The sequence below is a fragment of the Solitalea longa genome, from assembly GCF_002920915.1.
Lineage (GTDB): Bacteria > Bacteroidota > Bacteroidia > Sphingobacteriales > Sphingobacteriaceae > Solitalea > Solitalea longa.
This window is the reverse complement of record NZ_PQVF01000001.1, coordinates 403,701-461,371: the sequence shown is the minus strand read 5'-3', so window position 1 is coordinate 461,371 and position 57,671 is coordinate 403,701. Positions and strand designations below refer to the sequence as shown.

Below are 57,671 nucleotides of genomic sequence, written 5' to 3'. Positions count from 1 at the left end.
ACTTTGAAGATAAAACCCAATGCCATCAGTTTTAAACAATGACATATTAGGCATTAACACCACTTCTTCAAAACCCAGATCGCGGTAGAAACTACGTGAAAGTTCGAAATCTTTAGAGCCAATAAATGGCCGGATGGATATTGCTTTATGTTCCATTTTTATGCTGTTACTTGCAACAAGTTAGCAATTTTATTGAGTATCGTCTTTTTTAAACACTGCTTTCATAGGATAGAACTCATATTCATTTAATCCATTCGCTGGATCAGCAGCAATAATTTGTTTTAATTGTTCTTCACTATCCACAGATACCACTCCAACACCATAACCACCTTCCGGGTCAAACACCGGCCCATAAACAATTGCTGTTGCACGTTTAAGTAAGTCAGACCAATAAGCAACGTGCGATTGCATAATTTTCCGTTCATCATCCGACATGTCAGTCATGAAAGTGGGCCGTGGTGGGTTAAGTTAAAAAAAAAAAGTTTGTTTACTCATGATATTGGTTTTGTTAAACATTAATCCGACGGAGTGTAAACAGAAATTTCAATATCCATCCCCAGTTCGGCAGTTAATTTTAACTATTGAATTTACTTTGTTTCCACCGGATTTTATAAGCAATTAGATTGATACCAATAACAATTCCTACCAAAATATATTGAATAAAGGGGCTGAGATTTTCCTGGTATATGATTGGGATCAGGTGTCGGGTAATGAAATCTTCCTGATAGGTGGAAAGACCGGCATGATAGCCAAAGTAGTTTTCAATAGCGGTAAGTGGGCATACTACCCCATAAGAAAGCTCAGCGAAAATAGCCCAGGCAACCGAAACCATATGAATCACTTTTATCCAACGATTCTTATGTGCAAAAAAGCCACCTGCAACAACAAATAAAATAAATGCAAAGTGAATGATCACAGTAACCTGAGTGAGGAGAAGATAAATGCCTTTATCCATAAGCTATAAATTTAGGCAAAACATTAACCTTGGGAAATTCTGTGGATTGCAGGTAAAAGGAGAAGAATACTAAATAGAAAAGCCCCATGTCAGGGGCTTCTATTCTTGCTGTGCTGTAGGGGAAGGAGTCGAACCTTCAAAGAGTAGTTATTTCCCAATTACTTGGGCTTTCCCATTATTCTCTACCACCGAGACAAGGAGGTGTGTCTGCCAGTTTCACCACCCTACATTATTTTGTTTTGTTGACACAAATATAGGAACATTTCTTATTTACATGCAACTTTATTAATCATTTTTAATAATTATTATCAAAATAGCAATAAAACATTAACATCTCAATAAAAATGAAAAGTTTTAAAAAACTATGAGTTTACAAAATAAATAGGATGCTTTGACTCAATTTATAAACAATTGTTTTTCAACGAGTTAGATTTTTGATATTTTCTAAAAGCAGAAACCACGCTATACATAACTAACATAAAACCAATTATTTACCATTTTTTCAATAGCGATTTTTAAAACTATGAACAGGATTCTTTATTTCGATCGGGAAGGAAATACAATTGATTGGCCCGCTTTACATAGGAGCCTGAGTTATTTTGTTAATCTTGCTATCTGTACAATATCCACAAACATTAGTTCGATAAATGAAGTCGCAGTCAATGCGAACAGAATTCACTCTACCGAAAATAAATAATGCTCATGAAACGACGATTCCAAGGCACAGAAAACCCTCGATTTCAATAATCGAGGGTTAGTGGTCTGCTTAAAAAAACGTATAAAATATTCAGGATATCAACCCATTAAAAATTTCAAATAAATAGTGAACAGGATTGAACTAATAATGGCAAATAAACGGAGAGCATTTTTTGTTCTGTTACTTGAAGTGGTATATGTCAACCATGAAGGAACAGAATTAAATAAAAGTTTTTTAATTCGTTCATAGTCCAAAATTAGAAGAAAAGCAATACCAATGGTCGTTATCAATGATTGTATTAAAGCTCCAGCATTCATGTGATAAAAAATATTAATCAACGTAATATTCAACATCAATGCAAATAAGATCAATAAACCAAATAACAAGGATTTTCTGAAAAGGAGTAAATATGCTCCGAGGATTTGCACAATGGCGATCGTCATCCCGAACGCTTCCGAATAACCGAAATAAAACCAGGTAAGCCATTCACCTGATTGATGACTCATTGGTTGGTTGGCTCTTCAGGAACTAGAAACTGAAGCCCGAATACTTTTTTCCAGCCGAAAGCCGCAATATTTATTGCTATTGCGAAGCGAATAATTGAATAAATTACTCCGTACACTACATCACTGGTTATTTTCTGCTGTTTTTCTAAGTACTGCCAGATGAACGGAAAAAAGAGTGAAGCGACCAAAACTATTCCGACCAAAGGAAAGACGACCGAAGCAGGAAACCAGGGAATATTTCCACCATTTCCAATAAGTAAAATAAGAGCCGAAAGGGTTAAGCCACAGATCAGGCAACTTGCTAATTTTTTAAATACAGAGTTTTTGTTTGCAATGGGGAGTGTCATCATTTTAATTTTATTTACGTGAATGATGACAAAGCTGACTGAAATTCGGATTTCAAGAGGTCATTTGTATACAGACGAACAAGTTTCTGACTAGCTTCCCCGATTCTGACTTAACTTGATATATTCTGTAGGAGATTGTCCTGTATACTTTTTAAATGCCGCATTAAAAGCTGCCTTGGAATTAAAACCGCATTCGTAGGCAATCCCAATAATACTCAGTTTTTGATATTGACTGTCCAATAACAAATTCTTAGCTTCTTCAATACGGTAACGGTTAATGAAGTTATAGAAGTTTTCTTTATGAATTTCATTTATCAGATACGAAGTATCATTGGGGGAGGCGCCCAGCTTTTTAGACAGGACTGGCAAGCTTAGTTCATTTTCCAGGTACAATCTATCTACAGTCATCAGATAGTTTAATTTATCATTTAGAGTTGTGATTTGATCAGTAGTTAATCTTTGCTTTACTATCGGGTTTTTAACTTCAATGATTTCCGATAGATTACGGATGTCTGCAGGTGAAAAATCAAATACTTCCCCTTGCTTTAATGAAAAATGAGCCAGAAAAAAAATACAGATAAGATAAATTAGTGGCGTGAATTCCTTTAATGGCTGAATATTTAAAAAAACGAGATTTAGCCATACAATCAGAACGATGAGCAGAATGATTAAAAATGATTGTAGCCAAAGCAAGTCGATTTTCTCATTTGCCGAAGAAAATAGATTAATGTTTTTTTGATGCTGTCTTAAACGCCTAAACGAAAGGACCCAATATAGTATAGCTTGAGAAGGCAAGGCAAGCTGAAGAACAAAAAACACTATTTCACGTATTGGTGATTGAAAATCAATATTCTGACCGGAAACAAAGAATGGAACTCGGAATAACAAAACCAATATAAATGGAACAAAGTGCCAAAGTAATACGAATTTAAAAGATTTGTTAAGCGAAGTGAAATTAAGAATTGCCAGGTATAACGTAGGTGCTATTAAAAACCGGCTGATACCGATGACTTCGAAATATGCTGGATGATATAGATGAAAATTTTGCGACACGAGAAATATTTCCATCATGGCTAATCCTAGGGTAAGGATAAAAAATCCAAGCCATTTGTTGGGAGTAATATTATGTTGAGGATAATTAAATAGCAGAAAACCCAATAGTAATGATGCGCCGGATGCTATGCTCATTACTAGTGGAATATTTATCATATGCACTTTCTTAGATTATTTAAGATAAGGGTACGCTAGTGTTTTACTGCTTGGTGATTTGGCTAATTAATGTTTTATTATTAAGTCAATTAATATTCCCAACAGAATTGCTGACAATGTAAAAGTTAACATTCCCAAAATGTATGCAAAAAATGCTTTAACATAATTGATAATTTTACCCTTTTCATAAAACTGTCCAATTGCCCAAGTGGTGTAAACAAAGCCAACGATTGCTGCAAATTGCATTATGTTAAAGTGTGTCAAACCTTGAACAATGCCGAAAACGGAATAAATTAACATTCCAATTCCCATTACGAAGCAGAGAAGAATCAGGATTTCAAAGATGTTGAATTCGTACTTTCTGAAAAACAACTTTGACCATAATGCGATAAAAACTCCCATAATTATGTTTGCATAACCATAGTGCCCTTGAACCCATTTAAAAATTGCACTTGTTGCAGACTTTTTGTTTTCTGAATAACTTACATAACCATCTTCGAAGTGAAAAAAACTACTGCTCAATGAATAAATAAGAGAAGTAACAATGATGAAAATTATTGGTTTAACAAGTCTGCTCCTGTTTTCGGTCAGATAATTCCTTACGTTTTGTCCTGGATTGGTGAGCAGTTCTTTAATGGTATATAAAATCCCACGCTCAAAATGCAATACATGTTCTATTTCGTGAATCAGGTAATGTCCGTTAATACGTTTTAGATTTACCACTTGTCCACAGTTTGGACAATAGTTTAAATTTACTTCGTTGTTACAGTTTTTGCAGTTCATTTATTTACTCAACTATTTTGTCAGTTCATTAGTTTGCAGTTGGTTCGGTAAAATTGACACAAACGTTTTTCGCTTGACTCAGATGCGAAGAAAAATACGCCTAATTGTTAGCTGTGATACAAGATATTAAATTGGTTCGATTTTCAAAGCTGCACGTCCACCGCGCTTTTCGGCCAGCGGGTACGTTGTTTTTTGCAATTTCGAATGAGTGGGTAAAGGTTTACGCTTGCTTTCTGCCAATAATAAAGTAAAAGATTGATCCTATTAGTGGGACAAATAAAATTACTAGTACCCAAATTAACTTTGTCGTACTGTCTTTAAATGTTTTTCTCAATAGGTTAAAGAGAGCAATAATTGGAATAATAATTAATGGAGTTAATACAGTTAAAACAGTCCAAAAAGCAAGTCCAATGCTGGGTGTTATAAGATCCATAAAATTGATTTATTAAAAAATATAGTTGTCCTAATAAATTAACACAAACGTTTTTCGCTTGATACAGATGCGAAGAAAAACACGCTTAATTGTTAGCGGTGATACAAGATATTAAATTGGTTCGATTTTCAAAGTTGCAAGTCCTCAGTGCTGAGGACAAGAAAGTGTTAAAAGCAGGTCCATTTTACTAAGAGCGTAACACCTTGGTTCTTTATTTATTAGTGATTTTTTTTGATTTCAGGTAATTGTAGACACAATGTGTTATTAATGCGATAAGTCCACCTGAAGTGAGAATTCGAAGCTCGTACTATCGAACGACACCAAACAAATTTTAAAAAAACAAACTACAAACTCACTCAACCCCGCCATTGATCATACATTTTGTTAGCTGCGTTTTTTGACTTGCGTGGTGTCTGTCAATGTTTTCATGCGGTACAAATTTATGTCAATGCTGCAAACCCAAATCAAAAAAGTCGCAAAACTTATTTTCTGAACTATGGGTAAATAAATGATAAGTCCGTTGTTGTAATAAAGGTAGTTGTTCAGTCCAATAAGCAGGATGTTTAAAAGTCCAAATGCAAAAAGTCCGTACCACTTGGTTTTATAAAGTCCAATGAATGTCCCGACTGTAGCAATAAATCCAAAGGTTGATGCAAGGTTAGTTACTATGTCGTGGTTAATGTTCGTAAACAAAAAGAACGCAATTGTCATTGCAATTGCCCCTGAAATTTGAATTACAAGTCTAATAGATTTCCCAATGTTGATGTGTCTTGAAAATAGAAACCAAAAGTTTGTAAGGGTCAAACAAAGTACAAACATTCCTGTCATCGCAATGGGCTTTGCTGGATTGTGTCGCCCGTTAATTGCATTTTCGTTCAACAAGTTGCACCAATAATTATTTATCCAACTAAAACCAATTGAGCTTTTGTCCACCTGTGAACCGCCGGGATAAAAGAGTGTGGCAACAACGTACAGAACAACAAAAAGTATAGTTCCAAAAGTCGGCGCCAGCAGCCAAATGTTTTTCTGGTTTTCCAAAGTTGTCTTGTCAAAATTTTATTCCCGATTTTATCGGCAGAGAGTGGATATAAATTGGCCGCTAACGGAAAAGCATTTGTGCAGCGAGTGCTTGAAAGCACTTACGTCACTCAGGCTCAAAAGCCAATAAATAGCACAAAAGATTGCCACAAATGCAATGTTAGCGGAAGTTCCCCTACAATTACAGTAAAGTTACATCCGCTAACTATCACAATTCTTATCTTTTTTGTCTGCTCAAATGTTGAATTACGGCAATAAACCTGTCCACATCTTCGCAAGTGTTATAAAATGCAAGAGAAGGACGAACGGTTGTTTCTACACCAAGCCTACGCAAAATTGGTTGGGCGCAATGGTGTCCTGTACGAACGGCAATGCCTTCTTGATTCAGAGCCTTGCCTACCTCATCATTAGTATAACCTTTTAGGGTAAATGAAAGCACACTTGCCTTATGTTTGGCTGTTCCGATAAGCCTCACGCCATCAATAGGCCGCAAAAGATTAGTAGCATACTCCAACAAGCCATGTTCGTATTGCCCTATCACTTCCATGCCTATCTTTGTAACATAATCAATAGCGGCCCCCAAACCTACGGCATCCGCAATATTACCTGTACCAGCCTCAAAACGATTGGGTGCATTATGATATTTGATATGTTCAAAAGTAACATCTTGTATCATATTGCCGCCACCTTGCCAAGGCTCGGTTGCATTCAATATTTCTTCTTTGCCATAAAGCACGCCAATACCTGTAGGTCCGAATACTTTATGACCCGAAAAAACAAAGAAGTCTGCACCTATGGCTTGAACATTGACGGTCATGTGTGAAACCGACTGTGCCCCATCAACCAATGCTTTTGCACCGGCAGCATGCGCCATTGCAACAATTTGTTGCACGGGTGTAATCGTACCAAGAGCATTAGAAACTTGCGTTACGGCAACCAATTTGGTTTTCGGTGAAAGTAGTTTGGCATACTCGTCTAAAAGCAATTCACCGTCATTATTCACAGGGATTACCTTCAATACCAAGCCTTTTTGGTCTGCCAATCGTTTCCAGGGAACAATATTGGCGTGGTGTTCAAGTTGGCTCACGATGATCTCATCTCCTGATTGCAGATTTTGAGTGCCCCAACTTTGTGCTACGAGGTTGATGGCTTCGGTTGCTCCGCGAACAAAAATTATTTCGTTCACCGATTTTGCACCCAAAAATGCCCTTACCTTTTCACGGGCAGACTCATAAGCATCAGTTGCACGACCTGCCAATTCGTGTGCAGCACGGTGAATGTTAGAATTTTCGTGTTGATAAAAGTACGAAAGCCTGTCTATGACCAACTGTGGTTTTTGCGTAGTAGCAGCATTGTCAAACCAAACCAAACGTTTCCCGTTTACCTGCTCATTCAGGATAGGAAAGTCCTTTCTGACCAACTCGCCCAAATTGCCAAAAGAAGTGTATTCTATCTTTTGATTATAAGCACTATTTTCCAAAAAATAAAACCCATTTGGACTAGAAGACTCTTGAAATGAAGGCAATTGAGGTGTGTTTTCAACCGTTTTTATATGAGAAAGCACATTGTCTATGTTCAAAAAGTCTGCAAGTTCATCCAACTGAAAATCCAAATAAGGCAAGTGCGTAGGCTGATGACCTGAAATAGGCAGTTGTTGCTTGCTAACTCCAACATTATCATCCTGAAAACTTGTTTCAGGTTTTTCACTATTAAAGTTATTTCTTGGTGAAAGATAAGAAGGCGAAGCCCCACTTCCAGCCAACGAATTAGGTACCCCACTTGTATAAAGCGGATTAGTACTAAGTGGCAAGTTGAGGCTTGTTGCATCAGTCCCCGAACCTGTATTTGGTAAAACTGCGGAACTTGAAGCACCCAATCCGCCCAAAGAAGGTGGTGTATGCGTGCCTAAAGAGGGATTTACTAACGGCATAGTTATTACCGAAGTATCCATATTTTCTAAAACTTGCTCTGCCAAACCTTGTGCTTTGGGGTGCTTGGTTGGATCAAGAGAAAACTCTTTGGGGAAATTTTCGGGCAAAGCCTTGAAAAACTGATTAGCAATGTTTTGCAAATCAGTTACATCAAGGAACTCGGGCAAATTATTAATATTTGTATTCATAATAGTTTGTCAAATCAACGTCTTCAAGCACTGCAACGGCATCATCTACCAATACAGCCAATGAACAATAGAGTGAAACCAAATAAGAAGCAATGGCACGGTCGTTGATCCCCATAAAACGTACTGATAGCCCAGGTGAGTACTCGCCTTGTAAGCTCGGCTGGAAAAGCCCCACCACCCCTTGACGGCTTTCGCCTGTACGAAGTAAAATGATTTTTGATTTCCCATTTTCAATAGGTAATTTATCAGAAGGAATAAGCGGAATACCTCTCCAAGTAATAAATTGTGAATCAAACAGAGAAACGGTAGGAGGCGGCACTCCTCTGCGAGTACACTCACGACCAAACGCAGCAATAGCCTCCGGGTGAAGCAAGAAAAAACCCGGTTCTTTCCAAACCTTGGCAATCAAAGCATCAAAATCATCAGGCGTAGGCGGACCTAATCGAGGTTTGATAATTTGTGATGGGGCAACACTGTGCAGCAAGCCGTAATCTTTATTATTGATTAACTCACTCTCTTGACGTTCCTTAATGGTTTCTACCGCCAATCTGACTTGTTCTGCTATCTGATTATAAGGCTTACTATACAAATCAGAGATACGTGTGTGAACACCAACAATGGTTTGAACGGCTGCCAAGTTGTACTCACGAGGATTATCGATGTAATCCACAAAAGTTTGTGGAAGCACTTTTTCATCTCTTGATGAGCAATCTACTTCAATTCCTGTAGCATCTTTGACTTTGTTAAGACGATACACTCCTGATTCCACAGGCACCCAATTCAAAAATTTCGTAAGCCAGCGGGGTGAAATCGTTCCCATTTGTGGAACGGTACGGGTAGCAATGGCCAGTTGTCTTGCTGCTTCATCGCCTAACGACGTCTGTTGTTTTAATTTGTCTTCCATTTTTTACAGGGTTTAAGTAATTAAAGATTGAATAATTGAAATTGCCGCTAACTAGTTTTTACATGCACCCGAGTGCATGTTATTCCATTGGCAGGGCCTAATATAATTAATAGTTTAGGAATGACAACTTTTAATATATATAATGTGCTTATTAATTATCTTGGTATAGGTTTCTATTGTTTTCGAACTCTAGTGTGAAGAGTTTGAACGTGATTATCCTGCCCGCACACAAATTGAAACTCGCTTAAAACATTTGCAAGGAATTGCCGCCCAATTGGCTGACACTAAGGTTCTGCTCGATGCCGATAATTATGGCAATGTGCTAACCTGTATCGTACCATTCGAAATAATGCCGAAGAAAATGCACCGGGTGCTAGCTGTTTTTCAGGATGTGAAACAACATTATGCAAGTGTTAAAAGTCTGGTTACGCAAAACCAGACGACTGCAAATCCTGTAAATAATTAATACAAAAACCGTTTTTAGTAAGCATAACAAAGGGAGCTTTAGAGCTCCCTTTTGTTTTGTTTTCAATTCGCCGGATACTTCTTAAATAGTTTCAGCAAATGCGCTTGGGTTACAGCATACTTTTCATCGTTATACAGATTAACCCGTTCAGAAGGATCCCAAGAGAGATTAAATAATTCATAAAGATCCTGTTGATCTTTTTTAGTTACCCGAAGTTTCCAATCGCCATCTCTTACTCCTTCCAGCACATACTGATGATAGTAAATGGGCTGATGCTTTTTGCTATAGTTTTTATTGTTTAATAAGTCTGCAAGGGATTCTCCATCAATTATTCTGTTAGGTAATTTAGTTTTTGTCCACGTTGCCAGCGTAGGTAAGATGTCAATATTGGCAATTGGACGGGTCATCATTTCATTTTGCAAGGTATGCCCTTTCCAATAAACAATAAAGGGAACTCTGTGCCCTCCTTCATACGAAATTGCTTTTGAACCTTTGAATATCCCTGCGGTTCCAATATGATAAGGGCGGGTAACACCATCATCGTACATTCGTTGCGGAGCATTGATCCAAGGGCCGTTGTCGCTGGTAAAGATAAAGATGGTATTGCCGGCTTGTCCGGCTGCTTCCACCGATTTCCAGATAGCCGCAAGGCTTTGGTCCAATTCTTCAATCACATCACCCAATTCACCGCCTGCAGAATGTGCAGCTGTGTTTTTTTGGGCAGCAAAGGCGATGGGCAAATGCGGCATATTATGTGCCAGATAAAGAAAGAATGGTTTTTGTTCTTTGCTGGCTTTTTTGATAAAACGAATGGATTCACTTGTATAATTTTTAATCAAAACACTATCATGCGGAGACTGGATTTCAGGCGTTGTGTTCCTGAAAATTTTGATCACCGTATCCGTTTTTACATAAGGCATGCGATAATCATGACTGTATAACATTCCGTAAAATTCATCGAAACCTTGTTTATTTGGCAAAGCACTTCCAAAATCACCCAAGTGCCACTTGCCGATTAATGCAGTACGATAGCCGGAGGTTTTTAGCATTTCAGCTATGGTAATTTCATCATCGGGCAACGCTATTTTGTCACCCGGGCTTAGAGGATGCGTAACGCCGCTGCGGGTGCAATACCTGCCGGTTAACAAGGAGGCCCTTGAGGGTGAGCAAGTGGGCGAAGTTGTGATGAAACTGGTAGCCATCACTCCTTTGCGGGCCATGGCATCGAGGAAAGGGGTTTTTATTAAGGGATTTCCATAACATGAAAGATCGCTGTACCCCATATCGTCAGTTAACACTAAAATAATGTTAGGTTGCTTTTGTGCATAGCTGTTTTTAATTGAGCCTGCTAATATGAACAGGAGTAAAAAACAGCTTGCCTTGGTTATTTGTGTAGGCATTCGTGGTTTTATTTATGTTGTTTGATGGGGATAAAGAATAAATAGGAGTTGTTGCCGTCCCTTGTTGCAACAGCCAGTACCAGTGGCTCTCCATTTTCTTCGTAAATGAATGGCCGTTGCAATTCGAGCGGTTTAAAGTGACTGCCATCAGCCATCGGTAGATCGGGGCGTAAAATTTCAAACTCTGTTGCTTTGTCCCAATTGATACCATCAGCTGAGCTAACCATATAAATAATATTATCATTGTGAAAAACTGAATAATAATAGTTGCGTTTTGCATCATACCACATGGCCATATCTTCAGTGTTCATATAATCGATTACAGCCTTGGGCTGCATTTTAAAAGGCCCGGTTGGTGAATTGCCAATAGCTAAAGCCTGGTTTCGGGGACCGCCTGCCTGATTTCGGTCTCCTTTTACTATTAAATAAAATTTACTATCACCACCTCTGGCAATCGTTGGGTTTACCGTAAGTATATTGATGGGGCCCGAAGGTTCGAGCAAAGGTTTGTTAAAACGTTTCCAGGGACCATTTAATGATTTACTTACGGCTACACCTACACGCTGGTTATTGCGAATAGGCATCCAGTAAGGGCTTTTGTACGCCAGCTTTGCATTTGTCGCCGCAATTGTATCCTCATTATAATCATTGCTGTCTAAATGGGTGGAAATGTAGTACATGTAATACTTTCCGTTAAAGGAATGGATGCGAGGATTATGCATATTAATTGCATCCCAATGTCCCTTTCCCCTTGCTGTTAAAGCCGTCCCAACAAATTTGTAAGGACCTCCCGGATTATCAGCTATCGCATGTGCAATTTCTGACCGTGTTAGCCATCCCGAGAACTTAAATTCTTTTTTCCACCGCGAATAAAACAAATGATATTTCCCATCCTTACCTTTTATTATTGAGGGACACCAGTTATAATAGCCATCGGTTTTATAAATATTGTCCTGAGTAATTGGTTGTAAACGATCTTTGAACGACAATGTATCAGACTGGTTTTGCGCAAATACTTGGAGTCCTGCTGTCAGGAGTAAAAAAAGCAGTAGTGGTTTCAACTGTATATAATTAATTTTTAAAAAGCCAGATGGAATTCGGCTCTTAAATCTTGCTATAATCCGATGGACTTCCTTCTAATCGTAACTTTTTGGCTTGTTGAGAAAATGCGAATTGTGAAATCAAAAAGAAACAAAAAACCTATGCCTTCCCATTCATCTCTTTCTTCAAAAACTCGCCGGTAAAGCTTTTCTTGCATTTGGTGAGTCCCTCGGGTGTGCCTTCAAACACAATGGTTCCACCGCCTTTTCCTCCTTCAGGACCAAGATCGATCACGTGATCTGCCACTTTAACCACATCCAAATTATGCTCAATCACTAATACGGAATTGCCTTTTTCAACCAGTCGATTCAAAACACCTAATAAAATGCGGATGTCTTCGAAATGCAAACCGGTAGTAGGTTCATCTAAAATGTAAAAGGTTTTACCCGTATCTTTTTTAGAAAGTTCAGTGGCTAGTTTCACACGTTGTGCCTCTCCACCCGAAAGTGTAACCGACGATTGCCCTAGTGTGATATAACCCAAGCCTACATCCAACAGGGTTTTTATTTTACGGTAGATAGCCGGAATATTTTCGAAGAACGGCACAGCATCTTCCACACTCATATCCAACACATCACTGATCGATTTTCCTTTGTAACGCACTTCCAGTGTTTCTCGGTTATAACGCCTACCATTGCATTCCTCGCAGTTCACCATCACATCAGGGAGAAAATTCATCTCAATCACCTTCATTCCGGCACCCTGGCAGGTTTCACAACGTCCACCTTTTACATTGAACGAGAAACGGCCGGGTTTATAGCCCCGTATCTTTGATTCCGGCAGCTGTGTAAAAAGATTACGGATATCCGAAAATACACCGGTATAGGTTGATGGATTGGAACGAGGTGTGCGGCCAATAGGTGTTTGATCGATCTCAATCACTTTATCAACATGCTCCAGTCCCTCGATTTTTTTATAATCTAAAGGTTTCTTCTTAGCGTTGAAGAAGTATTGATTAAGAATAGGGTATAAAGTCTCAGTTATTAAGGTGGATTTTCCACTGCCCGAAACACCGGTAACGCAGATGAACTTACCCAAAGGAAACGACACGGAAACATTTTTCAGGTTGTTGCCATGGGCTCCCATCAGCTTTAGTTCATGCCCGTTTCCTTCCCTTCTTTTCTGGGGAACTTCAATGCCTTTAATTCCATTGATATAATCGGTGGTAATGGTATGGAAACTCAGCAACTGATCAGGGGCGCCTTGTGCCACCACTTGTCCTCCATGAACACCTGCTGCTGGCCCCATATCAATCACATAATCCGACTCCAAGATCATATCTTTATCATGCTCCACCACCAAAACTGTATTACCCACATCTCTCAAGCTCTTCAAGGCTTCTATCAAACGGTTATTGTCGCGCTGGTGCAAACCAATACTTGGTTCATCTAAAATGTACAGCACGTTTACCAGTTGTGAACCGATTTGCGTAGCTAAACGGATACGTTGTGCCTCACCGCCTGAAAGGGTACGAGATGTCCGATTTAAAGTGAGGTATGATAAACCTACATCAAGCAGAAAACCGATACGGGCCCGAATTTCCTTCAGTATTTCTTTGGCAATTACATTTTTACGCTCGCTCAATTGCTTTTCAATATCCTCGAACCACGCTTTAAGCGTGTTAATGTCCATGATGCTCAGCTCAAAAATATTCTTGTCGGCAATTTTAAAATGCAATGCTTCTCTTTTCAAGCGGGCCCCATGGCATTCGGGACAAACCTTTAATGTCCGGAAACCTTCAAGGTCGGCTCCGTCTTCATCTTCCTTGCGATTCTCCTGTTGCTCTTCCAATGTTTTAACCAAGCCGTCGAACGTTACCTGGTAGTTTTGCGTATTGTAGCTGCCATATTTTACCGGAACGGTTATAATATCAGGGGCTCCGTTTAAGATGATTTCTTTTATCTCAGGCTTAAGCTTTTCAAGAGGTGCCGACAGCGAGAAATCATATTTCTTCGAAAGTGCTTTCAGAATCTGGAACATCCATGTTTCGCGGTATTCGCCCAAAGGAGCCAACCCACCCTCCATAATACTCAACTTCGGATTAGGGATTACCGAATGTTCATCGATCTCTAAAATGTAACCCAAGCCGCTGCACTTAGGACAAGCGCCATAAGGTGAGTTGAATGAAAATGTATTGGGTTGAGGCTCGTCATAGGAAATTCCTGTTGTTGGGCACATCAAAAATTTAGAGAAGTGCGAAACATTCCCTTCCTTATCGGCAATTTTAATAATGCCTTTGGCTTGTTTCATAGCAGATGCCACCGAATCAACTATGCGTTTGCGGTTATCAGCACGAACCTCCACACGGTCGATAACCACCTCAATATCGTGAATCTTGTATCGGTCGAGCTGCATTTTGGGAGCTACATCTTGTATCTCTCCATCAACCCTCACCTTGGTATAACCTTGTTTACGAATTTGTTCAAACAGTTCGCGGTAATGCCCTTTACGTCCTTTTACAATAGGCGCCAAAATATTGATGGGCTTTCCATCAAACTGCTCCATAATGCTGTTGATTATCTGCTCTTCCGACATTTTCTGCATCAGCTCACCGGTATTGTAGGAGTAAGCGTCCGCTATACGTGCATAAAGCAATCGCAAAAAGTCATAGATCTCGGTTATGGTACCAACGGTTGAGCGGGGATTCTTTGAAGTGGTCTTTTGTTCAATAGCGATCACCGGACTTAAACCCGAAACCTTATCCACATCGGGCCGTTCCATACCTCCCATAAACTGCCGTGAGTAGGCACTGAATGTTTCCATGTAACGTCGCTGTCCTTCAGCATAGATCGTATCAAATGCCAACGACGATTTTCCGCTACCACTTAAACCAGTTATTACTACCAGTTTGTTGCGGGGAAAGGAAACATCTATGTTTTTAAGATTGTGAACACGGGCGCCAAACACTTCAACTTCAGACTGCTCACCCAAATCGGTAAATTTCTCACTCATAAAGACCAAGGTACAAGATCAAGGCAGCAAAGATAAGCAAAGTTAGAAGTTAGAAGTACGATTTTAGATTTACGATTTTAGAAGTGGGATTTCAGATTGGCAGTTCTGTATTCCGAAATCTAAAATCCCAAATCGTACTTTGGATTTTGTACTTTCTAGAATCTAAAATCCACAAAGAAAGTACGAAGTTAGATTTACGTGCCGTCATCTTTAAATTTAAAATCCGAAATCCAACTTTGTACTTAGTATTTCTATTAATCTAATCTAAAATTCCACTTGGTACTTTGTTTTTTTCAATTCGTACTTCTAAAATCGTACTTCGTACTTCTTTTGTCGACCGTAACCGTATTGTTGCAGACCAACGTTAAACCCCTGCGTTTTATTTTCATCTATCTTTGAAACTAATCTAGACGACATAACGTGAATTTTAACCTGACATTTTTGAAAAGGACACTGGGAGTCCTTTTAGCAGTTATTATAAGCACAACTACCTTTTCCTTTGCACAAAGCGGCAATAAAGTGGCCACTTCCGGAAAAATTACCGGAAAAGTGATTGATGCTAAAACGCAACAGCCATTAGATTTTGTTACCGTTGCATTATTGAAAGCTACCGAAACTTCCGGCTCAAAAGGAACTTATTCAAATGAAAACGGTGAGTTTTTATTTCAGAAAACTCCCTTCGGAAGCTATAAGATCACGATCAGTTTTGTGGGTTATGAAACACTTACATTAAGCAATATTGTTCTTTCGGCAGAGAAGCCTGTAGTTAACTATGAAGATCTTAAGTTGAAACAGGTATCGAACAAGCTTAATGAAGTAACGGTAACTGCTCCACGCAGTCCTTTTCAGGTAGGCACCGAAGGCGTAACCTATAATGTTGAAGAAAGCCTCCAAAATTCTGGCGCCACAGCAGTTGAAGCCCTGCAACGTATACCATCTGTACAAGTTGATGCCGACGGAAAAATTACTGTTCGCGGAAGCAGCGACATTAAGGTGTTGATCGATGGTGAACCTACCGAGCTATCTAAGGTTTTAGACATGATCCCGGCGAGTGCCCTTCAAAAAATAGAAGTACTCACCAATCCATCGGCCAAATACAGCGCTGAAGGCTCGGGAGGGATCATTAACATCGTAACTAAAAACCGTTCAGGGTTACGAGGAAGCAGCTTTACAGTAGGCGCCAACGCCAATACCCGTAACCGTTATAGTGGGCGTTTAGGCTACAATTTCTTCAATCGTAAATTTTCCAGCTTTAACAATTACAATTACAGTCCGTACAATAACAGTACGGCCAGTGAATTGTATCGCGAGAATTATGACAGAAACGGCAACGTTAGTTATTTAAATCAGAACAGCAACGGAAACATCAATTCACAGAATCATAACTTTTTCTCAAATAATACCCTGAGGTTTAACAGTGCGAACAGCATGACCTTTAACCTCAACTTAACCAGCAGCAGTAACAACAACACCAATTCGCAGTTCAGTAGCCTGATGAACGCCAATCAGGAAGCTTACCAAAACTTTACCCGCGATAACAATTCATCAAACAACAACTTAACCTACCGGGTAGGAGTTGGCTACCGTCATGTTTTTTTACAACAAAATCAACAGCAAGGATTCGACAGAATGATGAAAGTGGGTGATTCAATTGCGCTTAAAGCTGCAAAGGATCCAAAGTTTGCCGATTCCATGCGTACCGCCATGCAAAACCCTGTCGCGATGATGGCTGCAGCTCAAAAAGCAGGCATCAATCTTCCTGCAATGATGGGTGGTGGATCTGGTGGCCCCGGCGGCGGAAGGAGAGGCTTTGATTTTCAGAATCAGAAAGAATTTAAAACGGAGCTGAATTTTTCGAGAAACAACATGGCCAATAACAGTGCCTATAATCAGTTCAATTCATTTCCGTTTATAGATACCGCTCTTCAACGAGCCTATACTAACAACTATAGCTCAACCATCAATTTTAAAGCCGATTTAAGCTGGCCGTTCAATAAAAACCAAAGCCGCTTTGAAGCCGGTTTAAGCACTGACATTGGTTTGGATCAAAATCGATATCACCTTGATACCTTAGCGGAAGATGGATTTGTTGAAAACATAAGATTAGCCAATGATTTCAATAAAACCGATATGATCAACTCGGTTTACACACAGTTTACCCATACCATAGGAAAATTCACTTTTGTTGGAGGTTTACGCCTTGAGAATTATTACCTGAATGCCGACCTTATTTCGCGTGACCATGAGTTTACAAAACCGTTTTTAACACTGCATCCAAGTTTCAGCACGTTGTTTAAAATGGATGATGTGCAAAGCTTGCGTGTTTCTTACAGCAACCGCGTTAACCGTCCTTCCATGGAACAACTGAATCCGTATATAAATACTGCCGATCAGTTGAATATTAAAACCGGTAACTTAAACCTGGACCCATCTCGTGGAAACTCCTTTGAGCTTGGTTATAATAGGTTCACCGCTTTGGGAAGTATCAGCTCTTCGGTTTATTATCGCCAAACCGACAATATGATCACCAGCTACACCATTGTTGGCGAACGCGATACCTCATTTACCACTTATGCCAATTTGAGCGAAAACCGAGCTTATGGTTTGGAATTGAACGGCAGTATTATGTTGTTTGCCGGAAAACTGAATGTGAACGCAGGAGCCAGCTTTAACAAAAACAATTTCGTAAACAAATTGCAGAGTCAGTTTAACCGCGACCGTTTGACCTTTAACTCCAATATGGATGCCCGCTTAAACCTTCCTCAAAACTGGAATTTGGGCGGAAATATCCGCTATTTTGGGCCTCAAGCTTTTATTCAAGGATACACCGAAGGCTACTTTACCGCCGGAATGGATATCAGAAAGAGTTTCCTAAAACGCAAGCTGAACTTTACTATCAGCGGCGACGATTTGTTTAATACCCGCAATGCCGCACGTATCACCTCGGCAAGTTTTGTTCAAACGAGCAAAAACCAAACTACTACACGGGTAATCCGTTTTGGTATTAATTATAATTTCGGAGGATTTAATTTAGCCAGCGGACCAATGAGAAGATAAGTCAGAAGTACAAAGTCGGAAGTAAAATTTTAAAAGTACAAAGTAGGATTTCGGATTGAAGATTTAAGATTCGGAGGCTCCTTTGTACTTTGTACTTCGTACTTCTCACTTCGTCTTTTCCATTTCATACTTTGTACTTCTAACTTCTTACTTTGCACTTCTTCCTTCCCATTCTTCCAGCTTTTTATTCATCACTTTAAACCAAATTGGCGGTATCATAGCGAGCAGTAACATCCCCGGATAACCGGTAGGCAACTGAGGACTTTCATCATGATGGTCTAAAACCTGGTATCTTCTAGCAGGAAAAATATGGTGATCAGAATGGCGCTGTAATTGAAATAAAAAGAAATTACTCAACAATTGGCTGGAATTCCAGCTATGCAAAGTATTCACCTTTTCATATTTGTTAGGAGCAAGTTCTTTGCGCATCAATCCGTAATGCTCGATATAATTCACTCCTTCCAGTAAGCTGAAGGCAAAAATACTTTGAGCAAAAAAGAAAACCGGCACCTCCCAAACAAAGTCACCTCTTATCAGGCAAAAAACAAGTGTAAATACAGCCGCTAAAGCCAATGGCGCCAGTGTTAAACCAAGCATTTCATTAGAAAAACAGAAGATCGGCTGTCCCTTTTTTGCTAAGCGTTCATTTTCAATTTTCCAGGCATGCGAAAAACCCTCGAAAACCGAACGTTTCCAGAATCTATAAAAACTTTCATTCTTACGGCTGGTAGCCGGATCAGATGGTGTACCAACATGCACATGGTGTCCACGGTTATGCTCGATATAAAACTGTGTATAACAAACTTCTGAAAGCAGTACTTTCGACAAAAATCGTTCAACATTAGATTTTTTATGCCCGAGTTCATGAGCTACGGTAATTCCTATACCTCCGGTTATAATTCCCATCCCTAAGATCATTCCGATCCATTGGAGCAAATTCCAGTTTTCGAAAGTTGCTTCATAGCAGGCCCAAATAAGTAATACTGATTGGATCAGTGTCCAAAAGTAAAGTAGAAACAAATAATAGAATTCAGTGGCTGCCGAAGGCAGTAGTGGCTCTGCAATATTGGAGGTATCGGTTCCTAGCAGGATATCAATTAACGGTACAATAAAGAATACGAATACCGGCAGCATGAAAAGCCATTCATTGCCTAAATAATAGCCGGCAATCAATAATAGTGGCAGAGAGAAAGCACAAAAGTAACCGAGTTTCCTGATCATTTGTATGTTCTAAAGTAGCTAATTAGGCGCAATACGCTAGCACAAAAAAGCCGACGGTTGATTTAACCGTCGGCTTAATAATTTTCAACGCTGTAATTATTTTACAGCTTTCCGTTCCACACTTTTTAAGGATGAATAACCAAATCGTTTTAAAATGTTAGTAACAAATTCAGGCTTGTAAGTGTAAAGGTTACTTAAATTGATTGAATAACCTGCTGTTACAACTTTTGGAGTTTCCTGACCTGTTAAACTAACTGGAGTTCTGTTTATGGCTGTTTTCACAGCGATTAATTTGTAAACATAAACAGAGGTTTCCCGATTTAGCTTTAACTTAAAGTAATCATCCTCGTTTTGTTGCTTCGTATGTCGTTGGAGCTTTGTTGATCCAATGTTATACGCCGCGGCTACCATCGTCCAAGATCCAAACTCTCTGTAAAGATCTTTTAAATAACGACATGCAGCGTTTGTTGATTTGATAGGATCGTGACGTTCATCAACGCCGTTTCCTACCGCCAAGCCATAGCTTCTTGCTGTGGCCGGCATGAACTGCCAAAATCCGGCTGCCCCTTTTACAGAGACGTCAGTACCAAATTCATAGCCTGACTCGATCACCGGGATGTATTTAAAATCCTGAGGAATCCCGTTTTTAGCGAGAATTGGCTCAATGATTTTAAACCATCGTTTCGCCCTTGCTTTAGCATCTGTAACCTGACGCAGCGTCAGTTTAGTTTGCCGAAGTGTGGCGACGAACCGCTTTTTTACCAAGGCATTGTGAAGCGGAATTTCTTCACCGGCAAAGTCTATTTTTGATTTAGCTGCCGTTGCCTTTGCACTTGCTGGTGTTGTGCTCAAGGGCTCCTTGTTAATGGAAAAACCCGAATTAGAATTAAAGAACAACAAATTAATAAGAGCAAACACTATTACACCAGAAGCACACGTAATCACGTGTTTTCTAATCATAGTTTTTAAAATTTAATACGACCCATGTTGCCATTAATCGATATTGAATTTATACTTTTCTAACTGGCAGCTGCTCAATATTCATACCAGTTAATATTTTCTATAGCCAGTTAAATAATTTTCCGGCTGTATCAATCAAACTCTTTTTAGGCTTTAACGACTTAGGCGTAATCGGGTTGGCTGCAAGTTCCGGAACATTTGTTCCAGAAGTTGAACTTCCGCTTTGAGCACCCATACCACTAAGAGCACCCAGGGTAAGAACCCCAATACTACTAATACCTCGAAGATTAGCGTATCGAACTGACGATGCACTAAAATAAGGATCGAAGTCTGCCGCATTTTCCAAAATATGCTTGAATACTAAAACCTTGTAAACATAGTTACTGGTTTCTTTATTCAATTTTAAATCGAAATAACCCTCTTCATTCTGACGATTCATCGCCGACTGCAAAGCCCCATGTCCTACATTGTAAGCAGCTGCAACCAATGTCCATGAACCTAATTCTTCATATAAGTCGTTTAAATAACGACAGGCTGCTATAGTCGACTTTTCAAGATTCTTACGATCGTCTACTTTTTTATTCACCCTTAACCCATAAGCTCTGGCTGTAGCCGGCATAAACTGCCAGTAACCAACAGCACCTGCAATAGACCGAGCATTTTTCTTAAATCCCGACTCAATGGCAGGAATAAATTTAAAATCCTCCGGAATTCCGTATTGTTCTAAAATCGGTTCAATAATTGGAAACCAAGCTGATGATATGGTTTCAATATGATCAATAAAACTTGACGATATACGCTTATTCAAATTGCTGAGAAACTTTTCATAAACCTCATCGTTGTCAAATGGTACAGCCTCACCCGAAAAGGTTAATGCTTCTATCAGATAACTTTGTGAATTCTTATATTCCAAAGATCTCATGAGTGTCGGACTGTTTGGATCATCCACCTTGCCAGGCTTCTCACCGGCAGCAAATAATGTCCCTGAAAACGCAATCAACAGTGCGCACAAACTAAAGTGTTTCTTCATTCCTATTTCCTTAATACCTTTCAGTTGATTAACACTTGGGATAGCTGTTGATACTATCCCCAACACAAAATCAGCTGCAAAAGTACGGTATATTTTGTTGACCAGCAAGCTTTTACCAAAAACAGCCCATTTCAAACCAATGTGATCTGTCAAAAAACAAAGCCAAAATCAATGTTTAAAAACTATATGGACAGTTTTTGAACCGAAGAATTTTTCTCAAAAAAATTAAAACAAACTATTCACAAGTGTTGATAATTAAAAGCGTAACTTTGCAGCCATTTGAAAAATCAACCTTTTGATTATGAGGTCATTGATTTTCAATTTATATTCATTTTATAAAATTTAGACATGAAAAGACCAAGGACAAGTCGTGAAGACATTTCCGCTAAACGTGGACAGGGTGATAGTGCTGGTAGAAGATCAGCTAGACCAGCAGGCACCAGCCGCGATGAAAAGAAACCATACAGTTCGGACAGAATCGAACGTAAACCATATGGAGCCGGTCGCTCGGATGCTCGCAGTTCATTTAACCCAAATCGCTCGGACGATAGAAAGCCATTCGGTTCAGACAGAGGCGAGCGTAAACCTTACGGCGGCGACAGAGATCGTAAACCTTTTGGTTCGGATGATAGAAAATCATTCGGTTCAGACAGAGCCGAACGTAAACCATATAGCGGCGACAGAGAGCGTAAGTCATTTGGTTCGGATGAAAGAAGATCATTCGGTTCAGACCGCGGCGAGCGCAAACCTTACGGAGCCGGTCGTTCTGATGACAGAAAACCTTACGGTTCAGACAGAGGCGAACGTAAACCTTATGGTGCCGGTCGCTCTGATGACAGAAAACCATACGGTTCAGACCGTGGCGAACGTAAACCTTATGGAGAACGGTCAGATGATAGAAAGTCATTTGGTTCAGACAGAGGCGAACGTAAACCTTACGGAGCGGGTCGCTCTGATGACAGAAAACCTTACGGTTCAGACAGAGGCGAGCGTAAACCTTATGGAGAGGGCCGTTCAGACGATAGAAAATCATTCGGTTCAGACCGTGGCGAACGTAAACCTTACGGAGCCGGTCGCTCTGATGAAAGAAAACCCTACGGTTCAGATAGAGGAGAGCGTAAACCTTATGGAGCAGGTCGTTCGGATGAGAGAAAATCATTCGGTGGCGATCGTGAAAGAGGTGGTGAAGAAAGAAAATCATTCGGCCCGAAAAAATTTGAAGGCAGAAAAAGTGATGGCCGCGGACGCGATTTTAGTGAACGTGGTTATAACGAAAAACAACATCCTTCTAAAACATTTAAAGACAGAGGCTATAGAGACAGAAAACCTTCAGGCAAAAAGAATGAAGATCTCAACAGCAATACCAACCCTGACGAAGTTCGCTTAAATCGTTACATCGCTAATGCAGGTGTATGTTCTCGCCGTAAAGCGGATGAACTGATTTCATTAGGTGAAATTTCGGTAAACGGACAGGTAGTCACTGAATTAGGTTATAAAGTACATGTAAGTGATACGGTTCATTTCAACGGACAATTACTGCGCCGCGAAAAGATGATGTATGTTCTGTTAAATAAACCTAAAGACTATATAACAACCACTGACGATCCTCGTGAACGTAAAACTGTAATGGACTTGGTTGAAAAAGCTTCGAGAGAACGTATTTACCCAGTGGGTCGTTTAGACAGAAATACTACCGGCTTATTACTGCTTACCAATGATGGCGATTTAGCTGAGAAACTGGCACATCCTAAAAACCAGATCCCTAAGATCTATCATGCTACCTTAAACAAAAGCTTCAGAAAAGAAGATTTTGAACAACTGGAAGCAGGTATTGAATTAGAGGATGGATTTATTAAGCCGGACGACATAGCTTTTGTTGAAGGAGCCAGTAAAAAAGAAGTAGGTATTCAAATTCATAGCGGAAAGAATAGAATTGTTCGTCGTATTTTTGAGCAAATGGGTTATGAGGTGGAGAAACTTGACCGTGTAGTTTATGCCAATTTAACTAAAAAAGATCTTCCTCGTGGACGTTGGAGACATTTAACCAAAGAAGAGTTGCTGTTCATTAAGCGCTTGGTTAAGTAATATTAATTGAATTTATTTCGACATAAAAAATGGCGTCACTGGTAAACAGGACGCCATTTTTATATTCTTAGCTATTTACTGAATTACAGCTAGTTTGTTCTTCTCGATCACTTCGAGATAAAACTGCTCATATAAAGGCATAATATAATTTATGTCGAATTCTTTTGCCCTTGCTAAAGCCTGTTCCTTGAATTTAGCCAAACGTTCATCATCTTCTAAGATGTAAATGGCATTTTTGGCCATATCGTCAACATCGCCCACATTGCTCATAAAACCTGTAACCCCGTGAACATTTAATTCAGGCATCCCTCCGGCATTTGAACAAATTACCGGAACCTGGCAGGCCATTGCCTCAAGCGCCGCCAGTCCAAAACTTTCATTTTCCGAAGGCATAATAAAAAGGTCTGAGATCGAAAGAATTTCTTCCACCGCCTCTTGCTTGCCTAAAAACCGCACATCGTCACAAATTCCCAGCTGACGGCAAAGCTGCTCGGCATTTACCCGCTCAGGACCATCACCAACCATCAACAATTTTGAAGGAACCTCCTTAAGGACTTTTGCAAACACCTCTACCACATCCGTTACACGTTTAACCTTACGAAAATTTGAAGTATGTGTAATGATCTTTTCCCCTGAAGGCGCAATCGCTTTCTTAAAATGGTCACGTGGTTTTAAACTGAACCTGCGGAAATCAATGAAATTGGGAATTACCCTGATATCATTTTCAATATCAAAATGGAGGTAGGTATCTTCTTTTAAATGTTCTGAAACAGAGGTAACTCCATCTGATTGATTAATAGAAAAGGTTACTGCAGGCTTGTAAGTAATATCTCTTCCTACAAGCGTAATATCAGTACCGTGCAAAGTGGTTATAAACGGAATATAAATACCGTTTGATGCCAGAATTTGCTTTGCCATATAAGCCGCAGAAGCATGAGGAATTGCATAATGAACATGCAGAATATCCAAACGTTCATATTTTACTACGTCTACCAACTTACTCGCCAGTGCTAATTCATATGGCGGATAATCGAACAATGGATAGTTTGAAACTGAAACCTCATGATAAAAAAGGTTTTCAGAAAAAAAATCGAGCCTCGCTGGCTGATTATAGGTTATAAAATGAACTTTGTGCCCTTTTTCAGCCAAAGCTTTCCCTAGTTCTGTTGCTACAACCCCACTTCCCCCAAAGGTAGGGTAACAAACTATACCGATTTTCATAAATATTTTATTCTAAGCTGGTCAACCAACGTATTCATTGGTTGTTCGAAATTAAGGATATTTTACTTATAAGTCATTAACAAATGGGTTACAGAGCCATTTATAAAAGGCTGTTCAACCCAATACTTTATCATAAAGAAAAAAAGTGCCTTATTGTTTGGCACTTTTTTCAGATTTTAAGATCGCATCATAAATTACCTGATGAATTTTAGGCCTGATGCGCATACCTCCCAATTTACTGTTTTCCGCATCCGGACAAACCCTGTTAGATAGAAAAACATAAACCAGGTTATATTTCGGATCCACCCAAACACAGGTGCCAGTAAAGCCGGTATGGCCAAAAGTGTCGTCAGAAACTTCAACTGCCGTTGCTCCGAATGAGCGTTCCCTTAAGCTTACCTCGGGTTTATCAAAGCCTAAGCCTCTTCTGCTTATAGCAGTATTCTGATAAGCGATAAATTTCTGAATGGTTTCAGGCCTGAAATAACGCAAGCCGCCATATTCACCTCCATTTACCAGCATCTGCATCAGTATAGCAAGGTCATTAGCTGAAGAAAACACTCCCGCATGCCCGGCTACTCCACCGGCTAATGCTGCTCCCGGATCATGTACATCGCCCAGTAAAAGCTGATGACGAAACCATTTATCATTTTCAGTAGGCACCAAACGTTCCAAAGGCAAATAAAGCCTAGGGTTGTAAGTCATGGTAGTTAGCCCCAAAGGCTTATAAAAATTTTGCTTCACATAATCCTGCTCCGCCTCACCTGTCACATGTTGCAGCACCTGCTGCATAAAATACATGCTTATATCACTGTATTCATACTTACCTGGCGTTTTCAATTTCGAAGCATACATGGCCGGCAACATTACCCTATCAAAATAACCTTTACGGATAAAATAGTTTTGTGCAACCCTAACAGGAAAGTTCGCTGAAGAATCGTATTGATAATCGGCCGAACTCAGATGGGTGCTGAATGAAACCATAGGAATTAAGCCCGCTTGATGGGTCATTAAATTCTTTAAAGCGATGCGAGATTTGTCGTATCCCCTAACTTGCGGTACATAAACACCCAAAGTGCTGTCCATATCAACACGCCCTTGCTCATAAAGACGCATCACTGAAACGGTGGTAGCTGCAATTTTAGTTATCGATGCCAAATCGAAAACATCAGTGATTTTATCTGGCACCGCTGTATCATAGGTATGCGTTCCAAAGGCCTTTTCATAAATCACTTTCCCATCTTTAGCCACCAGCACCACACAACCCGGATAAGCTTTTTTATGGATGCCATCTAACGCAATAGAATCTATCTTTAAAAAACTGGAAGAATTTAGGCCTGCTGCCTCCGGCATAGCGTACTCTAAGCGCGTGGCATTAGTAGTAATTCCATCCCCTTTCTTAAAAGTAGCGCCCACGGTAACTGGCATTTTTCCGCTAATACCAATTCCGCCAAATATGGCCTGAGCTGCCAGATTACGGCTAGTAGGGTTATCGTCATAACCGATTAATATTGCCGGCAGGTAATCAAAATTGGTAATACAATAAGGACTTCCAAAAACCGTAAGAATTACATTAGCGTTTTGGCTTAACCGAACGATCAACTTACGGGCATTCTCGGTAATGGCAAAATTGCCTTTAGCATTTGTATCGATACTATGCAATCCAATAATTACCGTTTGCATTCCAGCGAGCTCTTTGTATAATTTTTCATATTCTGATGAATCATCATTCATCCAAATATTAAACTTACTCAGTGGAGCATAACGACCTAGCGTATTCAAAAACGAATTATCCAGCTCTACTCCAATACTTACTGCCGCAATTTTCTGTTTTTCGACATCAACAATTGGCAATAAATTCTTTTGATTACGAACAAGTGTTAACGAGTTTTTAATTAATTCGAAATTAAGATAACGCGCTTCATTCGACTTGAGATCTGCCACCACGTTTTTTGCTCCTACAAATCTATTCACACCCAGCCCAACAATGTATTTGGCAGCTAATATCTTTTTTACCTTCGCGTCAATTTCCGTCCACGACAAGCGTCCTTTTGCAATGGCACTTTTAATTCCAACAAGCGTAGCCGGAACGCTTTCTGGGTTTAATAATATATCATTACCGGCTATTAATGATTTAATTGCCGATTCGGTAGATGAGAAGTTACCATTAGCACCTTTCATACTTAAATCATCAGTAATTACCAGGCCTTTAAACCCGAGCTGATTTTTAAGCAGGGAAGTACTCAGAGCATACGACTGGCTTGCGGGAGTTCCGGAAGCATCAACCGACGGCACGCCGATGTGCCCTATCATTATGCCCGTTAAACCGGCAGGTATTAATTGTTTATATGGAAAAAGTTCAACCGAATCGAGTGTGGCCCTGCTTCTGAATAACAACGGTAAAGCAGTATGAGAATCATCATCAGTGTCGCCGTGTCCTGGAAAATGCTTGGCACAAGCCAAAACACCACCATCCTGCAAGCCCATCATGTATTGGATGGAGCGCTTAGCCACCTCGTTTTTATCATTACCAAAAGAACGGGTACTGATCACCGGGTTCCATTGATTACTATTGATATCCAGCACCGGAGAAAAACTAATTTGCGCTCCTACACGACGTAACTGCCTTGCCATTTCACGGCCGAACTCATAGATCAGTTTATCATCTTTGATTGCTCCCAAAGCGATTTGACGTGGAAAGCTGATTGAACTGTCTAATCGCATGGAAAGTCCCCATTCAGCATCCATAGAAACCAGTAACGGAACCTGTGAAATTGCCTGGTAGAAATTTACCTGGTTGACCTGTCGCTGCGGACCACCTTGCGCCATCATTAAACCACCAATATGGTAGTACCTGATTAATTCAGCTATACGGTTAACCCCAGTACGATCAGCGTTTGAATAAGCAGTAACCATCATCAGCTGACCAATTTTCTGATCAGGCGTCAAGGTCTTAAAAACAGAATCCACCCATTTTGAAGGAGCGCTTAATCCGTTTACTGAAATTTTAAGAGGAGTTTGAGCATTACTGCAGGAAGCTGCCAGCACTGCCAAAGAGAGAAGAATTAGACGCCAAAAACGCACTACCATCGATTTCGAGGAATATTTAATTGTTAAACCTGAATTTTATACTTTTACGGAAAACCTAAAAGGTTCCGGCAAACATTATAACCATTTGAGAGTTAACAAAGTAATTTGCCGCTAACCACCATTTAAACAATATGCGCAGCAAAACTAAGTATTTTGCTGTAGAGTATATCTCTATAAATGGAGATATAAAATCGATTAAGCAAGTTCCAGTCCATCTATTTAATTAAGAGAACCGGCTACTAACATTTAAATTCAGTACATGTCAGATATCATAAAACTATTACCAGATTCGGTAGCCAACCAGATTGCGGCAGGAGAAGTGGTGCAACGACCGGCGTCGGCGGTAAAAGAATTGATTGAAAACGCGGTAGACGCAGGAGCCAGCAGTATAAAACTTATTGTGAAAGATGCAGGCAAGGCGCTTATCCAGGTAATTGACGATGGCTGTGGCATGAGCGTTACTGATAGTCGCATGTCTTTTGAGCGACATGCTACCTCCAAAATTCGCAAAGCCGAAGATTTATTTGCCATCAGAACCATGGGATTCAGAGGGGAAGCTTTAGCATCCATTGCAGCAGTTGCTCAGGTAGAGCTTAAAACCCGCCGTCATGAAGATGAAGTAGGCACACAAATAATCATTGAAGGATCTGAAATAAAATCACAAGAAGCCTGTAGTAGTAGTGCGGGAACTTCATTTTCGGCTAAAAATCTCTTTTTCAATATTCCAGCGCGAAGGAATTTTCTAAAAAGTAACCCGGTGGAAATGCGTCATATTATCGACGAGTTTCAGCGCGTGGCTTTGGCTAATCCTTCCTTGTTTTTCAGTTTACATCATGACGGACAGGAAGTTTTTCATCTTCCCAAAGGAACCCTCAAACAACGCATCATCCATATTTTTGGCAATAGCTATAATGAACGATTGGTGCCTATTGAGGAGCATACAGATATTATAAGCATTAAAGGATTTATTGGTAAACCTGAGTATTCGAAAAAAACCCGTGGCGATCAATTCTTCTTTGTGAACAACCGTTTTATTAAAGATGCCTATTTAAACCATGCAGTAACCACGGCATATGATGAACTATTGCCTGCCGATTCTTTTCCGTTTTATGTGTTGTTCATAAATATTGACCCGGTTCATATCGATATCAATGTGCATCCAACTAAAACCGAGATCAAATTTGATAATGAAAAAGTGATTTACGCCATTATCCGATCTGCTGTAAAACGCTCACTGGGACAATACAACATCAGTCCGGCCATTGATTTTGACGCAGCTCCCGCCTCTACCGCTTTAAGAGACTTTGTTCCCTCAGCGGCTTCTGTGAGAATGCCCACAATCAGCTTTAATCCCGATTTCAATCCTTTTGAACAAAATACGGAACGTACCGGAGGCTCTTCTACTTACCGACAAGGCCCACAAAAGGCTAATGTAAACCTGGGTAATTGGGAGCAGTTATATAAAATTGTGCAGGAAGATGAACAGAAAAAAGAAGTTCATACCCATCCTCTATTTAATTTACCGGTTGAAACGGAAGAAACGCCTAAGTTTAAACTTGTTGAAAACCATGCATTTCAAATTCACAATAAATACATTATTTCACCTATAAAGTCGGGTTTTATTGTGATCGACCAACAAGCGGCGCACGAAAGAATCCTTTATGAGCGTTATTTAAACTCATTGGAAACTCACAAGGGCAGCAGTCAGCAAAGTTTGTTTCCTCAAAACCTTGAACTATCTCCGGCTGATTTCGAGCTGCTAAAAGAAATGATGGATGAAGTGAAGGCTTTAGGATTTGACATCAGAGAATTTGGACGTAACTCAGTAGTTGTTGATGGAGTACCCTCAGATGTTGCCGGTGGAAATGAAGCGCAGCTGCTGGAAAATTTATTAGAAAGCTTTAAGCAAAATTCTACGGTTTTAAAACTCGATAAAAGGGACAACCTCGCCCGTTCACTGGCAAGAAATGCCTCCTTAAAAGCAGGATCGGCATTAAACAAAGAGGAAATGAGTTTATTAATAGATGAACTTTTTGCCTGCCAAATGCCTAAGGTGGCAGTCTCAGGAAAGCCAACATTTATTACCATAGGATTAGATGAATTATTGAAAAGATTTACAGTTTAATAGCTGAAATCAAACGATGAGCATCCTAAGTTTTATATTTTTTGATTAAATTATTAAGCGATTAAGCCCTATTCCATAAAGTATATTAACAGACTTAAAAAGAAACATACGCCCGAAAATGAGTGAATACAGACCGCCTTCTTTTGGAATGATACCTCCCGTAGTTAAGAATATCTTAATTATTAATGTGCTTTGCTATTTGGCAACAATAACTCCAATTGGTGTTTTTATTTTGAATTTTGGCGCCGCTCATTATTTTGATGCAAAGGGATTCGGGATCTGGCAGTTTATTACCTATGGATTTCTACATAGTACAAGAGACATATTTCATATTGTATTTAATATGCTGGCTGTTTTTATGTTTGGCAGCCAACTGGAAAACTTTTTAGGCTCTAAAAAGTTCTTTAGTTATTACATGATAACCATAATTGGAGCAATGGTTTTGCAAGAAGTGATAAATGCTTACCAGGTACATCAATTATGTGGATCTTTTATTCCTTATTCGCAAAACATTGTTTTTACGGATGGTTATGCACTTGAAAAAGTTCGCAGTATCTATTCCACCCAAACAGTAGGAGCCTCAGGTGCTGTTTTTGGCTTATTATTGGCCTTTGGTATGTTGTTCCCTGAATCATGGATTTTTGTTTATTTTTTCCCCATTAAAGCAAAATATCTTGTATTTATCTATGGAGCTATCGAACTTTACATGGCAGTTCAAAACAATCCAAACGACAATGTTGCCCATTATGCGCACTTGGGTGGCATGCTATTTGGATTCATATTATTAAAAGTTTGGAAAATTCGTAAACCCGGTTCTTACTATTAATTATGAGCTTAGTTGAAGAGTTAAAGCAGGTTTTATTCCGTCCGAGACGAAAACTACATCAGTTTATCGCGATTAATGTTTTTGTCTTTTTTGTTGTTAAGTTGATCTATGCTTTTGAGCCTTATTTCCCTCATGGGGATAGAACGGTTTATGAATTAATAATTAAAAACTTAACCTTACCGGCATCCCTTAATGCATTGCTGTACCGGCCATGGAGCATTTTTACCTACATGTTCCTGCATGAAAGTTTTCTTCACCTACTTTTTAACATACTGGGCCTTTATTGGTTCGGGCAAATAACAGAAGAGTATTTAGGAGGGAAAAAATTTGCTACTATCTATTTATTGGGAGGCATAACCGGAGGCATTCTATACATCGGAGTATTTAATCTGGTACCAATGTTCGCTCCTTCTATTGCCAATGGCTATGCGCTGGGAGCCTCAGCAGGTGTTATTGCTGTTATCATAGCTGCTGCTACCCTTTTGCCGGATTATCAATTGATGCTGCTGTTTTTAGGATTGGTTAAGCTAAAATACATTGCGGTTTTCTATGTACTGCTCGACCTCATTAATATCTCCAGTCCTAACGCCGGTGGTCATATCGCTCATTTGGGAGGGGCTATATTTGGTTTCTTCTATATTAAACAATTGCGAAAAGGACATGATTTAAGTTCACCGTTTAGTACGCTGGCCAAGAAAATAGCTAATTTATTTAAAAGAAAACCTAAACTTAAAGTAGCCTATAAAAACCCGGCAAACGATCGTAAAAATGTAAAGAAACAAGTGGATAAGCAGGAAATTATAGACCGGATTCTCGACAAGATCTCTAAATATGGTTATGAAGGTTTATCAAAAGAAGAAAAAGATATCTTGTTCAGGGCCAGCCAGGAAAAAGAATGAATCATCGCCAAAAACGTAGTTTAACCCATAAGTTTGTTGTTACCGCTAATTTTGTTGCCGTTGCTTTCCTGCTAATCTGTTATTCGGCACCCCTTATTGACCCGGTATATTTCTGGCCCATTGCTTTTTTTGGACTGGCATATCCCTTTGTGCTACTTATCAATATCCTATTCTTTTTCTTTTGGCTAATTATCTGGCGTCGACCGGCATGGCTATCGTTCATTGTAATTGTAGCAGGTCTGCCTTTCCATAAAAATAGCTTCGGATTAAATTTCCCTTACAATATTGATAAGAAACCTGATAGTAGCATTCGGGTAATGAGTTACAATGTCCATTATTTCAGGCCTATCAACAAAAGGAGTAACGATGATTCAACCAAGCATAAGATCCTTGAGCTTATAAAAAGAGAAAAACCTGATATTTTATGCGTTCAGGAATTCTATAGTCGTAAAAAAGGGAAATTCAATACAAAAGACAGTATTCTTAAAATTATGGGCACAAGGAATGTGTTTGTAAAAAGAATAATAGGCGATGATTTTGAAGCAACCGGCCTGGCTGTATTTTCAAAATATCCAATTGCGAGCAGCAAGGAGATCCCTTTTTCAGAAAACCGTTCAGACAATACCTGTGTATATGTCGACCTGGAAATAAACGAAAAGATAGTTAGGGTTTTTAATATTCATTTACAGTCTATTAGTTTCCAACAACAGGATTACGAATATTATCAAAAGGTAAAAGATTCGTTGAGCACTGACCCTGTATTAACCCGTCGGTTGGCCCGCATGTTAAAAAAAGCTTTCGAAAAACGTAGCATGCAAGCAAAACTGGTTTCCGAAGCTGTGCAAGGAAGCCCATATCCTGTAATTTTATGTGGTGATTTTAATGACACCCCCTTATCGTATTCATTTCACAAGGTTTCAGAAGGCCTAAACAGCGCTTTCACCCAACGCGGAGTTGGTTTTGGAAAAACATATGGAGGAGCATTTCCTAATTTTCAAATTGATTTTATTTTATTTGATAATACCTTTGAGGCAAAAACTTATAAAATAACCCCTAAAAAACTTTCAGATCATTTCCCTGTAAGAAGTGATCTTGAAATAAAACATTAAGCGTATTATGGCAGTTATTGAACAGCGATATATCGTTCATTAGTTACAAGCGCCCTCAATTTATAGAAATTAAAAACTAGTTGGTTGGCATAAAGATTGTTAATTTTGAGCCGTTTCAACCAAGAGTAAAAGTAAAACGCTAATGCAGCAATCCGTAAATATTTACAATACGCTCAGCCGGAGCAAAGAAGAATTTAAAGCAATAAATCCCCCGTTTGTTGGAATGTATGTTTGCGGCCCTACCGTTTACAGTGATGTACATTTAGGGAATTGCCGAACCTTTATTTCTTTTGATATTATCTTCAGGTATTTAAGCCACTTAGGCTATAAAGTCAGATACGTTAGGAACATTACCGATGCGGGCCATCTTGAGAGTGATGCTGATGAAGGAGAAGACAAAATCTCTAAAAAAGCAAAGCTTGCTCAACTGGAGCCTATGGAAATCGTACAGAAATACACGGTAGGTTTCCGCCAGGTGATGGAGATCTTTAACGTATTGCCGCCGAGTATTGAACCTACTGCCACCGGACACATCATTGAGCAAATTGAAATGACACGCAAAATGGTTGACCATGGCTATGCCTACGAGGTAAATGGCAGTGTTTACTTTGACGTAGAGAAATATAATAAAGAAAAAAACTATGGCGTTTTAAGCGGACGTAATATTGACGACCTGCTTAATAATACCCGTGATTTAGGCGGACAAGATGAAAAAAGAGGTTCACTTGATTTCGCTCTATGGATCAAAGCGAAGCCGGAGCATTTGATGCAATGGCCTTCTCCTTGGGGAATGGGCTTTCCGGGCTGGCACCTTGAATGTTCGGCCATGAGCAATAAATACCTGGGAGCACAATTCGACATTCATGGAGGCGGGATGGATTTGATTCCAACGCACCATACCAACGAAATTGCCCAAAATATTGCCTTCTGCGGGAAACATCCGGCGAACTATTGGATACATACTAATATGTTAACCGTTAACGGACAAAAAATGTCTAAGTCTTTAGGCAATAGTTTCCTTCCGCATGAATTATTTACGGGCGAACATCCGCTGCTACAAAAAGGCTATGGCCCAATGGTAGTTCGTTTTTTCATGCTGCAGGCCCATTATCGCAGCACCCTTGATTTTTCAAATGAAGCCCTTGATGCTTCTGAAAAAGGCTTTAAACGAATGATGGCTGCTTACGATGTGCTGAATCAATTAACTCCTTCGGCTACATCTTCATCTGATATTAATGCCTTAAAGCAACGATGCTATAATGCAATGAGTGATGATTTTAATACGCCTGTAGCTATCGCAGAGCTTTTTGAAGGTGTAAGAATTATCAATTCTGTTAAAGCCGGAAATGAAACCATTACAGAAGCGGATCTTAACACTTTATCAGACTTGTTCCAGCACTTCCTGTTTGATATATTCGGTTTGTTAACTGAAGAACAAAGCGCGAACAGTGTAGGAAAAATTATTGAATTGCTAATCGATATCAGAAATAGCGCAAAAGCCAATAAAGATTATGCAACTTCAGATGAAATTAGAAATCGCTTGTTGGAAATAGGTTATCAACTAAAAGATAGTAAAGAAGGAACCAGCTGGAGTACGGTTTAGAAACGATCACAAAACTCGGCTGCGACCTTACTTGTTCTTTATCAGGCAGTTTAATCGTATTTTATTTTATATAGTTTAAACCTGTTGTCATCATATGATCACAACAGGTTTTTTCATTTATATAAGGTCTTTACAGAATTTATAACTTTTTTGAGCTAAATTTTAATTTAGGAACTATTTTTACAATACAACTGTTTAATCATTAACATGCTATCATCACGCTATTTGAAAACCATATTGAGCTTATTTGTTCTTTTCGTAAGTTTTTCAAGTGTTTACGCCCAAAGCGTTCCGGATTATATTCAAGAATTAGTTGACCGAGAAAAAGAGTTTGCACAATTAGCCGCTGAAAAAGGTATAAAAACTTCTTTCTTATCGGTTTTATATTCCGAAGGAATTGTTTTCAGACCTGAACCTGTAAATGGGATCAACTATTTTAAACAGATCCCTGATGGCATATCCGGAATACTTTCGTGGGAGCCTGTTTACGCCGATGTTTCGAATGATCATTCACTAGGTTATACTACTGGTCCATTCGAATACAAAAGTGATGACAAGGGAGTAACAACGGCTAATTACGGCCAGTATGTCTCTATTTGGATAAAGGCAAAAAAGAAATGGGAACTAATGGTGGATTTGGGCATTTCGCATGAAAAACCTTCATTTACCCCCCAGTTTGCTTATGCCAACCCTTTGACTTTTGGTATGAAGCGAGCTACCATGGATTTTATTGCAGAAGAACAGCAAAAAAACTCAATGGAAGTACTTAAAGCAACTGATGAATTATTTTGTTCGGCCTTAAATATTAACAATACCGAAAACTCCTATAAAGAGTTCTTTAGCAAAGACATCCGTCTTTTAAGAAACAACTCCTTACCGGTTGTAGGAAAGAAAGAAGCAATGAATTTTCTTTCAGGCGTAATTGCTGAACGCAGTTATAAAAATACTCGTGTGTATGTAGCTCCCTCACGTGACGTAGGTTATACAATTGGTTATTCGGAAATAACCACCATGGTAAACGATAAAAAAGTTGTGAACAACTATAATTATGTTCGAATATGGCGTAAAGAAAACGAAGGTTTCTGGCGTATAGTGCTGGATATAGAAGCACCGATACCAACGCCGGACAAAAAGGATCAGGAAAAGTAGTTATTCTTCAATTTTTACCACCTCGGCAAGGGGATTAAATAAATACATTCGTTTTGTACTTAGCTCCAGGCAACGATAGCGTTTACGAATCAAATCAAGCTTTTGAAATTTACGGCCATTAGGTAGTGCAAAAACAGCGTTGATAGGAAGTTTTTCTACCGTTAATAGATCCTCTTTTTTCTTATCGTAGTTTTTCAGTACGCGTAGCAGGTTCATGTCGCTGCAACTGGAAGCTGCCGGATTTTGCATATACGATCTTAAGGCCAGCTCAACATCCTGCGGAAATATCTTCATCTCAAAAAATGGTTGCATCATCTCCTGAAAAGCCTTTTTCCATTCAGAACCATGCGGCTTAACTTTATTCTTATGCCGGTTATAATTTAGCAGGTGAGCGAATTCGTGCACAAGAGTGATTAAAAATGAATATTGATTGAGGTTATAGTTAACAGAGATACGATGACCTTGTCCGCCCCAGGGATGACGATAGTCACCTAATTTTGTACTTCTGTTCCGACTAATTTTTAATTCGGCTTGATAATGATCGATCCACTTTACAATTAAAGAGGCGGCCTGTGCAGGAATATATTTTTGAAGAATGCTTACTTTATCCACGTTAATTCACTCAAGCGCTTAAATATCTATTTAAAAAGTAATGCAAACAATTGAAATAAATCAACAAGTGTGATTACTGTGCTGATATTAATTTGGCCTTATTTAAGCAATTGAAAAACAATAAGACCGGCAAAATAAGCCATGGCTGTCATATAAGCCAATTGTATTAATGGCCATTTAATACTTTTAGTTTCGCGATAAACAATGGCAATAGTACTTACACATTGCATGGCAAAAGCATAAAACAGCATTAATGAAAAGGCAGTTGCAACGGTAAACACAGGAAGTCCAGTCTCCGGATTTTTTGCCGATGACAGTTTCTGTCGAACAGAAACCAGGTTGTCGCCTTCGCCTTCAACACTATAAATAGTTGCCATCGTACCTACAAAAACTTCGCGCGCAGCAAATGAGGTGATCAGGGCAATACCAATCTTCCAATCGTAGCCCAGAGGTTTAATAACAGGTTCTATGGATCGGCCTAAAATACCTGCATATGAGGCTTCGAGCTTCTCGGCACTTTTCTCTTGTTCAAGCAGCTTTTGATCATTACCTGCCGTTTTCGCCAGGGTTTCATATTTATTATCGATGGCTGCCATTTTATTGGCAGGACCATAAGTAGACAATACCCATAGAATAACCGAAACCGCTATAATTATTTTACCTGCCTCGGAAACAAAGGTTTTAGCCTTTTCATACATCTGCAATCCAATATGCGACCAGCGAGGCATACGATAAATGGGCAGCTCCATGATAAAGTAGCCACGTTCGCGACTACGCACAATCTTTTTCATCACCCATGCAGCACCAATAGCGGCAAAAAAACCAATCAGGTACATACTGAGCAATGCCAGACCTTGCAAGCTTAAAAAGCCCAAAATCTTTTGATCAGGAACAACTAAAGAAATTAAGAGGGTATAAACCGGCAAACGAGCCGAACAGCTCATTAGTGGCGTTACCAGTATTGTAATGACACGATCTTTCCAGTTTTCAATGGTACGTGTAGCCATAATTGCAGGCACAGCACAGGCCACCCCACTGATCAATGGCACCACCGACTTACCGTTTAAGCCTACCTTACGCATTAGCTTATCCATCATAAAGGTAACACGGGCCATATACCCGGTATCCTCTAAAACGGCTATAAAAAAGAAAAGAATAACAATTTGAGGAAGAAAGACCAGCACACCGCTTAAACCGGCAATTACCCCGTTGATAAGCAAATTGGTAAATACACCGTCAGGCATTACTCTACTGAGCCATTGTTCGAGATTTAAAAAAGCCGTTTCAATGAATGACATTGGATACTCGGCAAACGTAAAGATCGATTGAAATACCAGGAACAGGATAAGAACAAAAATGATGAGTCCGAAGAAACGATGGGTTAACACCTTATCAATTCTATTGCTGAAAGTTTCCCCTTTGGCAGATTCATCCTGCGTTACGCAATCAAACAACAGATCGTTAATAAAACTGTAGCGAGCCACGGTTTCCTTAGCCTGATTGCTTGAAGAGTGAAATGAATGCTTTTGCTCAAGCGTTTCAATCAAATCACTTTGTTCAGTACTTAAGCTCGATAAATTTTCGTGCTGATGGGCCAATTGAAGCGCTTCATAAGGGCTGCTTACGGGAAATTTTTCACTAATCTCACCAATAAGTTCGGGAGCAAGTTCTTCAACTTTAATCGTTCTTAATTGAGTAGCCACTCGTGTAGCATTAGCAATGGCTTGTTTAAGGTCGTCGACGCCTTTGTTTTGACGAGCGTTTACCGCAATAACCCTGATCCCTAATTTATTCGACAGTTTATTGATATCGATCTTCAATCCGTTACTTTCAGCAACATCAATCATATTGAGCACCAAAATTACCGGGATATTCAGATCGGCTACCTGAGTATAAAGAAGGAGATTACGTTTTAGATTAGAAGCATCAGCAACGACAATTACAAGATCAGGACGTAGTGTACCTTTTCGATCGTATAAAACCTCAAAAGCTATCTGCTCATCACGAGATTTGGCATAAAGACTATAAATGCCGGGAAGGTCAATAATTTCAACTGAATGGCCATTAGGAAGTTTCGCAATCCCTGTTTTTTTATCAACGGTAACACCGGGGAAATTCCCTACTTTTTGATTCAGACCTGTAAGGTCATTAAATAAAGTAGATTTTCCGGTATTAGGATTGCCAATTAAGGCTACTTTCAGTTGCTCACTCACTCTACTTTATCCTTATCTCTTTAATAAAATGGTAGCTGCTTCTTGCTTACGCATGCTTAGCTTATAGCCAGCCACGGTAATGGCAATTGGGTCACCTAAAGGAGCCACCTGCTCAAGCTTCACCAGCTCTCCCGGTAAACATCCCATTTCCATTAACTTTACCGACATTTCCTGATCGGTAAAATCCACTATGGTGCCACAATCTCCAATAGTCAGCTCAGATAAATTCATAATAAAAACTCAATCGATAAAATAGGTTGCCAAGATACCCCTTATTTATAATAATTCCAAGTAAGCACGCTTAATGTACTAACTGTATTACAATTTTATAGATTGAAAGCAGTAAAAGACTATGAAAGAATTAGTAGTTGCAAAAACTATCGTACGCTGTATTTAACCGAAGGGCAATGACAACGGTTAGCGCATGAACTTGCGGCAACAGTGAATAGAGCAAAAGCTAAAATAAGCGCGGGTTTAAGAAATTTGTTCATGTGGTTTGGTTATTATCTGTTTATAAATAAAAAACGGAATTATGCCTAAAACTGTACCGATAGCATCGGCTATAAAATCGGCCCATTCGCCTGATCGGTAAGTAAATACTTTAAGCTGGATCAATTCTATTAATCCTCCGTAAAATAAGCAAATAAATGTTGCAAAAGTTACCGGCAAAAGCTTTAACAAAGGGAATCGCGACTGCAGGTAAAATCCTCGCGCTAACAAAAATGTTAGAATGAAATAAAATACTGCGTGAACAAATTTATCGAACCCCCGAAAGAAATAGGAAGCCTTCGGTAATTCCGAAGGCCTCATATTGCATAAGATAAATATGACAATTGTCCAAATAAGTGCTAAACGCAATTGTTTAGGAAACATCCTTATTCGCCAATTTGTTGTTTGTAATCAGCATCCGAAAGCAACGCATCTAACTGAGCAGTATCGGCAATTTTAATACGGATCATCCAGCCATCGCCGTAAGGATCACTATTTACCAATTCAGGGTTTGAGTCGAGCTTTGGATTGATCTCCAACACCTCACCTGTTAAAGGCATAAACAAATCAGAAACCGTTTTAACAGCTTCAACCGTTCCGAAAATCTCCTCGTGATTAACTGTTTGGCCAACGGTATTGATATCAATATAAACGATATCACCTAATTCACGTTGAGCAAAATCAGTGATGCCAATGATAGCTTCACCACCTTCAACTTTCACCCATTCGTGATCTTTAGTATACTTTAATTCTGCTGGAAAATTCATAAGTGTTAAATTTTTTAGTGCCCAAAAGTACAGTTCTTTTTTTAAAATATAAACCTATAAAGTAAGTCTTACACCCACTCCTACGTTTGTATATGAAGTTTTATAGGTATTGGATGTTTCAGGCTTTGTTACGTTACGGTCAACAAATATTCTGAAGTTAAACCGCTGATTAATTACATAGTCAACAGATGGTCGCAAAGAAATTGTGGTGGTTCCCCCGGCAACCTGAGCAACTGTATTATCTAATTGATAAATAATGGTTTTATTCCCCCGCAAGCTAAAGTCAAGGCGGAAATTCAGGTCATTATTCGTCGTATTCAGGTTTCCTATTCTAAACGGAAGTTTAAATTTCTGTGTCCGATAGCCTAATCCGAAGGTCACCTGGTTATCCTTCATTTGTGACATTTGCGCATTTGCCAAACTAAAACTCAACAGCCTGCTCTTGCGGAACTCAAAGTTACCCGTCATGTTGTTTTTAAACTTCATATCCAAGCCGATCAGCGGAAGAAAATCTTCCGACAGGGTTACAAAGCCCATTTGATATTCTGGCAGGAAGTTAAGATTACCATTATCATCAGCAATTGTGTTTCGACTGTTTACATTTCCTGCTGCATCCTCTTTATAATTAATTAATGTTGTAAAGCTGGTTACCGTATAAACCGATTTATAGGAATGATTAAGGTTAATAGAAGAAAATATGTCTCCCAGGAATGAGATCTTGGTAAGACCGTTGTATGTGATACGCCAGTTTGGCAATGGAAAACCTTTGAAAGGCTCTAGCGGTATAGAATGAGGATCCTTACGCAAATAAGCTGAAAGGAAGGAGTTGACAACTACATCCTGTTGTGTTCGTCCGTAACCATCTGCATATCCTGCCGCATCTGTTCCTACAGAATTAGGGTTTCCTCCGGCAAGCCGGGCCGATATTATTTTTCGATTTTCATCAAACTCAGTAAAGGTAGATGAGATATGGTTCACATCATTCTCGGTTTCAAATGCGGTATTCAAAGAAATTGTGCTGATAGTGAACATACCGGTTGTTACAGGGCTAAACTCCTGGAAAGTATTGGTAAATGAATCGTACCGGAAATTGGATTGCTCATTAAGTTGCTTGCCTCTTGTTCCCGAAAGCTCAATCCTAAAGTCTTTGAACGGTTCAACAATAACCCTGTAGTTTAAATCTTCCTTTCGATTTTGAACGTACAAACTGTTCATACTTGAATAAGTGGTAAGCTGTCCTTTGCTGGCAACCTCGTAACGGATGTCTTTCTGACTGCCGAGCATAAAGCCCAATCCAGGGGTTGACCCAAATACATTGGTGGTTGGAAGATAGCCAGGCAAAAATGTTCCGTCGCCCAGCGTGTACGAACCGTTTAAGTTTTTAATCATTGTAAAGAGACCCCGATAAATATCTCCACCGTTAAAATCTTTAGGATCGGGATCTTTTAAAAACTTCACCTTGCTCCAAAGCTGCGAAAAATTCAACTGCCCCGTAAAGTTTACTGTCCGCGCATTCTGAATGGTATTTCCGAAACGTGCAGTATCGCTTCTTAGGGTTGACAATGGCTCTGTTCGCCAGTTATAGTCAACGGCATAGCGAACACTTAAGGATGTCCATTGCAGCGGCTTAATCCTGTTCAGTGGCACATTATAGGTTAGCCCAACACGTTGGCTAAATTCAACAGGGCGGCCAAACTTAAGCAGGTTACTTCGGATTGAATCTTTAACATGCGATGTCAGGGGACCATCGGGTTCATCGACTGAAGAAAGGCTCCTTGCGCTGTAATCAATACGCAAGGCCGAACTCAAGTCCCAGCCGATATTGTAAATTCCGGTAAGGTAATAGGTTTTATTGAACGTACTGGGAGCAATAAAATACGTTGATTCTTCCGTTGCCCTCAGTGTATTTTCACTATAATATCGATCGAGCATAAACTGAACATCCACTACCTGTGGTGCCAGGTTCATATTGATATCCCTGATCAAACTCCAACCTTTCTTAAACATCTTATTGAAAGGCTTTACATTCTTTGATTCTTTTTGATAATTATAAGCGATAATGGCCTTATACGTTTTCACCTCATTATTCTGAACTGTATAAGAACGGTTCCTGAACTGCGTATGGGCAAAAGTAAAATTGAAGTTCTCAATATCGTAAAACTTGACATCATCCCCGGAACTTCTGTTTTTTCGAACATTCGTAAAGTTTATGCTTTTTCGGGTTGTAACATCATTAACTACGCTGGAAAGGGAATCTCGCCTAGGACCATCCAGTGAATTTAAAACGTCTTCCAATAGCAGATCCGGTGAAATTGGACTGTATTCAGGTTTCTTCGTATCACGGGCAAACGAAATATACATTGGAATAGAGAAATTCATTTTCTTAGAAAAGAATTTACCCAATTCCATATTCGTTGAAATATCATAGGTGGCATTCTTGGTTCGGTTAACCTGGCTCACCTTCCTGTCGAGCGATCCAAATCCGAAGGTACTCATGCTTCCAGCCAAGCTCACCGTCGCAAAATCAGCCAGTTTAGCATTCATTAAACCGGTCATTGCAATACCGCCTTCTTCCTTAAACTCCGCTATGCGCAATTCATCAAACCAAAGCTCCACTGATTTTGGCAGCCCGTCATCGAAATTAGGTGGGGGATTATTCGCCTGATACGGATTCCGAACGCCAAGCATCATTACCTTGGTCTTACTTAAATCCGGATTTCCGTTAATCGTAATTCTATAACGGCCATCTGTAATTGTATAGGGTTCATTAACCGGTAAATTATTAGCGTTCCGGTCTTGTTTTAACTTTTGAAGTTTTTCAAAAACAATGTCGAGGTTATTTTCCGATGGCCATATAACATCAGGGTTATTGGTTCCGGCCGGAGTTACTGTCAATGGCACTTCATACTCGTAATAGTTCTGATCATAATCAGTTGCCAAACGAACAATAGCCCTTACATCACCGGTTGCCAAAGGACCTTCAGCATGAATAAACATTTTGAGTCGTTTATACGACCTGAAATCAAAATTGATAGTTTTATAGGTAGCACGGGCAAATCCGTCGGCAAGGTTATCGACTTTAAGAAGTAATGATTGTTCGTTTAAACGCACATTCTCACGGTAAACGCCCTGAACCTGTTGCTGCTCAATGCCTGGAGGAATAACGTAAGGAATTGGTTGACGATTTCCATTTTCTTCGAGGTTAATTGCCGCCAGGTTTACAGTTGAATTATCGACATTAGAAGCCGGAACACCTTCTTCCCGTAAAGCTTGCAATGGATTATTAGTAGGGTTGAACTCTTTCCACTCTCCACGCACCAATTGAAGTTTGGCAAAACGCATTACCACCGAATCAGCAAAACCGGTCATAAACATCCGAATGAAGCGAATAGAACGGAAATCCTGGATATTACCAACCCTTGTTTGAAATTCAGAAACAGGAATGCGGAACTGGTACCACGTGGTGGGCTGAACTTTCCCGTTCTGCAATTTCACATTGGTTGTTACCTTGTCATTCAGGAAATTTTGACCAACCACCATATCTTGCGGCCGGATAGAAACCCTGTATTGGAAATACTCTTCGGCGGCACTCATATTGTTGTCACGGTTAATATCTTCACCATCCGGATTGGACGTTGAAGCACCGTTTTCAATACCTATTGCCTGTTGAGCTTGCTGGCTGGTTTTAGAGTTACTTTCTGTTCCATTAAAGCGGCTGTAACGTTGCAAGATCAGCGCATTTTGCGCATCAAGGTCAGGTCCACGGAAATAGATAAAATCATCATTTGCCGGATCTTTTTCAGCTTGCTGTAATGCTGAAGAACCTGCTGGCAGCACACTCCTTAACTGGTTTAGGTAAGTTTGAAAGAATGCACTTTCCTGCTCTGAACTTAGTCCATCTAAACCTACGTCCTGGCGCTGGCGAGAAGTCGGATCATTATCAAATGCCTGGGTAACGGGTTGATTTTTACCTGCAGCCCCCCAATTTGTTAAACTAACCTGTGTAGGATCACCATCTGCGGGCAAGGCATTTTCGATACTCTTCGAACCGTCTTTTAATATATCTTCTGAAATATTTCCCAGGTTAAAATACAGGTCACCACCGCTCGAGTTAGGATTTCCTAAAAAAGGATCCATTACCCAAAACTCAATATATTCAACATTCAGCGCCTGAAAATCATTTTGCTCCAATTTTCTAAACATACCTCCCCATCGGCTTTGCGGGCTCGACAATGTTCCATCAGACAACACTCCAGTTGTACTGAAATTGTATGGCCCTCTTTTCTTTGGATAAAACGACATATCAAGTGTTGGAAGCAATAATGGCGTTCCGGTTACTGATTGTTTATTAGGGAACACCTCCTGTTCAGTTACTTCACGTACATAAGGATTAGATAGCTCTTCCTTATTATTACGGATATTTGAAGGAGTTGAATTGTTGCTGGTAGCATAAAAAATTGGGTCGATGGTATAAAAAGCTAACTGGGCACGATTATAACCATAGCTAAGGTCATTGCTCAACTGCGATTCAGGGAATAGCTGAGGCGTACCCGAGATAAACCAGTTATTATAATTCTTCAGGTCGATAATAGACCGCGTGGTTTCAAAATCATCGAGATAAGAAACTCCGCCATTGTCACCAGCTATATTGAGAGCCCTGGCATGGCCCGGCATAAACTGTGCAAATTCTCCGTTAAAGCTTATTGATGAAGGTTCGGTAGTGGAAATAAAAGGAATTTTATCAACCAGCTTGGTTAACAGTTTTGATTCTGAACGATAATTAGCATCAAAACCATAAATGGTGTTCGAAATAGATTCATCGCCTATGTTTACTTTTTGAGTAAGTGGTCGCTCACTTAAGTTTAAAATCGTACCACCTAAATTCAATTTATCGCTAACATTATAATCAAAACGGGCACCCATCATTGTCCGCGATTGAATACCGAATAGTTCCGTACTTTCCAGTTTAATTTTAATGGGCAAACCTGAGTTCAAAAGGGCCTCATTTAAAATTTTAACCCTACCCATGTTATAATCAACTGTATAATCAACCCCCTCTACCATTTGCGTTGGCCCGGCCGTTAATATTACCGAACCCTGTGGTACATTAATGGCGTTGAGGTTAAACTCTGAACTTGTACTCGATTTATAAATTCCTTTTAAGTAATAGCGATTGAGTGTCGGAAACTGTTGGGCCACAAATTTGGTAGAGTCGTAAAGCGGCTGGAAAACATATTTATCCTTAAGCGCCTGCTCTGTTGGTAGAAAATTAGCCGCCAAATCTTTACCAAACGGTTCCACCACCGGAAACATGACCCGTCCATTTACCGCGTCAATAGTAACACCTGGCATAAAGTCAAAAACTCCATCCGGTTTATTATCCTGTTGAGAATTGATACGATCGAGGTTTACCAAAGAGATATAAGGCTTACCCTTGGTATTTGCTCCTTCAGGCATTACCGGCTGTTCTACTCCCGATTTCTCATCTAACCTAATTACATTTAACCTAAATCCTTCCTGGCTTACCTGATAGGCATTTAAGCTGTAAATGTTCTTCATCATTAAATCCCATGATGGCAGGTAAGTTTTCAGCAGCTCATTTTTCAGAAGTTTCACATATAACACTACCGGTTTTGCAGGATCTTGCGGTACATCCGTTGAAAACTCTCCTACCTGGTATTGAACACCGCCAACAGTATAACGATAGGCTACAGCCAGTACTTCATCATTATTCAAGGGCTGATTCAATGATACAAAACCCAATACCGGGTCGACCTTATACTCACGTTCATTTAATTTGCGGGCATAAGTTAATTTTCCATAGTTATCACTACCTCCAGTTGATTGAAAGTAAGTGTTAATGGTGTTATCATTCGTAAACCTCGTATCAGGAGGAATTACATTCAATAAGTTATTGGATTGAGGAGTTGCTCCATTATCATTAAAGCCAGAAGGATATGCCAATGAAGAACCCTGGAATAGAGTGGTGTTATAGGGTTTGCTTTCTCCAAGGTCCAGAAAAGCCAAAATATCTCTGGAATCGGCGTTATTATTTGTTTTATTGGTTACCCATACCTCTATTTTATTAACCACAACCCCTGAGTTTACAATGGGAGGACGAGATAAGGCGGTATTATATTGATCACGAAAATAAGTGGCTAAGAAAAAATGTTTATTGGCCTCATAGTTATCCACCTGAATCATGAATTCATTTTCCTGAGCACCATTGGTAATATTGATCTCTTTCATCTCGCTTCGTTGTTGCGAGAATAAACCTGTAACGCCTAATCGCCCGAATTGAAACTGTGTTTTAATACCGAACAAACTCTGGCTGCCATTAATCAAAGTTCCGGCAATCGGCATGCTTACATTACCAACCTCTACCTTTCTAACAATTTCATCTTCCTTGCCGGTATATTCAAATTTCAGCTGATTCTCAAAATCAAACTGCGCCTGCGTGTTAAAGTTGGTATTGATCTTCAGCTTTTCGCCAATTTGCCCTAACAGATTGATCTGAAGTCGTTCATCAAAATCTAAACTTGTTTGTTTGCGTTGGCGAGTGTTAAATAATGGGTTTTCGTTTTTGTTAAAACGAGTGGAGAGACTTACTTCGGCAAAACCTTGTGGACGTATATCGATAAAACTACCACCAAAAAGATCATTTAAGGTTTTGCTTTGAAAATTAAGTTTAGGCAGCAGACCACGGTTTTGAACAATATCGTTTAACTGCCCGGCCTTTTGCAGCCAGTAGTTTTTTTTAGCTTCTTCTAGCGAGTACTTTTTAAATTCTTCAAAAGTTAATTTTTGAGGCAATCGATATACTCGTCCTCCAATAGTTTCAACAATTTCGTAGGTTTTTGTAATGGGGTCGTATTCAACCTTGCGCAGTACATTTACAGGATCTTTTAAACCCATTATATTATTGAAACGGCTAAGAGCATCGCCCTGCTGCTTAATAGGGTAACGAAGCTTAACCGTATCAGTACTTTGCTGTTGCTGTGTATTTTGAGCCTTGGTTTGAAAACCCGTGACTACAAAAGCACAGAACAGTATTATTTTCAGAACACCCAGTAAATGTTTACGTCTCAAATCAGTTTAATGTTGAAATTTGGAGCATTCAATTTAAAAATTTATCAAAGATTTTTCAGTGACTCTTTAATCAAACCTTCAACTGACAAATCCCCGTTGGCTTTCCTTAATATATTATCAATCACCTTTTCTGCTGAGTTTTTTACAAAACCAAGCATAACCAAGGCTGTTAACGCTTCATCTCTTATACTATTATTCTGTGGAAGCTGAATCAGGGAGTTTCCGACTTCCTTCTTCAGTTTATCCTGCAGTTCAAGCACCAACCGTTGTGCAGATTTTGGGCCAATACCCTTTATGCGTTGAATTTGAGGCACATCCCCGTTAACAATGGCTTGCTCAATTTCTGGCGGCGTAATAGATGAAAGCATCATCCGGGCCGTATTTGGGCCAATTCCAGAAACAGATATCAAATGTACAAAAAGCCTTTTCTCTCCTTCCTCTGCAAAGCCATATAATGTATGTGCATCTTCCTTAATACTTAAATAAGTATGCAGCTTAAGCAGTGACGATCCATTTCCGCCTACATCCGGAATTTGAGAATACGTATTTAACGAAATATGGATATGATAACCAACACCTGACGCTTCAATAATTACATAGGTGGGGCATTTATAGGCTAATTTTCCGTGAATGTAGGCAATCATAGTAGTAAAAAGAGTTATACCGGCAAATTATCAAACTATGCCAGCCTAAAAATAAAAAGATTATTGATTATACTTTATTGTTGGCTTAAAGGTTACTTTGGAGATGATTATATAAAATAAAATCGGTAGCTAATTTATGGATTCTTGGTTAAAGAACCCTATTAACTACCGGATTTTAATTATGACAGAAGATTACTTTGCCAGTTGCTCACGTTTCTGTGCATCAACAACGGCAACAGTTACCATATTTACAATTTCACGAACCGAACTGTCCATTTGAAGGATATGTACCGGTTTGTTTAAACCTAATAAAATAGGACCTACAGCTTCGGCTCCACCAGCTTCTTGCAGCAATTTATAGGCAATATTACCTGATTCAAGGTTAGGGAAGATCAGTGTGTTAGCAGGCTCGTCGGCTAAACGTGAGAATGGAAAATTGGCTTTCATCATCTCAGGGTTCATCGCAAAATTTGCCTGAACTTCACCTTCAACAAGCAGATCAGGATGTTGCTGGTGCAAAATTGCTGAAGCATCACGCATTTTCACGGCACTTACGCCATCATTGGATCCAAAGTTAGAATATGACAATAAAGCAATTCGTGGTTTAATATTGAATGCTTCAACTGCTTCATTCACCAATAAGGTTATATCAACAACTTCCTGAGCTGATGGATCCACATTTACAGTGGCATCAGCAAAGAAAATAGGTCCTTTTTTGGCAAGCATCATATACATACCAGCCACGCGCTTAACACCTGGGCGAGTTCCAATTACCTCCAGTGCTGGTTTCACTACGTTCTTATAACTTTTTGTTAAGCCTGAGATCATTGCATCCGCTTCTCCCAACTCAACCATTATTGATCCAAAGTAATTACGATCCCGCACCATTTTGCGAGCATCGCTAAGGCTTACTCCTCTGCGCTGACGTTTTTTATAGATAATCTCAGCATACTCCTGCAATTTATTCTCATTTGCAATCGGATCAATGATGGAGGTTGTACCTAAATCAAGGTTATTCTCTGCAATGATCGCTTTGATCTTGTCGATGTTACCCAAAAGAATTGGAATAGCAATACCTTCATCCTTAACGATCTGCGCAGCTTTTAATACTTTGTAATTATCAGCTTCTGCGAATACTACACGTTTAGGCTGAGTTTTAGCGCGCATTGCAACATTGCGCATCAATTTATCGTCAAGACCCAAACGTTTTTTCAAGCCCTCTACATATCCATCCCAATCGGTAATTGGTTTACGAGCCACACCCGAAGCAATTGCAGCTTTAGCTACAGCAGGAGCCACATGAGTGATCAGGCGCATATCCAATGGTTTAGGAATAATGTATTCCTTGCCAAAAATGATATTGCTTTGGTTATAGGCCAAGTTAACAGCCTCCGGCACAGGCTTTTTAGCCAACTCGGCTATGGCTACTACAGCAGCCAATTTCATTTCCTCGTTAATCTGAGTAGCCAACACATCCAATGCTCCGCGGAAAATGTAAGGGAAACCAAGAACGTTATTTACCTGATTAGGATAATCAGAGCGGCCGGTAGCCATAATAATATCGTTTCTGGTTTGAAGAGCCAGTTCATAACCAATTTCCGGATCTGGATTTGCCATTGCGAAAACAATCGCTTTAGGCGCCATTGACTTTAACATTTCAGGTTGAACCGTTCCGGCTGTAGAGAGACCGATAAATACATCAGCATTTACCATGGCTTCTTCTAAAGTATTAATATCTGTACGTTGTGTGGCAAACTCTTTCTTTGAATTATCCAATCCTGGACGATCAGCACGAATAACTCCTTTTGAGTCGGTCATTACAATGTTTTCCTTGCGAGCGCCTAATGAAGCGTATAAACGGGTACACGACATTGCCGCCGCACCAGCACCACAAACAACAATTTTAACATCCTCAATCTTTTTATGCTGTAATTCAAGGGCATTCAACAAAGCTGCCGCAGAAATGATAGCAGTACCGTGCTGATCATCATGCATTACCGGAATATTCAGTTCTTCTTTTAATCTGCGTTCTATCTCAAAACATTCCGGAGCTTTAATATCTTCCAGGTTAATACCTCCGAAAGTCGGCTCCAGTGCTTTAACTGTACGTACAAATTCATCTACGTCAGTAACATTTAATTCAATATCAAAAACATCGATGTCGGCAAATATTTTGAATAAAACGCCTTTGCCTTCCATTACCGGTTTACCGGCTTCAGGACCAATGTTTCCTAAACCAAGTACTGCAGTACCGTTACTGATAACGGCAACCAGGTTTCCTTTGGCTGTATATTTATAAACATCGTCTACATTTTCTGCAATTTTTAAACAAGGTTCAGCCACACCTGGGGAATAGGCTAACGATAAATCGCGTTGAGAGTTGGTGGCTTTCGTAGGAACTACTTCTACTTTTCCAGGACGGCCAATTGCGTGGTAGTCGAGCGCATCCTGTTTACGAGTGGTCTTACTCATTTAAATCAGTTTTTTTTAGTGAATCGCCAAAATTAAAAAATAAGCTAAAAAATCACAGATTTATATTTTATTATCCGATTTTTTTTAATTTTTTCAATACAAGTTAGGAATCTTAATTATCCTTTATAATAATTTAATTTAAAAACCTTATTGATCATTTTATTTTTGCATTAAATTTATACTAAAAAAGCTCCTTACAGGAGCTTAAATTACTATATATAGATTTTCTTTCCTTAACCAACCTTTAACGTGGTTCCTGGTTTTATGCTTTTAGCATTTTTAATCTTATTAAGTTTTTTAAGTTTTTCCACGGTCATGCCGTCAAACTTTTCAGCGATGGTCGATAACGTATCTCCGGGCCGAACTTTGTAAGTACGAGATGCCTTTTTCTCTTTTGAAGCCGCTAAAAATTCTTTGTTAGAAGAATATACTTTGATACGCTGGCCGTAGGCAATGTGGCTGGAGTGAAGTCCATTCCATTTTTTAAGGTCAGAAACAGAACATTTATGCTTGCTGGCAATTGACCCGAGATTATCACCATATTTAACTTTATAATAATTTACCGAATGGGTACCTCTTCTATTTTTTAGTAAGCGAACAAATTCATCATCCGTTTGCCATCGCTCGTTCGGGGCCGAATACTTACCTAACTTAACAAAACATTGTTCGAGCTGACCGGCATCTAAGCTTGCAAAATACTCTTTTGCTGGTTTAGGAAGCACTAACTCTTGAGGAGTTGTGGCGTTTGCATTTATTATATGCTTCCGGTACTTCGGATTAAGGAAATTCAGTTCTTCTGGCGTAACATTTAGCACTCCTGCAATTTTAGCTAAAGAACAAGCCTTATCAACCATAACAGTATCGGTTTCAATACTGAATTCACAGGTTTCTAAAGCAATATTATGCTGAGGAGCATAGGTCATAATATAAGTGGCAGCAATAAATGCGGGAACATAATTTGCAGTTTCACGTGGCAAGTAAGGTCGTATATCCCAAAAATTAGCACTTCCACCTGCCTTTGCTATTGCTCTGTCGACATTGCCGGGACCACAATTGTAGGCAGCTATTACAAGCAACCAATCGCTGTAACGATCAAATAAATCGCTTAAGAACCGTACAGCAGCAATAGTTGATGCAACAGGGTCACGCCGTTCATCGATATAATAATTAACATCCAGATCATACATTTTACCTGTGCCGTACATAAATTGCCACAAACCAGTTGCACCAACTCTTGATACAGCAGTAGGCTTTAACGTAGATTCGATTACAGGAAGATATTTCAATTCGAGGGGTAAGCCTTCTTCCTTTAAGAACTTTTCAAAAATTGGAAAATAGTATTGGCCTATTCCCATCATTTTCGACACTAAACTTCTACGTTTAAAAGCATACAGATCAATATGATTTTGAACCAATTCATTATAGTCGAGTGGAATTTGACTTTTTATAGAGTCTAATCGAAGTTTATAGATATGATTTTCGAAATAGGGAATTTCAGAAGGATCGGAGGGCAAAACAAATAAGGTATCTGTAGTAGAACAGGCCATCGACTCAGCAATCGCGCCTGTATCTCGCCCGACAGGGTGCATCGACTTAAAAGCCTTACAAAGTTTTGGAACCACACCATTTGCCAAAACAGCAGATGACAAGATAATAAAGCACAACGAAAGTAAATTTTTCTTCATCTGTTATCTGATTTGTTTCATTTTCATCAATTGCCAACGGCAAGAAACGAACTAAGTTAAATACTATTCCTAAACCAAAATATTCAGGAACAAAACAAATTGTAAAACGATGAATGTTAACTGTTTGTTACGTTGCTTTGAATAAAAAAATCACCCGAACAAACAATAAACTTCAACTTGTTAAATATCAGCTATTTTAAGTTAAGCTTTTTTATTAATATTTAAAAGGATTTTTGAAAAAGAAAGTAAACCAGCCTCATCGAATTTCTTTCCGATCAATTGTAAGCCAATAGGCAAATTGTTTGAATGCTGGCCAACAGGAACAGATATAGCAGGTAATCCTGAAAGTGAGGCCTGAACAGTGAAAATATCTTCAAGATACATCACTACCGGATCTTTTAACTTCTCACCTAAATTCCAGGCTGTTGTAGGTGCATTTGGAAGGAGGATAAAATCGTATTTAGAAAGAATTTCATTCAGATTATCCATGATCATGCGACGAACCCTTTGAGCTTTGGCATAATACGCATCATAATAACCTGCACTTAAAACAAAAGTGCCAAGCATAATGCGGCGTTTTACCTCCAGACCAAAACCTTCGGTGCGGGATTTTTTATAAGTAGATTCCAGATCTATTGCTTGAGGACTACGATACCCATAGTGCACACCGTCGTAACGAGCAAGATTAGATGAAGCCTCTGCAGTTGTTAAAATATAGTAAGTAGGAACCACATAGTCTAACAAAGGAAAATGGGCTTCTTCAACAGTATGACCATCTGCACGCAACAAATCAATATTTTGCTGCATTAATGCTCTAATTTCAGGGTCAAGTCCTTCGCTATTCAACGTTTCGTCTAAATAAGCAATACGGGCTTTCCCGTTAAAGTTTAGCTCATTCGAATAGTTTGGAACAGGGATCGATGTGGCCGTTCCATCGTATTCATCTTTACCGGCAATTACCTCCAATAACAAGGCAGCGTCTTCAATCGACTTCGTAATTGGGCCTACCTGATCAAATGAAGAAGCAAAAGCAATTATTCCATGGCGGGAAACACGGCCATAAGTAGGTTTCAAACCAACAACTCCGCAAAAAGCAGCGGGCTGGCGAACCGAACCTCCTGTATCAGTGCCAAGAGCTGCAAGACATAAATCGGCTTGTACAGCTACAGCCGAACCTCCTGATGACCCACCTGACACTTTTGTAGTATCAGCGGCATTTAAAACCGGGCCGTAATAAGAAGTCTCGTTCGAACCTCCCATTGCGAACTCATCGCAATTCAAGCGACCGATTATGATGGCATCTTCAGCCAATAATCGCTCAACAACTGTAGAAGAGTAAATGGAAGTGAAACCTTCTAAGATCTTAGAAGAAGCAGAAACCTTATGATTTTTATAGCAAATATTATCTTTTATACCGATAACCATTCCGGCAAGTTTCCCGGCTGTCCCATTCTTAATTTTTTTATCAATTAACTGTGCTTTTTGAATGGCTTCATCAACAAATACTTCAACAAATGCATTCAGATGTTGATTAGCATTAATACGGTGGAGATAATTATTTACAAGCTGTTCAAGCGTTAAACTACTAGTAGAAATAGCTGCCTGAACAGCTGCTAAAGAATCGTAAGATTGCAAGGTCTAAAAAATATGATCTTTAAACTGGGAAAAATAAAGTTTTAAAAGAAGAAACTATTGTTGTTCTTTTTTTGAAGGCTCAGGATTATTCATACTGTCCTCAATCTCCTGTTTAATACCGCTAGAGGCATCTTTAAACTCACGAATCCCTTTACCTAAGCCACGAGCCAATTCAGGTAGTTTTTTGCCACCAAATAACAATAAGATAGCAAACATGATAAGAATAAGCTCTCCCGTACCTAAGTTTAAAAACAACAAACTGTGATTTAACATCTCTTTAATTTTTTGGCAAATATACGATAATTATTTTTTACGTCCTTATTTTTAGACATTTCTACCAAACAAACGTAGTGCGGCATTATGAAGATTAAATGAATTTAACTTCCAAACCTAATTAGCCAACCAATACTCCGGATTAAGTGCCGTGGCTCCTTTCCTTACCTGGAAATTCAATTCAGAGTTTCCTTCCGCATCAGTAGAAACTGTTCCAATGGCTTGTTTAACACCTATCATCTGTCCTTTTGAAACTGAAACGGATCGCAAATTTGAATAAACGGTAAAGTATTCACCATGACTGATCAATATTGCATATTCTCCAAACATTGCTGTTACGGCAACCACCTTGCCTCCAAATACAGCTCTTACCGAAGCCCCTGAGTTGGTTTTGATATCAACACCGTCATTATTGATCTCCACTTTCTCTAATACAGGGTGCGGATGAACACCAAAGCGTTCCACAATAATACCTTTCTCTACCGGCCAAGGTAAACGCCCGCGATTACTTTCAAAATCAGCTGTTAATTTAGCGCCTTCTGGAGTTGATGAAAGTACAGAAGAACCAGAAGATGTTTTAGGGGTAGTAGTAGGAGCCGTTGTTCCCTTTGCCTTTGCTTCTGCTTCCGCTTTACGACGAGCTTCCTCTTCTGCTCTTTTGCGCGCTTCTTCAATTTCGCGACGAATAATATCCTGTATTGCTTTGTTTAGTTTTTGTGCTTCCCGTTGTTTTTTGGCGATCTCCTGGCGCAAGACTTTCTCGCGGCTTTGCAACTGACCTACAACCTGCGTTTGCTTTTGCTTTTCTTTTGTAAGCGTGGTCTTTTCTTTCTGTTCTTCGCCCAAAAGACTGTTTTTATCTTTTTTATCGGTATTGAGCTCCATTACCTTAACATTTAAGGCACGTTTGGTGCGTTCAATGTATTCGGCCTGTTTACGACGGTATGTACCAAATTGCTGCAAATACTTCATCCGCTTATAAGCTTGGTTGAAATCATTTGCGGCAAAAATAAACATCAATTTATTGTAGGCACTTTGATTACGGAAGGCAAACAATACCATACTCGAATATTCCTTCTTTAAAAGTTCGAGCTGTTGCTGCAATGAGGATATGTTTCTATTCTTCTCAACAATTTGAGTAGAGATAACTTTTATTTGGGTATTAATATTAGTAATTACCTTTTCACGCGTTTGAATTTGGCTATTAAGCACCCGTAAGCCTTTAAGCGAAACTGCCTTTTTCTCTTGAGTTTGCTTCAGAATTTTATTGGTATATTCAATATCCTGATTCAGTTGCTTTTTCTTCTTTTCCAATTCATCACGAGACTGGCCAAAAGCAATGGAACTTATACCTAATAGAATGAGGCATACAAATGCGCAATAAAAATCTTTTTTATTAAGAAGCAACTTCATTATAACAACTTAATTAAATCGTTTAGGTACTGAAAATGGGAATTCTAATGGCTCGTTTACTGTAATTTTGTTATACCGCAGGTAAACGCCCAGTTTCTTATCACCCGTTTGCGAAGATATAGATAATTCCAGCGGCACCAAATTGGAATTATAAGTTGAATAGTTGCCGTAAGAAACAATCAGATGTTGATCAGGAGAGCTGTTATCTATAGAAAAATTATCTGTTTTAAACTGATTATTATAGTTGAATTTATACTTCAAGCCTTCTTGTTCTCCAGTGATGATGTAAAATAAATCCTCAATTTTAAAATCATCTTTTGAACTCGAAAAATTTCGCACCTTATTACCCACCAAAATTGCCTGAAGAGTTTTAAAATCAACTTTTTTATTGGTCAGCTGCTGAATATAGTCAAAACCTTTATTGATATAAGAGTTTTTACCCAAACGCACTAACACTTTAACACTATCAGGGGTAATAAAAGCCCGGGCAGCTTCAAAGCCAAAAGCAGAAACGGATGCCCAAATAATTTCATCTTTTTTTATGCGAAGATTTATCGTGGCGTTATCATCACGTCCATCTGTAGAAATAACCGCTTTAGCCTTTCCACTGAAATAGTCAAACGCAAGCTCAGCGCTATCCGATTGTTTTTCGAATCTAATTTTTGCTTTTTCAAGCTCGGTAAGCTCTTTTTTATTTAAGGGGCCTGTTTCAACAATTGCCTTTTTTGGCCTGCAGGCAGAGGTAAATAACCCCAAAACAAGTAATATGAGAATGAACTTATTCGTGTAAGGCTTGATCATTTATTTTTCTTTCTAACAACTCTGATTTACTACCGTATTCTTTTGCTTTTTTCCAATATGACAAAGCCTCGTCTTTATTACCCAACTTAAACATAATGTCTCCATAATGCTCAACTAGCGTGGCGCTTTTAGCAACATTATTACTTAAAGCCTTTTCGATCCACACTTTTGCTTCCTGATAACGTTCTAAACGATACAATACCCAACCGTAAGTATCTTCATATGATGTATTATTAGGTTCAAGTTGAATTGCCCGACGCGCCATCCGTTCCGCCTTCTGAAGGTCTTTGCCCCGCAAACTTAAGTAATATGCGTAATTATTCAATACAAGCGGATTATTAAAATCAAGCAATACTGAATTCTCATATGCTTTATCCGATTCAGGGTAATTGCCCATGGCATGATAAGCATCGCCAATATTAGCATAAAACTGGGCCGATAATTCTTTATTATCTTTTGACAACAAAAGCCCCTTATTATATAAAACTATTGCGTCTTGATTATTGCCCGTTTGCGATTTTGCAATGCCAGCAAAAAGATACAACAACACCTTATCAGGAAAATATCCTATGGCGGCAACAGTGGTTTTCTCTACTTCACTAAAATTATTCAAACTAAGTTGTACCCTTGCCAACTGTTCCCATACAGTGTAATTGCTTTTATCGTTCGCTAATGATTTTTTATACAGTTCACAGGCTTCTTTCTTCTTATCCTGTATCATCATAAAATCAGCGCGAATAGCATATACCTGCGCATTGTAGGGATATTTATCGATCAATAAGGCTGAAAGGACTAATGCCTCGCCTTTTACTGCTTGCTGGTTATTATCAGTGTAGTTATTGTAAAGTATTCTGATCTTTGAATCCACATCCACCTCATCAGAGATGAAAGCCTTCTTTACAGCATCAAAAACCGCAGTTTTATTTCCCTTAATTTTATAATAATCAGCCAGCGCTAAATGTAAATAGCCATTATCTGGGGCTATTCGCATTGCCTGTTGGTATTTTTCCAGCGCCTTGTCATAAAAATTATTCGATTCATATAACTCTGCCGCCATCAGGTAATACCGAACTTCATCAGGATAGCGTTTTATCAAACCCTCCATTTCCCTAACAGCGCTTTGCAAATCACCCTTTTTCAAATAAACCCGTTGACGTTGCAAAATCAGGTCATCACTATAACCAAAACGTCTTTCAATTTTAGTATATAAGACTAAAGCTTCGTCAATCCGATCGGCAAATATTAAGGCATTAGCCTGACTGTAATAAAATTCTTCCGACTGAGGTTTAAGGCCGATCAATACTGAATAGGTGTCAGCAGCCTTGCTGAACATATCCAGCTGTTGTTGTAAACTGGCCTTAAGCTGGTAATACCAAACCTGTTCCTTATTATATTGAATAGCTTTGTTGATAGCAATTAAAGCAGATTCATTTTGTTCGAGTGCCTGATAAGCAAGCGCCAATTCATAATAAGCAGCTTCGTTAGTATTATCAATATCTAAGCAAAGTAGAAAATTTCGGATGGCGTTATTGGTTTCCCCAAGTGTTTTTTCACGCAAACCACTTAGGTAATAATATTTTACCCTTGCGCTGTCAGAAGATGTAAGCACTTTACCGGATGATGGTGCATTAGGACGCACTGATTCCTTTCTGGCCGCCTGACCATAAGAAACCTGAATAGCTGCTGTTAAAGTTATTACAGATAGAATAACTTTCTTCTCAAAACCCATCATTTAGCAATAACGTAATATGAATCAGACTATTGCACCGCCCCAAATTTATTGAAGACCGGTATGTCCGTAACCTCCTGCTCCACGCTCGGTAGTTGAAAGAACTTCAACCTCAAGCCATTCTGCCTGCTCATGTCTTGCAACAATCATTTGAGCAATACGGTCTCCACTATTCACCTCAAAGTTTGTATCTGATAAATTTATTAATAAAACTTTAACTTCTCCACGGTAATCTGCGTCAATAGTACCGGGTGAATTTAAGACAGTGATGCCGTGCTTTAATGCCAAACCACTGCGAGGACGAATTTGGGCCTCAAAACCAACCGGCAATTCCATAAATAATCCGGTTGGAATTAACTTACGCTCAAAAGGTTTGATAATTATTTGGTCCTCAACAAAAGCGCGAAGATCCATTCCTGCTGAAGCGACAGTTTCGTAAACCGGTGTTGGATTATTAGATTGATTGATAAGTTTTATTTGCACGTTCTTTATCTCCTTTTAAGCTTTAATAAGTTTTTTAAAATTATCCTTCTCTTTCATAAATACAAAACCCAGGAACAAGAT

Annotated in this window: 44 protein-coding genes and 1 tRNA gene (2 of these 45 cut by a window edge); 9 read left to right on the top strand and 36 right to left on the bottom strand. The window is 39.3% G+C overall.

What is annotated here, in order from left to right:
- From C3K47_RS02085 to C3K47_RS02035, 12 genes are all read right to left on the bottom strand, one after another.
- Nucleotides 1–156, bottom strand: partial view of a VOC family protein gene (locus C3K47_RS02085; protein WP_103787411.1) — the 5' portion only. The gene continues 210 nt to the left of window position 1, outside the view; only the first 156 of its 366 coding nucleotides appear in the window; it begins with the start codon at nt 154–156; its stop codon lies off the left edge, out of view.
- A gap of 33 nt (nt 157–189) precedes the next feature.
- Nucleotides 190–435 carry a YciI family protein gene (locus C3K47_RS02080; RefSeq protein WP_262508169.1) on the bottom strand — a complete coding sequence of 82 codons (246 nt, stop codon included), beginning with the start codon at nt 433–435 and terminating at the stop codon, nt 190–192.
- Nucleotides 436–574: 139 nt separating this feature from the next.
- Nucleotides 575–955, bottom strand: a complete 381-nt coding sequence (locus tag C3K47_RS02075) for a DUF2784 domain-containing protein (protein WP_103787409.1) — start codon at nt 953–955, stop codon at nt 575–577.
- A gap of 113 nt (nt 956–1,068) precedes the next feature.
- A tRNA-Asp gene (locus tag C3K47_RS19430) sits at nt 1,069–1,184 on the bottom strand.
- A gap of 566 nt (nt 1,185–1,750) precedes the next feature.
- Nucleotides 1,751–2,158 (bottom strand): hypothetical protein, encoded by a 408-nt coding sequence (locus tag C3K47_RS02070; RefSeq protein ID WP_103787408.1) that lies wholly within the window; start codon nt 2,156–2,158, stop codon nt 1,751–1,753.
- Nucleotides 2,155–2,508 carry a hypothetical protein gene (locus tag C3K47_RS02065; protein WP_133159312.1) on the bottom strand — a complete coding sequence of 118 codons (354 nt, stop codon included), beginning with the start codon at nt 2,506–2,508 and terminating at the stop codon, nt 2,155–2,157. The genes C3K47_RS02070 and C3K47_RS02065 overlap by 4 nt, the downstream gene beginning before the upstream one ends.
- Before the next feature lie 87 nt (nt 2,509–2,595).
- A complete protein-coding gene (locus C3K47_RS02060) occupies nt 2,596–3,324 on the bottom strand; it encodes a helix-turn-helix domain-containing protein (RefSeq protein WP_165784608.1) in 729 nt (242 codons plus the stop codon).
- A 456-nt stretch (nt 3,325–3,780) separates the two neighbouring features.
- The gene (locus tag C3K47_RS02055; RefSeq protein WP_103787405.1) at nt 3,781–4,497 is read right to left on the bottom strand and encodes a DUF3667 domain-containing protein; all 717 of its coding nucleotides are present in this window, start codon (nt 4,495–4,497) and stop codon (nt 3,781–3,783) included.
- A gap of 220 nt (nt 4,498–4,717) precedes the next feature.
- Nucleotides 4,718–4,930 carry a PLDc N-terminal domain-containing protein gene (locus tag C3K47_RS19845; protein WP_103787404.1) on the bottom strand — a complete coding sequence of 71 codons (213 nt, stop codon included), beginning with the start codon at nt 4,928–4,930 and terminating at the stop codon, nt 4,718–4,720.
- A gap of 384 nt (nt 4,931–5,314) precedes the next feature.
- Nucleotides 5,315–5,968 carry a hypothetical protein gene (locus tag C3K47_RS02045; protein ID WP_103787403.1) on the bottom strand — a complete coding sequence of 218 codons (654 nt, stop codon included), beginning with the start codon at nt 5,966–5,968 and terminating at the stop codon, nt 5,315–5,317.
- 217 nt (nt 5,969–6,185) lie between these two features.
- On the bottom strand, nt 6,186–8,087 hold the full coding sequence (locus C3K47_RS02040) for a family 2A encapsulin nanocompartment cargo protein cysteine desulfurase (RefSeq protein ID WP_103787402.1): 1,902 nt from the start codon (nt 8,085–8,087) through the stop codon (nt 6,186–6,188).
- Nucleotides 8,071–8,991, bottom strand: a complete 921-nt coding sequence (locus C3K47_RS02035) for a family 2A encapsulin nanocompartment shell protein (RefSeq protein ID WP_103787401.1) — start codon at nt 8,989–8,991, stop codon at nt 8,071–8,073. Before C3K47_RS02035 ends, C3K47_RS02040 begins: the two co-directional genes overlap by 17 nt.
- Before the next feature lie 253 nt (nt 8,992–9,244).
- Between C3K47_RS02035 and C3K47_RS02030 the strand changes: the two genes are divergently transcribed.
- Nucleotides 9,245–9,457, top strand: a complete 213-nt coding sequence (locus C3K47_RS02030; protein WP_103787400.1) for a hypothetical protein — start codon at nt 9,245–9,247, stop codon at nt 9,455–9,457.
- 62 nt (nt 9,458–9,519) lie between these two features.
- On the opposite strand, the gene C3K47_RS02025 is transcribed toward C3K47_RS02030, so the two are convergent.
- The 3 genes from C3K47_RS02025 to uvrA form a co-directional block, all read right to left on the bottom strand.
- Complete coding sequence (locus C3K47_RS02025; protein ID WP_103787399.1) at nt 9,520–10,857, bottom strand: sulfatase-like hydrolase/transferase; 1,338 nt, start codon at nt 10,855–10,857, stop codon at nt 9,520–9,522.
- An 8-nt stretch (nt 10,858–10,865) separates the two neighbouring features.
- Nucleotides 10,866–11,918 (bottom strand): glycoside hydrolase family protein, encoded by a 1,053-nt coding sequence (locus C3K47_RS02020; protein WP_103787398.1) that lies wholly within the window; start codon nt 11,916–11,918, stop codon nt 10,866–10,868.
- 139 nt (nt 11,919–12,057) lie between these two features.
- On the bottom strand, nt 12,058–14,910 hold the full coding sequence (gene uvrA / locus C3K47_RS02015; protein ID WP_103787397.1) for an excinuclease ABC subunit UvrA: 2,853 nt from the start codon (nt 14,908–14,910) through the stop codon (nt 12,058–12,060).
- A gap of 441 nt (nt 14,911–15,351) precedes the next feature.
- Between uvrA and C3K47_RS02010 the strand changes: the two genes are divergently transcribed.
- A complete protein-coding gene (locus C3K47_RS02010; protein WP_165784607.1) occupies nt 15,352–17,967 on the top strand; it encodes a TonB-dependent receptor domain-containing protein in 2,616 nt (871 codons plus the stop codon).
- Nucleotides 17,968–18,114: 147 nt separating this feature from the next.
- Here C3K47_RS02010 and C3K47_RS02005 read toward each other — a convergent pair whose 3' ends face one another.
- From C3K47_RS02005 to C3K47_RS01995, 3 genes are all read right to left on the bottom strand, one after another.
- Nucleotides 18,115–19,188 (bottom strand): alkane 1-monooxygenase, encoded by a 1,074-nt coding sequence (locus tag C3K47_RS02005; protein ID WP_207765219.1) that lies wholly within the window; start codon nt 19,186–19,188, stop codon nt 18,115–18,117.
- A 96-nt stretch (nt 19,189–19,284) separates the two neighbouring features.
- On the bottom strand, nt 19,285–20,148 hold the full coding sequence (locus tag C3K47_RS02000; protein WP_103787394.1) for a lytic transglycosylase domain-containing protein: 864 nt from the start codon (nt 20,146–20,148) through the stop codon (nt 19,285–19,287).
- A 100-nt stretch (nt 20,149–20,248) separates the two neighbouring features.
- Nucleotides 20,249–21,331 (bottom strand): lytic transglycosylase domain-containing protein, encoded by a 1,083-nt coding sequence (locus C3K47_RS01995; protein ID WP_103787393.1) that lies wholly within the window; start codon nt 21,329–21,331, stop codon nt 20,249–20,251.
- Nucleotides 21,332–21,526: 195 nt separating this feature from the next.
- Between C3K47_RS01995 and C3K47_RS01990 the strand changes: the two genes are divergently transcribed.
- Nucleotides 21,527–23,263: a pseudouridine synthase gene (locus C3K47_RS01990; RefSeq protein WP_103787392.1), complete on the top strand. Its 1,737-nt coding sequence runs from the start codon at nt 21,527–21,529 to the stop codon at nt 23,261–23,263.
- Nucleotides 23,264–23,338: 75 nt separating this feature from the next.
- On the opposite strand, the gene bshA is transcribed toward C3K47_RS01990, so the two are convergent.
- Entirely contained in the window at nt 23,339–24,484 is a 1,146-nt protein-coding gene (gene bshA, locus C3K47_RS01985) for an N-acetyl-alpha-D-glucosaminyl L-malate synthase BshA (protein WP_103787391.1), read from the bottom strand.
- Between the two features lie 150 nt (nt 24,485–24,634).
- A complete protein-coding gene (locus C3K47_RS01980) occupies nt 24,635–27,532 on the bottom strand; it encodes a glycoside hydrolase family 3 N-terminal domain-containing protein (RefSeq protein ID WP_243392485.1) in 2,898 nt (965 codons plus the stop codon).
- 301 nt (nt 27,533–27,833) lie between these two features.
- On the opposite strand from C3K47_RS01980, the gene mutL reads away from it, so the two are divergent.
- The 6 genes from mutL to C3K47_RS01950 all read left to right on the top strand — a co-directional run bounded on the left by mutL (nt 27,834) and on the right by C3K47_RS01950 (nt 35,285).
- The gene (gene mutL, locus C3K47_RS01975) at nt 27,834–29,699 is read left to right on the top strand and encodes a DNA mismatch repair endonuclease MutL (RefSeq protein ID WP_103787389.1); all 1,866 of its coding nucleotides are present in this window, start codon (nt 27,834–27,836) and stop codon (nt 29,697–29,699) included.
- Between the two features lie 118 nt (nt 29,700–29,817).
- Nucleotides 29,818–30,525: a rhomboid family intramembrane serine protease gene (locus C3K47_RS01970; protein WP_103787388.1), complete on the top strand. Its 708-nt coding sequence runs from the start codon at nt 29,818–29,820 to the stop codon at nt 30,523–30,525.
- Nucleotides 30,526–30,527: 2 nt separating this feature from the next.
- A complete protein-coding gene (locus C3K47_RS01965; protein WP_103787387.1) occupies nt 30,528–31,424 on the top strand; it encodes a rhomboid family protein in 897 nt (298 codons plus the stop codon).
- Entirely contained in the window at nt 31,421–32,533 is a 1,113-nt protein-coding gene (locus C3K47_RS01960; protein WP_103787386.1) for an endonuclease/exonuclease/phosphatase family protein, read from the top strand. The genes C3K47_RS01965 and C3K47_RS01960 overlap by 4 nt, the downstream gene beginning before the upstream one ends.
- A 142-nt stretch (nt 32,534–32,675) precedes the next feature.
- Nucleotides 32,676–34,136 carry a cysteine--tRNA ligase gene (gene cysS, locus C3K47_RS01955; RefSeq protein WP_103787385.1) on the top strand — a complete coding sequence of 487 codons (1,461 nt, stop codon included), beginning with the start codon at nt 32,676–32,678 and terminating at the stop codon, nt 34,134–34,136.
- 207 nt (nt 34,137–34,343) lie between these two features.
- On the top strand, nt 34,344–35,285 hold the full coding sequence (locus C3K47_RS01950; RefSeq protein WP_103787384.1) for a nuclear transport factor 2 family protein: 942 nt from the start codon (nt 34,344–34,346) through the stop codon (nt 35,283–35,285).
- On the opposite strand, the gene C3K47_RS01945 is transcribed toward C3K47_RS01950, so the two are convergent.
- The 16 genes from C3K47_RS01945 to C3K47_RS01870 all read right to left on the bottom strand — a co-directional run.
- Entirely contained in the window at nt 35,286–35,897 is a 612-nt protein-coding gene (locus C3K47_RS01945; RefSeq protein ID WP_103787383.1) for a SprT-like domain-containing protein, read from the bottom strand.
- A gap of 98 nt (nt 35,898–35,995) precedes the next feature.
- Nucleotides 35,996–38,110: a ferrous iron transport protein B gene (gene feoB / locus C3K47_RS01940; protein WP_103787382.1), complete on the bottom strand. Its 2,115-nt coding sequence runs from the start codon at nt 38,108–38,110 to the stop codon at nt 35,996–35,998.
- A gap of 12 nt (nt 38,111–38,122) precedes the next feature.
- On the bottom strand, nt 38,123–38,341 hold the full coding sequence (locus C3K47_RS01935; protein ID WP_103787381.1) for a FeoA family protein: 219 nt from the start codon (nt 38,339–38,341) through the stop codon (nt 38,123–38,125).
- Nucleotides 38,342–38,584: 243 nt separating this feature from the next.
- A complete protein-coding gene (locus C3K47_RS01930; protein WP_103787380.1) occupies nt 38,585–38,983 on the bottom strand; it encodes a VanZ family protein in 399 nt (132 codons plus the stop codon).
- A gap of 2 nt (nt 38,984–38,985) precedes the next feature.
- Entirely contained in the window at nt 38,986–39,366 is a 381-nt protein-coding gene (gene gcvH / locus C3K47_RS01925) for a glycine cleavage system protein GcvH (RefSeq protein WP_103787379.1), read from the bottom strand.
- Nucleotides 39,367–39,420: 54 nt separating this feature from the next.
- A complete protein-coding gene (sov, locus tag C3K47_RS01920) occupies nt 39,421–46,455 on the bottom strand; it encodes a T9SS outer membrane translocon Sov/SprA (RefSeq protein WP_243392481.1) in 7,035 nt (2,344 codons plus the stop codon).
- A gap of 44 nt (nt 46,456–46,499) precedes the next feature.
- Nucleotides 46,500–47,099: a Holliday junction branch migration protein RuvA gene (ruvA, locus tag C3K47_RS01915; protein ID WP_103787378.1), complete on the bottom strand. Its 600-nt coding sequence runs from the start codon at nt 47,097–47,099 to the stop codon at nt 46,500–46,502.
- Nucleotides 47,100–47,291: 192 nt separating this feature from the next.
- Nucleotides 47,292–49,571: an NADP-dependent malic enzyme gene (locus tag C3K47_RS01910; protein WP_103787377.1), complete on the bottom strand. Its 2,280-nt coding sequence runs from the start codon at nt 49,569–49,571 to the stop codon at nt 47,292–47,294.
- A gap of 233 nt (nt 49,572–49,804) precedes the next feature.
- Nucleotides 49,805–51,256 carry a LysM peptidoglycan-binding domain-containing protein gene (locus C3K47_RS01905; RefSeq protein ID WP_103787376.1) on the bottom strand — a complete coding sequence of 484 codons (1,452 nt, stop codon included), beginning with the start codon at nt 51,254–51,256 and terminating at the stop codon, nt 49,805–49,807.
- 201 nt (nt 51,257–51,457) lie between these two features.
- The gene (gene gatA, locus C3K47_RS01900) at nt 51,458–52,891 is read right to left on the bottom strand and encodes an Asp-tRNA(Asn)/Glu-tRNA(Gln) amidotransferase subunit GatA (RefSeq protein WP_103787375.1); all 1,434 of its coding nucleotides are present in this window, start codon (nt 52,889–52,891) and stop codon (nt 51,458–51,460) included.
- A gap of 54 nt (nt 52,892–52,945) precedes the next feature.
- Nucleotides 52,946–53,164, bottom strand: coding sequence for a Sec-independent protein translocase subunit TatA/TatB (locus C3K47_RS01895; protein WP_103787374.1), 219 nt, complete (start codon nt 53,162–53,164; stop codon nt 52,946–52,948).
- Nucleotides 53,165–53,281: 117 nt separating this feature from the next.
- A complete protein-coding gene (locus C3K47_RS01890) occupies nt 53,282–54,577 on the bottom strand; it encodes a murein hydrolase activator EnvC family protein (RefSeq protein WP_103787373.1) in 1,296 nt (431 codons plus the stop codon).
- Nucleotides 54,578–54,586: 9 nt separating this feature from the next.
- A complete protein-coding gene (locus C3K47_RS01885; RefSeq protein WP_103787372.1) occupies nt 54,587–55,378 on the bottom strand; it encodes a DUF4292 domain-containing protein in 792 nt (263 codons plus the stop codon).
- Complete coding sequence (locus C3K47_RS01880; RefSeq protein WP_103787371.1) at nt 55,356–57,110, bottom strand: tetratricopeptide repeat protein; 1,755 nt, start codon at nt 57,108–57,110, stop codon at nt 55,356–55,358. The genes C3K47_RS01885 and C3K47_RS01880 overlap by 23 nt, the downstream gene beginning before the upstream one ends.
- A 45-nt stretch (nt 57,111–57,155) precedes the next feature.
- Nucleotides 57,156–57,590, bottom strand: coding sequence for a dUTP diphosphatase (gene dut / locus C3K47_RS01875; RefSeq protein ID WP_103787370.1), 435 nt, complete (start codon nt 57,588–57,590; stop codon nt 57,156–57,158).
- A gap of 15 nt (nt 57,591–57,605) precedes the next feature.
- Nucleotides 57,606–57,671 carry the 3' portion of a lipopolysaccharide biosynthesis protein gene (locus C3K47_RS01870; protein ID WP_103787369.1) on the bottom strand. Its footprint extends 1,392 nt past the window's final position, so only the last 66 of its 1,458 coding nucleotides appear in the window; its start codon lies beyond the right edge, outside the window — the gene reads right to left on this strand; it ends in the stop codon at nt 57,606–57,608.

What these genes read in the sequence shown, in the direction of transcription:
- C3K47_RS02080 (WP_262508169.1), bottom strand. Translation starts at nt 435, where the DNA reads ATGTCGGATGATGAACGGAAAATTATGCAATCGCACGTTGCTTATTGG.
- C3K47_RS02075 (WP_103787409.1), bottom strand. Translation starts at nt 955, where the DNA reads ATGGATAAAGGCATTTATCTTCTCCTCACTCAGGTTACTGTGATCATT.
- C3K47_RS02070 (WP_103787408.1), bottom strand. Translation starts at nt 2,158, where the DNA reads ATGAGTCATCAATCAGGTGAATGGCTTACCTGGTTTTATTTCGGTTAT.
- C3K47_RS02065 (WP_133159312.1), bottom strand. Translation starts at nt 2,508, where the DNA reads ATGATGACACTCCCCATTGCAAACAAAAACTCTGTATTTAAAAAATTA.
- C3K47_RS02055 (WP_103787405.1), bottom strand. Translation starts at nt 4,497, where the DNA reads ATGAACTGCAAAAACTGTAACAACGAAGTAAATTTAAACTATTGTCCA.
- C3K47_RS19845 (WP_103787404.1), bottom strand. Translation starts at nt 4,930, where the DNA reads ATGGATCTTATAACACCCAGCATTGGACTTGCTTTTTGGACTGTTTTA.
- C3K47_RS02040 (WP_103787402.1), bottom strand. Translation starts at nt 8,087, where the DNA reads ATGAATACAAATATTAATAATTTGCCCGAGTTCCTTGATGTAACTGAT.
- C3K47_RS02035 (WP_103787401.1), bottom strand. Translation starts at nt 8,991, where the DNA reads ATGGAAGACAAATTAAAACAACAGACGTCGTTAGGCGATGAAGCAGCA.
- C3K47_RS02025 (WP_103787399.1), bottom strand. Translation starts at nt 10,857, where the DNA reads ATGCCTACACAAATAACCAAGGCAAGCTGTTTTTTACTCCTGTTCATA.
- uvrA (WP_103787397.1), bottom strand. Translation starts at nt 14,910, where the DNA reads ATGAGTGAGAAATTTACCGATTTGGGTGAGCAGTCTGAAGTTGAAGTG.
- C3K47_RS02005 (WP_207765219.1), bottom strand. Translation starts at nt 19,188, where the DNA reads ATGATCAGGAAACTCGGTTACTTTTGTGCTTTCTCTCTGCCACTATTA.
- C3K47_RS02000 (WP_103787394.1), bottom strand. Translation starts at nt 20,148, where the DNA reads ATGATTAGAAAACACGTGATTACGTGTGCTTCTGGTGTAATAGTGTTT.
- C3K47_RS01990 (WP_103787392.1), top strand. Translation starts at nt 21,527, where the DNA reads ATGAAAAGACCAAGGACAAGTCGTGAAGACATTTCCGCTAAACGTGGA.
- bshA (WP_103787391.1), bottom strand. Translation starts at nt 24,484, where the DNA reads ATGAAAATCGGTATAGTTTGTTACCCTACCTTTGGGGGAAGTGGGGTT.
- mutL (WP_103787389.1), top strand. Translation starts at nt 27,834, where the DNA reads ATGTCAGATATCATAAAACTATTACCAGATTCGGTAGCCAACCAGATT.
- C3K47_RS01970 (WP_103787388.1), top strand. Translation starts at nt 29,818, where the DNA reads ATGAGTGAATACAGACCGCCTTCTTTTGGAATGATACCTCCCGTAGTT.
- C3K47_RS01965 (WP_103787387.1), top strand. Translation starts at nt 30,528, where the DNA reads ATGAGCTTAGTTGAAGAGTTAAAGCAGGTTTTATTCCGTCCGAGACGA.
- C3K47_RS01960 (WP_103787386.1), top strand. Translation starts at nt 31,421, where the DNA reads ATGAATCATCGCCAAAAACGTAGTTTAACCCATAAGTTTGTTGTTACC.
- cysS (WP_103787385.1), top strand. Translation starts at nt 32,676, where the DNA reads ATGCAGCAATCCGTAAATATTTACAATACGCTCAGCCGGAGCAAAGAA.
- C3K47_RS01950 (WP_103787384.1), top strand. Translation starts at nt 34,344, where the DNA reads ATGCTATCATCACGCTATTTGAAAACCATATTGAGCTTATTTGTTCTT.
- C3K47_RS01935 (WP_103787381.1), bottom strand. Translation starts at nt 38,341, where the DNA reads ATGAATTTATCTGAGCTGACTATTGGAGATTGTGGCACCATAGTGGAT.
- C3K47_RS01930 (WP_103787380.1), bottom strand. Translation starts at nt 38,983, where the DNA reads ATGTTTCCTAAACAATTGCGTTTAGCACTTATTTGGACAATTGTCATA.
- gcvH (WP_103787379.1), bottom strand. Translation starts at nt 39,366, where the DNA reads ATGAATTTTCCAGCAGAATTAAAGTATACTAAAGATCACGAATGGGTG.
- ruvA (WP_103787378.1), bottom strand. Translation starts at nt 47,099, where the DNA reads ATGATTGCCTACATTCACGGAAAATTAGCCTATAAATGCCCCACCTAT.
- C3K47_RS01910 (WP_103787377.1), bottom strand. Translation starts at nt 49,571, where the DNA reads ATGAGTAAGACCACTCGTAAACAGGATGCGCTCGACTACCACGCAATT.
- C3K47_RS01905 (WP_103787376.1), bottom strand. Translation starts at nt 51,256, where the DNA reads ATGAAGAAAAATTTACTTTCGTTGTGCTTTATTATCTTGTCATCTGCT.
- C3K47_RS01895 (WP_103787374.1), bottom strand. Translation starts at nt 53,164, where the DNA reads ATGTTAAATCACAGTTTGTTGTTTTTAAACTTAGGTACGGGAGAGCTT.
- C3K47_RS01890 (WP_103787373.1), bottom strand. Translation starts at nt 54,577, where the DNA reads ATGAAGTTGCTTCTTAATAAAAAAGATTTTTATTGCGCATTTGTATGC.
- C3K47_RS01885 (WP_103787372.1), bottom strand. Translation starts at nt 55,378, where the DNA reads ATGATCAAGCCTTACACGAATAAGTTCATTCTCATATTACTTGTTTTG.
- C3K47_RS01880 (WP_103787371.1), bottom strand. Translation starts at nt 57,110, where the DNA reads ATGATGGGTTTTGAGAAGAAAGTTATTCTATCTGTAATAACTTTAACA.